The organism is Klebsiella sp. CN_Kp091 (assembly GCF_040065095.1).
Taxonomy (GTDB): Bacteria; Pseudomonadota; Gammaproteobacteria; order Enterobacterales; family Enterobacteriaceae; genus Klebsiella; species Klebsiella aerogenes.
Map to the genome: position 1 here is coordinate 57,672 of NZ_JBEAIO010000044.1, position 41,185 is coordinate 98,856.

40 protein-coding genes and 3 tRNA genes (1 of these 43 running past the window's edge) are annotated in these 41,185 nt (G+C 53.9%); 8 read left to right on the forward strand and 35 right to left on the reverse strand.

The annotated features are described in order from the left end of the window. Positions 1-662, reverse strand: the 5' portion of a protein-coding gene (dsbG, locus tag ABLV17_RS18650; RefSeq protein ID WP_087860248.1) for a thiol:disulfide interchange protein DsbG. Its footprint begins 91 nt before the window's first position; 662 of the gene's 753 nt are visible here — the first part of the coding sequence; the start codon lies at positions 660-662; its stop codon lies beyond the left edge, outside the window. A gap of 402 nt (positions 663-1,064) precedes the next feature. Here dsbG and ahpC point away from each other — a divergent pair, with 402 nt between their 5' ends. Together ahpC and ahpF are read left to right on the forward strand one after the other, a co-directional pair. Further along, the gene (gene ahpC, locus ABLV17_RS18655; protein ID WP_004859485.1) at positions 1,065-1,628 is read left to right on the forward strand and encodes an alkyl hydroperoxide reductase subunit C; all 564 of its coding nucleotides are present in this window, start codon (positions 1,065-1,067) and stop codon (positions 1,626-1,628) included. Positions 1,629-1,756: 128 nt separating this feature from the next. Further along, a complete protein-coding gene (gene ahpF / locus ABLV17_RS18660; RefSeq protein ID WP_015367747.1) occupies positions 1,757-3,322 on the forward strand; it encodes an alkyl hydroperoxide reductase subunit F in 1,566 nt (521 codons plus the stop codon). An 86-nt stretch (positions 3,323-3,408) separates the two neighbouring features. On the opposite strand, the gene uspG is transcribed toward ahpF, so the two are convergent. The 4 genes from uspG to dcuC form a co-directional block, all read right to left on the reverse strand. Continuing rightward, a complete protein-coding gene (gene uspG, locus ABLV17_RS18665) occupies positions 3,409-3,837 on the reverse strand; it encodes a universal stress protein UspG (RefSeq protein WP_015367746.1) in 429 nt (142 codons plus the stop codon). Between the two features lie 189 nt (positions 3,838-4,026). Continuing rightward, positions 4,027-4,437 carry a nucleoside diphosphate kinase regulator gene (gene rnk, locus ABLV17_RS18670; protein WP_015367745.1) on the reverse strand — a complete coding sequence of 137 codons (411 nt, stop codon included), beginning with the start codon at positions 4,435-4,437 and terminating at the stop codon, positions 4,027-4,029. A 172-nt stretch (positions 4,438-4,609) separates the two neighbouring features. Beyond that, positions 4,610-5,407, reverse strand: a complete 798-nt coding sequence (gene rna / locus ABLV17_RS18675; RefSeq protein ID WP_087860247.1) for a ribonuclease I — start codon at positions 5,405-5,407, stop codon at positions 4,610-4,612. 93 nt (positions 5,408-5,500) lie between these two features. Continuing rightward, on the reverse strand, positions 5,501-6,874 hold the full coding sequence (gene dcuC / locus ABLV17_RS18680; protein ID WP_087860246.1) for an anaerobic C4-dicarboxylate transporter DcuC: 1,374 nt from the start codon (positions 6,872-6,874) through the stop codon (positions 5,501-5,503). Between the two features lie 291 nt (positions 6,875-7,165). Between dcuC and pagP the strand changes: the two genes are divergently transcribed. Next, entirely contained in the window at positions 7,166-7,741 is a 576-nt protein-coding gene (gene pagP, locus ABLV17_RS18685) for a lipid IV(A) palmitoyltransferase PagP (RefSeq protein WP_271032758.1), read from the forward strand. A gap of 193 nt (positions 7,742-7,934) precedes the next feature. After that, entirely contained in the window at positions 7,935-8,144 is a 210-nt protein-coding gene (gene cspE, locus ABLV17_RS18690) for a transcription antiterminator/RNA stability regulator CspE (protein ID WP_012542460.1), read from the forward strand. A 57-nt stretch (positions 8,145-8,201) separates the two neighbouring features. On the opposite strand, the gene crcB is transcribed toward cspE, so the two are convergent. After that, on the reverse strand, positions 8,202-8,585 hold the full coding sequence (gene crcB / locus ABLV17_RS18695) for a fluoride efflux transporter CrcB (protein ID WP_087860424.1): 384 nt from the start codon (positions 8,583-8,585) through the stop codon (positions 8,202-8,204). A gap of 89 nt (positions 8,586-8,674) precedes the next feature. Between crcB and ABLV17_RS18700 the strand changes: the two genes are divergently transcribed. Together ABLV17_RS18700 and tatE are read left to right on the forward strand one after the other, a co-directional pair. After that, a complete protein-coding gene (locus ABLV17_RS18700) occupies positions 8,675-9,463 on the forward strand; it encodes a deaminated glutathione amidase (protein ID WP_348854537.1) in 789 nt (262 codons plus the stop codon). A gap of 138 nt (positions 9,464-9,601) precedes the next feature. Continuing rightward, positions 9,602-9,808, forward strand: a complete 207-nt coding sequence (tatE, locus tag ABLV17_RS18705; RefSeq protein ID WP_045381457.1) for a twin-arginine translocase subunit TatE — start codon at positions 9,602-9,604, stop codon at positions 9,806-9,808. Between the two features lie 203 nt (positions 9,809-10,011). On the opposite strand, the gene lipA is transcribed toward tatE, so the two are convergent. The 15 genes from lipA to leuS all read right to left on the reverse strand — a co-directional run bounded on the left by lipA (position 10,012) and on the right by leuS (position 25,455). Next, a complete protein-coding gene (gene lipA, locus ABLV17_RS18710; protein ID WP_308957904.1) occupies positions 10,012-10,977 on the reverse strand; it encodes a lipoyl synthase in 966 nt (321 codons plus the stop codon). A 181-nt stretch (positions 10,978-11,158) separates the two neighbouring features. Next, positions 11,159-12,109: a YbeF family transcriptional regulator gene (locus tag ABLV17_RS18715; RefSeq protein ID WP_087860244.1), complete on the reverse strand. Its 951-nt coding sequence runs from the start codon at positions 12,107-12,109 to the stop codon at positions 11,159-11,161. 143 nt (positions 12,110-12,252) lie between these two features. Then, the gene (lipB, locus tag ABLV17_RS18720; protein ID WP_087860243.1) at positions 12,253-12,894 is read right to left on the reverse strand and encodes a lipoyl(octanoyl) transferase LipB; all 642 of its coding nucleotides are present in this window, start codon (positions 12,892-12,894) and stop codon (positions 12,253-12,255) included. Positions 12,895-12,994: 100 nt separating this feature from the next. Continuing rightward, complete coding sequence (gene ybeD / locus ABLV17_RS18725; RefSeq protein ID WP_015367736.1) at positions 12,995-13,258, reverse strand: DUF493 family protein YbeD; 264 nt, start codon at positions 13,256-13,258, stop codon at positions 12,995-12,997. A 113-nt stretch (positions 13,259-13,371) separates the two neighbouring features. Beyond that, positions 13,372-14,571: a D-alanyl-D-alanine carboxypeptidase DacA gene (gene dacA, locus ABLV17_RS18730; protein WP_015367735.1), complete on the reverse strand. Its 1,200-nt coding sequence runs from the start codon at positions 14,569-14,571 to the stop codon at positions 13,372-13,374. 142 nt (positions 14,572-14,713) lie between these two features. Continuing rightward, positions 14,714-15,850 (reverse strand): endolytic peptidoglycan transglycosylase RlpA, encoded by a 1,137-nt coding sequence (gene rlpA / locus ABLV17_RS18735; protein WP_308957906.1) that lies wholly within the window; start codon positions 15,848-15,850, stop codon positions 14,714-14,716. A gap of 10 nt (positions 15,851-15,860) precedes the next feature. Then, the gene (gene mrdB / locus ABLV17_RS18740; RefSeq protein ID WP_008805635.1) at positions 15,861-16,973 is read right to left on the reverse strand and encodes a peptidoglycan glycosyltransferase MrdB; all 1,113 of its coding nucleotides are present in this window, start codon (positions 16,971-16,973) and stop codon (positions 15,861-15,863) included. Beyond that, positions 16,973-18,874, reverse strand: a complete 1,902-nt coding sequence (gene mrdA / locus ABLV17_RS18745) for a peptidoglycan DD-transpeptidase MrdA (protein ID WP_015367733.1) — start codon at positions 18,872-18,874, stop codon at positions 16,973-16,975. Before mrdA ends, mrdB begins: the two co-directional genes overlap by 1 nt. Positions 18,875-18,901: 27 nt before the next feature. Beyond that, positions 18,902-19,369 (reverse strand): 23S rRNA (pseudouridine(1915)-N(3))-methyltransferase RlmH, encoded by a 468-nt coding sequence (rlmH, locus tag ABLV17_RS18750; RefSeq protein ID WP_015367732.1) that lies wholly within the window; start codon positions 19,367-19,369, stop codon positions 18,902-18,904. A 3-nt stretch (positions 19,370-19,372) separates the two neighbouring features. Then, positions 19,373-19,690, reverse strand: coding sequence for a ribosome silencing factor (gene rsfS / locus ABLV17_RS18755; protein ID WP_002894623.1), 318 nt, complete (start codon positions 19,688-19,690; stop codon positions 19,373-19,375). Between the two features lie 243 nt (positions 19,691-19,933). Next, a complete protein-coding gene (locus tag ABLV17_RS18760) occupies positions 19,934-20,542 on the reverse strand; it encodes an adenosylcobalamin/alpha-ribazole phosphatase (protein ID WP_213317388.1) in 609 nt (202 codons plus the stop codon). A gap of 51 nt (positions 20,543-20,593) precedes the next feature. Next, complete coding sequence (gene nadD, locus ABLV17_RS18765) at positions 20,594-21,244, reverse strand: nicotinate-nucleotide adenylyltransferase (protein WP_162750181.1); 651 nt, start codon at positions 21,242-21,244, stop codon at positions 20,594-20,596. Beyond that, the gene (gene holA / locus ABLV17_RS18770) at positions 21,237-22,268 is read right to left on the reverse strand and encodes a DNA polymerase III subunit delta (protein ID WP_113373848.1); all 1,032 of its coding nucleotides are present in this window, start codon (positions 22,266-22,268) and stop codon (positions 21,237-21,239) included. Before holA ends, nadD begins: the two co-directional genes overlap by 8 nt. Next, positions 22,268-22,858: an LPS assembly lipoprotein LptE gene (gene lptE, locus ABLV17_RS18775; protein WP_087860239.1), complete on the reverse strand. Its 591-nt coding sequence runs from the start codon at positions 22,856-22,858 to the stop codon at positions 22,268-22,270. Before lptE ends, holA begins: the two co-directional genes overlap by 1 nt. Before the next feature lie 14 nt (positions 22,859-22,872). Continuing rightward, a complete protein-coding gene (gene leuS, locus ABLV17_RS18780) occupies positions 22,873-25,455 on the reverse strand; it encodes a leucine--tRNA ligase (RefSeq protein WP_015704739.1) in 2,583 nt (860 codons plus the stop codon). 226 nt (positions 25,456-25,681) lie between these two features. On the opposite strand from leuS, the gene ABLV17_RS18785 reads away from it, so the two are divergent. Continuing rightward, positions 25,682-26,164, forward strand: a complete 483-nt coding sequence (locus ABLV17_RS18785) for a zinc ribbon-containing protein (RefSeq protein WP_087860422.1) — start codon at positions 25,682-25,684, stop codon at positions 26,162-26,164. 44 nt (positions 26,165-26,208) lie between these two features. On the opposite strand, the gene ABLV17_RS18790 is transcribed toward ABLV17_RS18785, so the two are convergent. The 11 genes from ABLV17_RS18790 to miaB all read right to left on the reverse strand — a co-directional run bounded on the left by ABLV17_RS18790 (position 26,209) and on the right by miaB (position 39,417). Further along, entirely contained in the window at positions 26,209-28,002 is a 1,794-nt protein-coding gene (locus ABLV17_RS18790) for a filamentous hemagglutinin N-terminal domain-containing protein (protein WP_213317391.1), read from the reverse strand. A gap of 39 nt (positions 28,003-28,041) precedes the next feature. Further along, positions 28,042-29,715: a ShlB/FhaC/HecB family hemolysin secretion/activation protein gene (locus ABLV17_RS18795; RefSeq protein WP_213317392.1), complete on the reverse strand. Its 1,674-nt coding sequence runs from the start codon at positions 29,713-29,715 to the stop codon at positions 28,042-28,044. Positions 29,716-30,078: 363 nt separating this feature from the next. Beyond that, positions 30,079-30,804, reverse strand: coding sequence for an amino acid ABC transporter ATP-binding protein (locus ABLV17_RS18800; protein ID WP_015367722.1), 726 nt, complete (start codon positions 30,802-30,804; stop codon positions 30,079-30,081). After that, on the reverse strand, positions 30,804-31,478 hold the full coding sequence (gene gltK / locus ABLV17_RS18805) for a glutamate/aspartate ABC transporter permease GltK (protein ID WP_045381494.1): 675 nt from the start codon (positions 31,476-31,478) through the stop codon (positions 30,804-30,806). Before gltK ends, ABLV17_RS18800 begins: the two co-directional genes overlap by 1 nt. Beyond that, entirely contained in the window at positions 31,478-32,218 is a 741-nt protein-coding gene (locus ABLV17_RS18810; protein WP_087860236.1) for an amino acid ABC transporter permease, read from the reverse strand. The genes gltK and ABLV17_RS18810 overlap by 1 nt, the downstream gene beginning before the upstream one ends. A 163-nt stretch (positions 32,219-32,381) precedes the next feature. After that, positions 32,382-33,293 carry an amino acid ABC transporter substrate-binding protein gene (locus tag ABLV17_RS18815; protein ID WP_087860235.1) on the reverse strand — a complete coding sequence of 304 codons (912 nt, stop codon included), beginning with the start codon at positions 33,291-33,293 and terminating at the stop codon, positions 32,382-32,384. 428 nt (positions 33,294-33,721) lie between these two features. Next, the gene (lnt, locus tag ABLV17_RS18820; RefSeq protein WP_308957912.1) at positions 33,722-35,260 is read right to left on the reverse strand and encodes an apolipoprotein N-acyltransferase; all 1,539 of its coding nucleotides are present in this window, start codon (positions 35,258-35,260) and stop codon (positions 33,722-33,724) included. A 22-nt stretch (positions 35,261-35,282) separates the two neighbouring features. Further along, positions 35,283-36,161 carry a CNNM family magnesium/cobalt transport protein CorC gene (gene corC, locus ABLV17_RS18825; protein ID WP_015704743.1) on the reverse strand — a complete coding sequence of 293 codons (879 nt, stop codon included), beginning with the start codon at positions 36,159-36,161 and terminating at the stop codon, positions 35,283-35,285. Between the two features lie 158 nt (positions 36,162-36,319). Further along, on the reverse strand, positions 36,320-36,793 hold the full coding sequence (gene ybeY, locus ABLV17_RS18830; RefSeq protein WP_087860233.1) for an rRNA maturation RNase YbeY: 474 nt from the start codon (positions 36,791-36,793) through the stop codon (positions 36,320-36,322). Continuing rightward, positions 36,790-37,836, reverse strand: coding sequence for a PhoH family protein (locus tag ABLV17_RS18835; protein WP_087860232.1), 1,047 nt, complete (start codon positions 37,834-37,836; stop codon positions 36,790-36,792). The genes ybeY and ABLV17_RS18835 overlap by 4 nt, the downstream gene beginning before the upstream one ends. A 156-nt stretch (positions 37,837-37,992) precedes the next feature. Next, positions 37,993-39,417 carry a tRNA (N6-isopentenyl adenosine(37)-C2)-methylthiotransferase MiaB gene (miaB, locus tag ABLV17_RS18840; RefSeq protein ID WP_045381508.1) on the reverse strand — a complete coding sequence of 475 codons (1,425 nt, stop codon included), beginning with the start codon at positions 39,415-39,417 and terminating at the stop codon, positions 37,993-37,995. 170 nt (positions 39,418-39,587) lie between these two features. Between miaB and ubiF the strand changes: the two genes are divergently transcribed. Next, positions 39,588-40,763, forward strand: coding sequence for a 3-demethoxyubiquinol 3-hydroxylase (gene ubiF / locus ABLV17_RS18845; RefSeq protein ID WP_308957914.1), 1,176 nt, complete (start codon positions 39,588-39,590; stop codon positions 40,761-40,763). A 114-nt stretch (positions 40,764-40,877) separates the two neighbouring features. Here the strand turns inward: ubiF and ABLV17_RS18850 are convergent. The 3 genes from ABLV17_RS18850 to ABLV17_RS18860 all read right to left on the reverse strand — a co-directional run bounded on the left by ABLV17_RS18850 (position 40,878) and on the right by ABLV17_RS18860 (position 41,184). Continuing rightward, positions 40,878-40,952: transfer RNA gene (locus ABLV17_RS18850), tRNA-Gln, on the reverse strand. A 35-nt stretch (positions 40,953-40,987) separates the two neighbouring features. Next, positions 40,988-41,062, reverse strand: a tRNA-Gln gene (locus ABLV17_RS18855). A 45-nt stretch (positions 41,063-41,107) separates the two neighbouring features. After that, positions 41,108-41,184 (reverse strand) — tRNA-Met (locus ABLV17_RS18860). Position 41,185 lies beyond the last annotated feature (1 nt).

Genomic DNA, 41,185 nt, shown 5'->3' on the forward strand with positions numbered 1-41,185 from the left:
TAAATAGCCGGGGTGGCATTAGCGCCGAGATCATCCATCAGCTGCTGGTTGACATTCAGTGTCCTCATCAACGCTGCAGGGATATCTGCCGGTACGTTTAGCTTCATTTTGCCGTTGGACTGTTCGTAATCATGCCAGGTTTGCGCCGGATCTTTGCTGGCCAGAATGGCTGCCGCGGTGGCCGGGCTCTCTGGTTTAATCACGCCGACCAATAAGGTGCGCAGCTGCACCTTACCGGATTCAACCCACGGTCGCGCCTGTTGCCAGAACTGTTTACAGTAAGGGCAGAAAGGGTCGGCAAACACATAAAGGACGATGGGCGCCTCTTTTTTGCCTTCCAGTAGCCAATCAGCGGATTCGAGTTTTTTCCACATCGCCTGTCCCGCCGGGGTATAGAGCTCTTTCTGGAAAAGCTGTTCGCTCAGATTGTTGCCTTTTTCGTCGTACATATAGCCGGAAATGGCGTGTTTACCGTCGGGGGTGAGATAGATAGCAACACCCATATCCTGATATTTTCCGAGCCAGCCTTTGACGCCACCGGGAGCTTCAAAGGGCTTAATGATAGTAATACCCTGTTTTTCTATCGCTTTTACGGGGGCAGGGAGGTCTTCGGCATAGCTGCACAACGGCAACAGGCTCAGGAAAAGCAGTCGTTTTAACATGAGTATTCCTTTTAAATCAGAATCTAATGCGAAGTGGTGGTGAAACCTATCGCAGTCATAGATAAGACCTGCCGGGCGTTTGGTTGCCCTTTAGTTCGGCGAATGATGTAATCCTTCATGCTGTTACATTAAGGTGTAGAGCGCAACATATTGCCAGCCATTCTGGCGCTGAAGCTACCTGCGGGTATTTCAGGTAACGGGGCCGCCTGAGAGGGCGGCCTTTTTACTTTTAGCGAAATGAGGCGAAACACGGGTAAAAACCGCGATCGCGACGGCAGGTTCACAAAGTTGTCTTGTGGCGGTTGTTAGATAACGCTTATTGATTTGATAATGCAAACGCATTGGTCGAGTCAGGAAAAATTCGTTAACTTAGACCTCAACAAAAACACGGAGGAAGTATCGATGTCTTTAATTAATACCAAAATCAAACCTTTCAAAAACCAGGCATTCAAAAACGGTGAATTCATCGAAGTTACCGAAAAAGATACTGAAGGCCGCTGGAGCGTCTTCTTCTTCTACCCGGCTGACTTCACTTTCGTTTGCCCGACTGAACTGGGCGACGTGGCTGACCATTACGAAGAACTGCAGAAACTGGGCGTAGACGTGTACTCTGTATCTACCGACACCCACTTCACCCACAAAGCGTGGCACAGCAGCTCTGACACCATCGCTAAAATCAAATACGCGATGATCGGCGACCCGACTGGCGCCCTGACCCGTAACTTCGACAACATGCGTGAAGATGAAGGTCTGGCTGACCGCGCGACCTTCGTCGTTGACCCGCAGGGTATCATCCAGGCAATCGAAGTTACCGCTGAAGGTATCGGCCGTGATGCGTCTGACCTGCTGCGTAAAATCAAAGCCGCTCAGTACGTTGCTTCCCACCCAGGCGAAGTGTGCCCGGCTAAGTGGAAAGAAGGTGAAGCGACGCTGGCTCCTTCTTTAGATCTGGTTGGTAAGATCTAATTCGTTTTATTCCCGCTAATCAACGGGCGTACCCGCGCCCGTTTTATTCCAACACCATGATGCAAGCGCATTCAGGCTGCCTGATAAAGGCCGCTTGCATGATGATGTTTTAAGCCCAGGAGATAAAAATGCTCGACACCAACATGAAAACCCAGCTCAAGGCCTATCTTGAGAAGCTGACCAAACCTGTTGAGCTGATTGCCACGCTGGATGACAGCGCTAAATCGGCAGAGATCAAGGAACTGTTGGCTGAAATCGCTGAACTGTCAGACAAAGTTACCTTTAAAGAAGACAATACGTTGGCGGTACGTAAGCCATCGTTCCTGATTACTAATCCAGGTTCCAACCAGGGCCCGCGTTTTGCTGGTTCTCCACTGGGACATGAATTCACCTCATTAGTGCTGGCGCTGCTGTGGACCGGCGGCCATCCGTCGAAAGAAGCGCAGTCGCTGCTGGAACAGATCCGCAATCTTGACGGTGATTTTGAGTTTGAGACCTACTACTCGCTCTCTTGCCACAACTGCCCTGACGTGGTGCAGGCGCTGAACCTGATGGCGGTGCTTAACCCGCGTATCAAACACACGGCGATTGATGGCGGGACCTTCCAGAATGAAATCACCGATCGCAACGTGATGGGCGTACCGGCGGTGTTTGTGAATGGTCAGGAATTTGGTCAAGGTCGTATGACGCTGACTGAAATCGTTGCCAAAGTGGATACCGGCGCGGAAAAACGTGCGGCGGAAGAGCTTAACAAACGCGATGCTTATGACGTTCTGATTGTGGGTTCCGGCCCGTCTGGCGCCGCGGCGGCGGTATACTCCGCGCGTAAAGGCATTCGTACCGGCCTGATGGGCGAACGCTTCGGCGGCCAGGTACTGGATACCGTAGATATCGAAAACTATATTTCCGTACCGAAAACCGAAGGTCAGAAGTTGGCGGGGGCGCTGAAAGCGCACGTCAGTGAGTATGATGTTGATGTGATTGATTCACAAAGCGCGGCAAAACTGATCCCGGCAGCCGTCGAAGGCGGCCTGCATCAGATTGAAACCGCCTCCGGCGCGGTGCTGAAAGCGCGCAGCGTGATCATCGCGACCGGCGCCAAATGGCGTAACATGAACGTACCGGGTGAAGACCAATACCGGACTAAAGGCGTAACCTACTGCCCGCACTGCGACGGCCCGCTGTTTAAAGGTAAACGCGTGGCGGTGATTGGCGGCGGTAACTCCGGCGTTGAAGCGGCGATTGATCTGGCGGGCGTCGTTGAGCACGTGACGCTACTGGAATTCGCACCAGAAATGAAAGCCGACCAGGTGCTGCAGGACAAAGTACGCAGCCTGAAAAATGTCGATATTATTCTCAACGCCCAGACTACCGAAGTGGTTGGCGACGGTAGCAAGGTGACGGGGCTGCAGTACCGTGACCGTGTCAGCGGCGATGAGCATCATGTCGCGTTAGCCGGTATTTTTGTCCAGATCGGCCTGTTGCCGAATACCAACTGGCTGGAAGGTACGGTTGAGCGTAACCGCATGGGTGAAATCATCATCGATGCCAAATGTGAAACCAACGTGAAGGGCGTGTTTGCGGCCGGTGACTGCACCACCGTACCGTACAAGCAAATTATTATCGCCACTGGCGAAGGCGCGAAAGCTTCTCTGAGCTCATTCGATTATCTGATTCGCACCAAAAGCGCATAAACATAAAAAGTCGTAAGACAATACCTGCATACAGCAAAGAGGCGACCATAGGGTCGCCTCTTTTTTTTGCTTATTTCACCGTTTCGTTATCTCACGACCATCACCGGAATATGCGCATGACGGATGACGCTTGAGGCGTTTGAACCCAGCAAATGGGTGCTGATCGACGGATTGCGGGAACCAATTACTACTACGTCAGCTTTTATTTCATTGGCCAGTTCATTAACCATATCGCGTACATTGCCGAAACGTACATGGCTCTTGATGCGTGAAGGGTCGATGCTGAAGTGGCCGACCATGGTCTGCAAGCGGGTTTCCGCTTCATGCTGCAAATGCTCTTCAAAGCGGCGTAGATCGGCGGTAAAACGGCTCATGGTGAAGCTGGATGAGCCGGGTAAGACGTGAAGTAAATGAATAATGCCGTCCTGTTGGGCAAGAAACTCTGCATGGCGGACAGCCTTGTCGCTCAGCTCCATTTCAAAGACATCAACCGGCATAATGATAGTTTTATACATATGCATTTCTCCTTGTTTGTCTGTTTCTATATCAACATATTATACAAGGATAGTGTGGCATTCAGGTCGCAAAACTGTATACGCCGTCACGAGATGAGGTAAAACTTTGTCAGACAGGAAAGGAAAACAGAAAGAGGATGGCGAAGCATCCTCTGAATAAAGCGTCAAACGCCTCAGGCAGCGGGGAACTTAGCGGTGGAATTCGCCTGCGGCTTCCGGCTGGTACAGCAGCTCCAGCACTTCCAGATGCGCCGATGCGCCGCCAGGCAACTCCCAGTGAATGGAGGTGCCGACTTTCAGCCCAAGCAGCGCTGCGCCAACCGGCGCCAGAACCGAAAGCTGAGTGGCGCTATCGGTGGCCTGAGCCGGGAAGACCAGAGTCCGCACGCGTTCTTCGCCGCTGGTTAAATCGCGAAAGCGGACTTTGCTGTTCATGCTCACGACGTCGTGCGGCATTGCTTCCGGCGCGAGCATTTGCGCACGATCCAGTTCGTCGTTCAGGGCATCGGCGACCGGCGAATTAGCGTAAGCCGGTTGCTCAAGCAGTCTGTCGATACGTTCAGCATCGAATTCGTTAATAATGATTGCGGGTCTGGTCATTGCATACTCCATGTTATCCAGGAACCTTTTCCGTAAAAGAAAACCCTCGCCGAAAGGGGCAAGGGTTAATGTCCCTTCATCATACTGAGACTTGCCTGATGTTTGAAGTGATTAAGCGCACATTCAGCGCATCATGAGCAAAAGCAGATGAAGTGGGCGCATCGCCCTGTTATCAAGAACCGACTTTGTCCAGAACAAACTGCTTAGCGCAGTTGCCCGGATGCGGCTGCGGCAGGAACGAATCTGCGCCCAACGGAGAATTGATAGCGCCAGCTTTGATGGAAATTTGCATTTCCGTTAAATAAGCCGGGTTGCCGTCGCAGGTTAATTTAAAGGCTTTGACGTTTTGCGCGCCATACGCTTTGGCGACGGCGGCATCAAAATCGCTACGGCTAACGGTTTGTCCGTAGTGTTTTGCCAGAAAATCACCGATTGCGCTTTGCTTCACTTCGCCATTCAGGCGCACCATCGTACCGAAGTAGCTATCCGGATCGAAGCCGAAACAGACGCCATGCTTGGCATACTCATAACGTTCCAGACAAGAGTTCCCGCCAGAACCCGGCATCACGCTATTCAGCTTATTAGCCATTTCCAGCGACAGCCCGGTTTCCGCGGCCTGGCATTTACGTCCGGCTTTGACTTCCGGCATATTGGGGATCGGGCGCGTCGCGCAGCCGTAGCGCATCCAGCGGCGCTCGTCGACGCCGCGTGAGGCGATCGACTTCGGCAGGCCCGGCCATAGGCCGTGTACCGTCAGAAAATCGGCTTTGTTGCGTTCGTCCTGCTGTAGCCGGCACTCCTCGGGCTCATTACGGTTACTATCCAGCATGCTCTGACAAAAACCGGTTTGCCAGGACAGTGCCAGCACGTAACGATCGAAATCACCGTATTTCGTCGCGGTAAGCGGCTCTGCGCCAACCTGCGTTGCGCCGAGTAAAAGGGCAATGGCGACGACATCCTTCCTGAACATTTTTATTCCTGATAGTGGGAGATGATTAATTGCTGGGATTTATTAAAGCATAAAAAAGACGCCTGCTGGCGCCTTTTCACTGTGGTTTGTAGTTTATTGAACCGCGGCGCCGGGGACCAGAATCTCGGTGGCGACGATCACCACTAACAGGCCGACGATAACGGGGACCGAGGTGCGCTTAACGACTTCAAATGGCGAAATCTTCGCCATTCCCGCCACCGCCACCACCACGCCGGAAACCGGTGAAATAGTGCGTCCCAAATTCGACGCCTGCAACATAGGGATCGACAGGTAAGCCGGATTGATGCCGGAAGAGTGGGCAAGCTTCGGGATCATCTCTACGAAGGCATAAAATGGCGCGTTGCCGGAGCCGGTGGTCATCGCCGCCAGCATGGTCAGAATCACCAGCACCAGCATCAGAATGATACTGGCGGAACCGAACGAGGTGGCTATGGAGATAAGTCCGTCGATAAAACCGATAGTGCTCAGACCCTGGGCAAATACGCCGGCCGCGACCAATAGCATGACGACGCTGGCGAAGGCGTCAGCCATACCGCGATAGGCGGCTTCCAGCCCGGCGAAGACCTTTTTAGTGTCAAAACTGCGCAGGAATTCCAGTACCGAAGCCAGCACCATACAGAGCACCAGAATAGTGATGATGTGTAATTCAGGACCCCATTTGCCGTCGAAAATCAGCACCCCGATAATCGGCGTGAAAGGTAGAATAGCGTACAGCGCCGGCGCGGTGGTGGTTATCTCGTTGACGTCGAGCATTTCGTGCGAGGCGTTCTCTTTTTTATCGAGGTAGCGCTGCCAGAAGAAGTGAGCGATGGCCATACAGACGATAGCGGCAATCGAGATAGGCAAGGTGGTTTTGAACGCGAAATCGATTAGCGGCATTTCGGCAGCTTTGGCCGCCAGTACTACGTCACCGGAGGTCGGAGACAGGATCAACGCGGCAGGGGAGGCGCAAATCGCCGCCGCGGCGCCGCGGCTGATGCCGACGTTGACCATTACCGGGAACAGCGTCGCCATCAGCAGCACACCCAGGCCGGTCGCTGAGGAGACCGCCAGCGACATCAGACAGGCGAGGAAGTAGGCGGCAATCATCAACAGATAAGGTGAGTTAATATATCGCAGCGGTTTAGAGGCCAGTTTAACCACCATATCGTTGGCGCCGATATGCGTCATATAGGTGGCGAAGCCGCAGAGCATCATAATCATCATACCGAGGTCGCCGCCGCGGCTCATGAGCAGTATTTTAATATACTCGAAGATGTCGGTCGCGGTGTAACCCGTACTGGCGGCGCTGGCCGGGAGAACCTTATGCCCCATGATGGCGCTGGCGATAAGTAAGACTAAACCGCCGACAAACAGCACTCCTGTCGCGGAATAGCCTTTTATAATGTAGCGGGCGACGCCCACAATAACCACGACCCCGATTAGGATCTCAACAAGCGTAAGCATACTTTACCCCTAAGCCATTAACCCAAAGAATCTGCTGATATCTAAAGCACTACAAAAATTAAGTGAGGGAATGTGCCCAAAAAACGGACAGAACTTGCTGACCCAAATCAATAAACTACTGAGAATTGACTAATCGGAACCTGCGGCGCGGCTAACATCACAAAAGTCGTCTCCCAGGATGCGGTTTTTGCCATGGCGCAATTCAGGATTTTGCCTTATTCCGTTAACAGTCTATTAAGATTACATTTGTTACTTTACTTCGTTTTTAAAATTGAAATCGGTAATAGAGAAGTGTTGAAACTACGTCAATTTACATTATTTATGCTTGCGCTGTCCGGCCTGCTGCTGTCGTCCGGTTATGCTAACGCCTCGTTCTCGTCAACGCTCCGCGATGGCTACAATACGCTGACGGACAATGTCTCGCAAACCTGGAACGAGCCTGAGCACTACGATTTGTACGTTCCGGCGATCACCTGGCACGCGCGTTTTGCCTATGACAAAGAGAAAACCGATAAGTACAACGAACGCCCGTGGGGCGCGGGATTTGGCGTGTCGCGTTGGGACGATAAAGGAAACTGGCACGGCCTGTATCTGATGGCGTTTAAGGATTCCTTTAATAAGTGGGAGCCGATTGGCGGCTATGGCTGGGAAAAAACCTGGCGTCCGCTGGCCGATGACAACTTCCACCTTGGCCTTGGTTACACCCTTGGTGTAACGGCGCGCGATAACTGGAACTATATCCCGATCCCGGTAGTGCTGCCGCTGGCCTCGATTGGCTACGGCCCGGCGACGTTCCAGATGACCTACATCCCCGGCACTTATAACAACGGCAACGTTTATTTTGCCTGGGCGCGCATTCAGTTTTAATCGTTATAACGTAGTGACAAAAGTGATAAGTTCTTTGTCTTGTTGAAAAACAACGACTAACGTAACTGCCGGCTATAAAGATAGAGACTTTTATCACTTTTTAAGAAAGTTACGCTGGACAAAAGGCATCACAATTGATGTACTGGTATCCGACACAGCATTAGTGTCGTTTTTTAATTTAAAGGTAATTTTGATGTCTAAGATTAAAGGTAACGTTAAGTGGTTTAATGAGTCCAAAGGATTCGGTTTCATTACTCCGGAAGATGGCAGCAAAGATGTATTCGTACACTTCTCTGCAATCCAGTCCAACGGTTTCAAAACTCTGGCTGAAGGTCAGCGCGTAGAGTTCGAAATCACTAACGGTGCCAAAGGCCCTTCTGCTGCAAACGTAATGGCTATCTAACCAACACGTCAGTAGAATATAAAAACCCGCTTATAGCGGGTTTTTTTTTGCCTGTCGTTAACGGGCGGCTGACTGTGAAAATAGCCAGAATGCCGTCGCGGTCATGGTGAAAGAACCAAGCAGGTTGACGAGAACGTTTAGCAACGCCCAGCTGAAACGCCCCTGCTGGAGCAGGAAGACGACTTCTGCGGAAAAGGTGGAGAAGGTCGTCAGGCCGCCACAGAAACCGGTGGTGATGAGCAACTTCCACATAGGATCGACATGCGTCAGACGATTAAACCACGCCAGCCCGGCACCGATAATAAAGGCGCCCAGCAGGTTAGCGACTAGCGTGCCAATAGGAATCGCATGATGCATGGGGTTAAATTTCATGCCCAGCCACCAGCGCAACACGCTGCCGGTTCCGCCGCCAACAAAAACGGCTAAAAGGAGTTGTAACACGGTCATTTCCTGCTAATACGTTAGATAGAGGGTTGAGTGTAGCGCGATAAACGCGTTTTTGGCTATGGATTCGCAAGTGGGAGAAAGAGATGCGGGTAGCTGCGGGACAATTCGCCGTCACGGCGCAGTGGCAAAAAAATGCGCAGACCTGCGTTGAGCTGATGCATCAGGCGGCAGAATGCGGCGCTTCGTTACTGGTCTTGCCCGAGGCGTTACTGGCGCGAGCCGATAACGACCCGGATATGTCGGTAAAATCCGCGCAGGCGCTGGATGGCGGCTTTATACAGCAGTTGCTGGCGGAAAGCCGGCGGAATGACTTAACCACGATATTAACGCTACACGTGCCCTCTGCTGAAGGGCGCTCGAGCAATACGCTGGTGGCGATATGCCGAGGGGCGATTTGCGCACAATACCAGAAACTCCATTTGTACGATGCGTTTAATATGCAGGAGTCACGGCTGGTGGATGCCGGCGAGCAAATCCCGCCGTTAATAGAGGTAAATGGGATGCGAATCGGCTTAATGACCTGCTACGATTTACGCTTTCCCGAATTAGCGCTATCGTTAGCGTTAAAGGGGGCTGATGTGTTGGTGCTTCCGACAGCCTGGGTGCGTGGGCCATTGAAAGAACATCACTGGGCGACGCTGCTGGCGGCAAGGGCGCTGGATACTACCTGCTACATTATTGCGGCAGGCGAGTGTGGAACGCGTAATATCGGCCAGAGCCGGATTATCGACCCGCTCGGTACCACCATTGCTGGCGCCGCAGCCCAGCCGCAGCTGATTTTTGCTGAGATATCCGCAGATTATATTCATCAGGTGCGTGAGAGTTTGCCGGTGCTGCGTAATCGCAGATTTGCGCCACCGCAATTATTGTGACGTTTTTTTAAACAAGGCTTGATTCACCTTGTTACAGATTGCTATTGTGTCGGCGCGTCAAATAGCCGTTAATTGTATGCGTATATGTGTATGATGGCGTATTCGCAGCTTGAGCTTGTATAGAGAAGAAGGTTAGCTATGGGTGAGATTAGTATTACCAAACTGCTGGTAGTCGCAGCGCTGATTATTTTAGTGTTTGGTACCAAAAAATTACGCACGCTGGGTGGAGACCTGGGTTCGGCTATCAAAGGCTTCAAGAAAGCCATGAATGATGACGATGACAGTGCCAAAAAGACCAGCGCTGAGGAAGAAGCGCCGGCACAGAAACTCTCTCATAAAGAGTAATTAATCACGGGCTCCCGATAAGCGGGGGCGCGTCGCGGCCGGGTGTGAAGCTCTGGCGGCAAAGAGGCGGCAGCGTATTCGTTGTCGCCTTTTTTATGGTCGTTATTTGGGATGCGAAAAAGTTGCAACCAGGTGTGACGATAGAAAGGGGCGTTAGCAGGTAAATCTGGCCGCCGCGAACGGCGGCCAAAGAAAGGCAGAGGTTATTTTACTTCCATACCTTTTGCCTGCAGATCGGCATGATAGGAAGAGCGGACGAACGGGCCGCAGGCGGCATGGGTAAAGCCCATCGCCATGGCTTCAGCTTTCATCTCTTCAAACTCTTCCGGGCTGACGTAGCGCTGTACCGGAAGGTGGTGACGGCTCGGCTGCAGGTACTGACCCAGCGTCAGCATAGTGACGCCATGACGGCGCAGATCGCGCATTACTTCGATGATCTCTTCATTGGTCTCGCCAAGACCCACCATCAGACCCGATTTGGTCGGGATTTCCGGATGCGCTTCTTTAAAGCGCTCCAGCAGCTTCAGCGACCAGTTGTAATCTGCGCCCGGACGTACCTGGCGATACAGGCGCGGTACGTTTTCCAGGTTGTGGTTAAACACATCCGGCGGCGTCACTTTCAGGATATCCAGCGCGCGATCCATACGACCACGGAAATCCGGCACCAGCGTTTCAATCTTGATGTTCGGGCTCTTTTCGCGGATAGCGCTGATACAGTCGGCGAAATGCTGCGCGCCGCCGTCACGAAGATCGTCGCGGTCAACGGAAGTCACCACCACGTAGCGCAGACCCATGTCGGCGATGGTTTGCGCCAGTTTTTGCGGCTCATTGGCATCAGGCGCCACCGGACGACCGTGGGCAACATCGCAGAACGGACAACGGCGAGTACAGATAGCGCCGAGGATCATAAAGGTCGCGGTGCCGTGGTTGAAGCACTCGGCAAGGTTCGGGCAAGAGGCTTCTTCGCACACGGAGTGCAGGCCATTCTTACGCATCGCTGCCTTGATCCCCTGAATACGGGACGAGTCAGCCGGAAGTTTGATTTTCATCCATTCCGGTTTTCTGAGCAGAGCTTCACGCTCAGTTGCCACGTTTTTCACCGGGATAAGGGCCATTTTATCGGCGTCGCGGTACTTAACACCGCGTTCCATCACAATGGGTTTACTCATAGCGTGCGTGTTCCAGTTGCGAGTCACGAAGGAAAGCGAATTAATTCAATCAAATGTTGTATTTATCAACTATTTTTGAACTAAGGACAGGCAGTATATCATTGATACGGGGTTGAAAGCAGCCTGGTTACCCGGCAAATTGTAAAATAGTTGTTGTTTTATCCTTTTCCCTCGCGTGCGGTTAGCAGGAATAAGTTTGCACAATAGTGTCGATAATCTCTTTCAGTAACGGCTCCTGGGCGCTTTGTCGGTTGTAATGGAGCGAAATATCAATACGCTGGTCCTGCAGCGGTGGAAAAGGAATCGCTTGTAAATCCCAGATCTTCGCCACCAGCGCGAACATGCTCTCAGGCGTCAGCCCCAGCAAATCGCTATTATTCATCATCGCCGCCTGGGTCAACAGGTTATAGCTGCTAAAACCGCAGCGGCGTTCGCCGATAAATTCATCAAGTTGCCGATGCAGGGTAGGGTAGCGCTGTCCTTCCGGCAGCAGCAGCGCAAACTCAAACTGCTGTAGATTTTCCCGCGTCAGCGGAAGAGGCAAAATGGGATGATCTTTCCGGCAGAACATGACGACCGGTTCGGAAAACAGTACCTGGTGTGCAATGGCCAGCCCGCTATGGTTATAGCTGTCGATCAGCAAATCAACCTGCCGCTGGTTGAGCTGGCTGGCGGCATCGGTAATCGCAATGTTGTGCAGTAATACCTGAGGAAACCTCGGTTTCAACGCATTGGCGATCGTTGGCATCACCAGGGCGCCGATGGTTGGAGTGGTAGCGATGGTGAGCACGCGCTGTTGCTGCGAGCTGCTGCCCAAATCCAGCGCATTGAGAAAGGCTTCCATCCCCTGACTAATATACTGATGCAAGTGAGTGGCAAAAGCCGTCGGCGTCACCCCCTGTCCTTTACGAATAAAGAGCGGGTCAGGGAACAGAGCCCGTAATTTATTGATGGACTGGCTGATGGCCGAAGGGGTGATATTTAGCACCCTCGCCGCGTTGACGATGCCTTTATGCACGTACACCGCTTCGAAGATGGTCAGCAGATTAAGATCGATATTACGCAGAATACGAAAAATCTGCCGATCTTCAGGTTGTTCATTGAGTTCCGATGGGGGATGGTTTTCTGCCACTCAGCGTATCCGGTTGTCGGGTGTATAGCGCTATTATAGCGGGCCGTGGCATTGCGGAACGTGATAATTGATTGCAAATATAAAGTATTAATAATGACTTGCGCAATTTACAGGCGCTCTGAGATTTCAGAGCGCGAAGCTTCTTAAGCGGCTACATACTCATGCGGTGGGTTATTCAGCAGCGCCAGCAGGTTGGCGACCAGCCGCGGCGCGACGTTTTCCGTGGTGGCCTGCGGCTGCCACTGGCGCATTTGCGTCATCTCCATACCGGCATAGCCGCACGGGTTAATGCGCAGGAATGGCGTCAAATCCATTGCCACATTCAGCGCCAGGCCGTGGAAAGAACAGCCTTTACGAATACGCAGCCCCAGCGAACAAATTTTCTGTTCACCAACGTAAACCCCAGGCGCATCGGCGCGTGGGTGGGATTCAATCTGATACTCCGCGAGAGTATTGACCACGGTCTGCTCCAGCAGCGTCACTAATTCACGCACGCCGAGCTTACGCCGTTTAAGATTCAGCAATACATACATCACCTGTTGGCCTGGCCCGTGATAGGTCACCTGGCCGCCGCGATCGCTCTGAATGACCGGGATATCGCCTGGTACCAGCACGTGTTCGGCTTTACCGGCCTGACCCTGAGTGAAGACCGGGTGATGTTCTACCAGCCAGATTTCATCCAGCGTCGTGTCGTCACGGCTGTCGGTAAATTCATGCATTGCCTGCGAGATGGGTTCGTAAGGTTGCAGGCCAAGTTGTCGGATAAGAATGGTATTGTGCTGCAAAACAACGTCTCCGCCGAGAGGGATGACTTAAGTGGGGGAGAGTATATCACAGCGAAAGAGGGAGGATTACCCGGCCCTTGAGGCCGGGTAAGGAGATGGATTACAGCACCATCCGCACGATTTCGATATTGCCCAACTCTTCGTACAGGGCTTCGACCTGCTCAATGTGGGTAGCGTTAATGGTGATGGAGACCGAGTGGTAGTTACCTTTGCTGCTCGGTTTTACTGACGGAGAGTAATCACCAGGCGCATGGCGCTGTACCACTTCCACCACCTGATCAACCAGCTCAGGCAACGCCTGCCCCATTACTTTGTAAGTAAATGGAGTAGGGAATTCAAGCAGTTCGTTAAGTTTGGTTTTCATGTCAGCTCCGGTGTGACGACTAAAATAATAACTCCCACGTAATGTGGGAGTTATCAGGTTTCTTTGATGAATAGTATATGGGGATAGAAATCACACTTTCAAGTGTTCAATTTTTAACCAAACCAGTGATGGAACATTAACTTAATGTAATCAATGATTTTGCCGAAGAAATTACCTTCCGGAATTTCCTGCAGCACCACTAACGGACGCTGATCGATAGTTTTGCCATCTAACTGGAAGTTGATGGTACCGACCACCTGGTTTTTCTGCAGCGGCGCGTGTAGCTCGGTGTTATTCAACACATAGCTGGCTTTCAGATCTTTCATACGGCCGCGTGGGATAGTCAGATAGACGTCTTTATCTACGCCCAGAGAGGCGCGATCGCTATCGCCGAACCAGGCCGGTTCAGAGGCGAACTCTTTACCTGCTTTAATAGGGTTGACGGTTTCAAAGAAGCGGAAGCCCCAGGTCAGCAGTTTCTTGCTCTCAGACTCACGCCCTTTGTAGGTACGCCCGCCCATGACCGCGGAGATCAGGCGCATCTGGCCTTCGGTAGCAGAGGCAACCAGGTTGTAGCCTGCTTTATCGGTATGGCCGGTTTTAATGCCATCGACGTTGAGGCTGTTATCCCACAGCAGGCCGTTACGGTTCAGCTGGCGAATCCCGTTAAAGGTGAACTCTTTCTCACGGTAGATGGAATACTCATTCGGTACATCGCGGATCAGCGCCTGGCCGATCAGCGCCATGTCACGCGCGGAGCTGTACTGACCGTCGGCATCCAGGCCGTGAACGGTCTGGAAGTGGGTGTTTTTCAGGCCCAACGCGTTAACGTAATTGTTCATCAGGCTGACAAACGCGTCCTGGCTACCGGCAACGTAGTCGGCCATCGCCACGCAGGCATCGTTACCGGATTGCAGGTTGATGCCGCGGATCAGCTGAGAAACCGGCACCTGCATGCCCGGTTTCAGGAACATCAGGGAAGAACCTTTAAACACCGGGTTACCGGTTGCCCACGCGTCGTTACCTACGGTGACCAGATCGGATTCTTTGAATTTGCCCGCCTTCATGGCCTGGCCAATGACATAGCTGGTCATCATTTTGGTCAGGCTCGCCGGATCGCGACGGGCGTCGGCGTTGTTTTCCGCCAGCACTTTACCTGAGTTGTAATCGATAAGAACCCAGGATTCAGCATCGATCTGCGGAGCGCCTGGGATCATGGTTTTCATATTCAGGTCATCGGCGCGGGCAGCGGTAGACAGTGCCGCAACGGAGAGGGCCGTAACGAGTAAACGAGCGGTGAAAGAGGTCTTCATGGTTAGAACAACGGCATCCGTGATGAAATTAAAAAAAGTGCCTTACTATAACAAATGCGTTTCGCAGCGGCATCCGACATTGCATATGACTTTGTTAACGACTTTTACATATGCGGTGGCGGGAGATACCGCGGCGTTACGTTTAGTTGGCGCGAGTAATAAATGATTGCAGCTGCGCTTCGTTTTGCAGGCGCTGCTGTACCGTCGACGCTTGCGACTTACTGGTAAATGGACCCAATTGGATTCGCCACACGGCGCCATTTTGCATCACTCGGCCCGGAACGGCGAACTGCTGGCTCAAGCGCTGCTGATATTGCTGGGCGCGAGCCTGGTCGCTAACGGCGCCGACCTGCACGACGAACTCGCCGCTGGTGCTGGCGCTTGGCGCGGCAACAGTCGCGGTTGCTGCTGCGGCCGCGGCAGGCGCAACGCTCCCCTGAATCGATCCCGGCGCGGTGACTGGAGCGCTGGGTGTTGTCGGCGTCGTGGCAACGGCGGCAGGCGCAGCAGCAGGTTCGCTGCTTTCCAGCACGCCATTATTCAGCGGCGTCGGCGCGCCAAGGAATCCACTATTGCTGACCGGCGCGCCCACGTTATCCTCAGGCTTAAGCGTTGAGTTGCTAATGGCGTGAATGTTTGATTGGTCGGCCGGGGCGATGGCCGCGGAACCATCGCCATCAAGGTTTGGCCGTGAAGGCAGGGCATAGGTTTGTTTGGCGACGGTGGTACATGCCATACCCGGGCCCGACAAAGCGCCGTCCTGAGAGACGATAATAGGATCGATACGAACTTTAGTATTGTTCGAGGTATTCAGGCGGTCGGCGGACGCGCGGGACAGGGAAATGACCCGATCATTGCCGTACGGGCCGCGATCGTTAATGCGCACCACGATCATCCGGCCGTTGGCCAGGTTCGTGATACGCGCGTAGCTCGGGATGGGCAAGGTTGGATGCGCGGCGGTGAGCTGAGTTGGATCGAACGCTTCGCCAGAGGCGGTCAGATTGCTGTTCGGTTCGGCATCATAAATTGCCGCCAGACCGGTCTGGGTGAAGTTAGCCGGATCCTGAACGATTTTATAGCTTTTGCCGTCGCGCTCATAATCCTGATTGGCCGTGGCGTTCAGCGTTTCGAAACGCGGATCGGCGCCGCTAATTTCTACCGTCGGACCATTACAGACGGCCGGCTGCGGGACGCTAACCGTCTTCTGCTGAACGTCTTCACCCGAACATGCCGCCAGCAGCCCTGCTGCTATGCAGATCCCCAGCCATTGCTTACGCATTGCGAACCCCTTAAACGCTTTTCGACAACATTTTTCTGTGGGTATGGATCGACATCACGATACCAAACCCGGCCATCAATACGATCAGGGCTGAGCCCCCGTAGCTGACCAGCGGCAAAGGTACCCCCACCACCGGCAAAATACCACTTACCATACCAATATTTACGAAGACATAAACGAATAAAATCAACATTAAACCGCCCGCCATGACGCGGCCAAAGGTGGTTTGCGCCTGGGCGGCGATCCACAGTCCGCGCATGATAAGCAAAATGTACAATGCCAGCAGGATCAACACCCCGATAAGACCCAGCTCTTCCGCCAACACGGCGAAGATAAAGTCAGTATGGCGCTCCGGCAGGAATTCGAGCTGCGACTGAGTACCATGCAACCATCCTTTACCGCGTAATCCGCCGGAACCAATAGCGATTTTCGACTGAATAATATGATAGCCCGCGCCCAGCGGATCGGTCTCCGGGTCGAGCAGCATCATCACGCGCTGACGCTGGTAGTCGTGCATCAGGAAGAACCATAAAATCGGAATAAAGGCGGCGACCAGCACGACCGCGATACCGATCAAGCGCCAGCTGAGGCCGGAGAGGAACAGAACAAACAGGCCGGAGAGGGCGATCAGAATCGAGGTGCCGAGGTCTGGCTGCGCTGCAACCAGCAGGGTCGGCAGGAAGATCAGGACCAGTGCGATGGCGGTATTCTTCAATGACGGCGGACAGACATCGCGGTTAATAAACCGCGCCACCATCAGCGGCACCGCTATTTTGGCAATCTCCGAGGGCTGAAAGCGTACAATACCGAGATCCAACCAGCGCTGTGCGCCTTTGGATATTGCGCCGAAGGCGTCTACGGCAACCAGCAAAATAATACAGAAAATATAGAGGTAGGGCGCCCAGCCCTCATATACCCGCGGCGGGATCTGCGCCATCACGATCATAATCACCACGCCCATGGCGATTTGGCCGATTTTGCGCTCCATCATTCCCACATCCTGGCCGCTGGCGCTCCAGATAACCAGCGCGCTGTAGGTGAGCAGCGCCAGCAGGATGAGCAGCATCGTGGGGTCCAGATGGATTTTATCCCATAGTGATTTTTTGTTCGGATTATCGGTCATTATTGATCCTCCCCCGCCGTCACCGCCGGGCTTTCACTCGGCAGATTGGTGTTGTTATCACCCAGCATGATGTGATCGAGGATCTGGCGCATAATGGTACCGACCGCCGGGCCGGCGCCGCCATTCTCCAGGATCATCGCCACCGCGACCTGGGGGTTGTTGTAAGGCGCAAACGCCGTCATGAGTTTGTGGTCACGCAGACGTTCGGAAATTCGGTGCGCGTTATAGGTTTCGTTGGCTTTCAGGCCGAATACCTGCGCGGTACCGGACTTCGCCGCAATCTTATACGGCGCGCTGGCAAAGTATTTGTGCGCGGTACCGTTGCCGCGGTTAGCAACGCCGTACATCCCGTCTTTGGCGATTTCCCAATAGCCGGAATGAATATCGCCGACCGGCGGTTCATGCGGCTGTACCCACGGTACCTGTTTACCGTCTTCGAGAGTGCTTTGCAGAAGATGGGGCACTTTGACCACGCCGTCGTTTATCAGGATCATCAGCGCTTTGTTCATCTGAATCGGCGTAGCGGTCCAGTAGCCCTGGCCGATACCGACCGGGATGGTATCACCCTGATACCAGGGTTTCTTAAAGCGCTTGAGCTTCCATTCGCGAGTGGGCATGTTGCCGGAGCGTTCTTCCGCCAGGTCAACGCCAGTGTAGTCGCCGTAGCCAAACTTACTCATCCATTCGGAAAGACGATCGATGCCCATATCATAGGCGACTTGATAGAAATAGGTATCCGCGGACTCTTCCAGCGCTTTGGTGACGTTCAGGTGTCCGTGGCCCCATTTTTTCCAGTCGCGATAGCGTTTTTCCGAACCAGGCAACTGCCACCAGCCGGGGTCGAACAGACTGGTGTTGCGCGTAATCACACCGGCGCTCAAGGCTGAGACGGCGACGTAGGGTTTCACCGTCGATGCAGGTGGATAAACCCCCTGCGTCGCGCGGTTAACCAGCGGGGTATTCGGATCGTTGAGTAGTCCGGAATAATCTTTGCTGGAGATACCATCAACAAACAGGTTGGGATCGTAGCTCGGGGTTGAAACCAGCGCCAGAATCGCGCCGCTGCGCGGGTCGGTGACCACTACCGCCGCGCGGCTGCCCGCCAGCAGCGTTTCGATATACTGCTGCAGCTTCAAATCAAGGGTTAGGTAGATATCGCGTCCGGCCTGCGGCGGCACTTCTTTAAGCTGGCGAATAACGCGGCCGCGGTTGTTGACTTCAACCTCTTCATAACCGGTTTGCCCGTGCAGCACGTCTTCATAATAGCGCTCGATTCCAAGCTTACCGATGTCATGGGTCGATGCGTAGTTGGCCAGCTTGCCCTCTTTATCCAGGCGATCGACGTCTTTATCGTTGATTTTAGAAACGTAGCCGATAACGTGGGTCAGGGCGGAGTTATAGGGATAGTAGCGGCGCTTGTAGCCTTTGACTTCGACGCCGGGAAAGCGGTACTGGTTTACGGCGAAGCGCGCCACCTGGACTTCATTAAGATTGACCTTCACCGGAATCGAGGTGAAGCGGTGAGAGCGCGCGCGCTCTTTTTTAAAGCCGGCGATATCGTCGTCGGTCAGGTCGACGACGTCGCGCAGCGCATCCAGCGTCTGCTGCACGTTATCGACTTTTTCCGGCATCATCTCTAGCTGATAGATGGTGCGGTTCAGCGCCAGCGGCGTGCCGTTGCGATCGTAGATAATGCCGCGGCTGGGCGGAATAGGGACCAGCTTAATGCGGTTTTCATTGGAACGCGTTTGATAGTCGTTGAAGCGGACAATCTGTACGTTGTAGAGGTTGGCAATCAGCACGCCGGTAAGCAACAAAATGCCCGTAAAAGCGACCAGCGCCCGGCGTACAAACAGCGAGGATTCAGCCGTATAGTCGCGGAAAGAATTCTGTAATTTCATTCGCTGCTTAGTCTACCCAGGTCATCATTACTCACGGTGGTAAGGGTGGTTAGTCGTAATGCTCCACGCACGATACAGGCTCTCAGCGACCAGCACGCGAACTAACGGGTGAGGCAACGTGAGCGTGGAAAGCGACCAACTCTGTTCCGCTGCCGCTTTGCAGGCCGGAGAGAGACCTTCCGGGCCGCCAATGAGTAAACTGACGTCCCGGCCATCCTGCTTCCAGCGTTCCAGTTCTCGCGCCAGCTGCGGCGTATCCCACGGCTTACCGGGAATATCCAGGGTCACGATACGGTTCTTGCCTGCGGCCGCCAGCATCATTTCGCCCTCTTTTTCGAGGATGCGTTTGATATCGGCATTTTTTCCGCGCTTACCGGCAGGGATCTCTACCAGTTCGAACGGCATATCTTTTGGAAAACGGCGCAGATATTCGCTAAAGCCGGTCTGAACCCAGTCCGGCATTTTGGTGCCAACGGCCACCAATTGTAGCTTCACGCATTAACTCCAGAGTTTTTCCAGCTCGTACAGACGACGGCTCTCTTCCTGCATGACGTGAACCATCACGTCGCCCAGATCGACCACGATCCAGTCGGCGGCGGCTTCACCTTCAACGCCCAGCGGCAGCATCCCGGCGGCGCGGGATTCCTGCACCACATGGTCGGCGATGGACATCACGTGGCGCGTAGACGTGCCGGTGCAAATAATCATGCAATCGGTGATGCTGGATTTGCCATGTACATCAATGGCGACGATGTCCTGACCTTTCAGGTCATCAATTTTGTCGATAACAAAATCCTGGAGTGCTTTACCCTGCAAGTGTTCCCCCTGGGTGCGTGAAGAGTGATAACAATAACGAGCCTGACAGTATACCCGAAGTCATGGCAATGTCGGGAGAAAAGTCAGCTTTCAGCCCTTGAAAGCGGGCTATCATCCCATCCCTTGCCGACGAATGCATCGCCATTTTTGTAAAACAATTTCTGCAAGATGCGTATAGCGGGTGTAGCCTGGCTGCGGAGAATAACAGCCTGCATTTGGCTGTCAATGGGCGACGATTAATTCTTATTCCGCGCGCCACCGCGCCTGGCTATTTAATACCCGCAGGGTAGTAAAATCGTGGCGCCGTTCGATAAGGCTCCAGCTACCGTGGGCGAGGGGAAAATGCCACATTGCTGCCGCAGGCATCTGCAATAAAAGTGCGATTAACAGGCTTAAAGCGCCCTGGTGGCCGACGATCAATAGATTATCCCGCTGCTGATATTGCCCGAGGGTGGCGGCAAAAGCCGCGATACGCTGCGCGAAGGCCTGGAAACTTTCGCCGTTGGTCGGCGCAGCATGTTGCCAGTCTTTGCACCAGGCGGCGTAGTTCTGCGGGTCATCTTGTTGCAGATCGCGATGGTGGCGCATTTCCCAATCACCAAAAAACATCTCATTCAACGAAGGAATCACTTGCCGTGGGATTGGCCGTCCAGCGAGCAATAATTCGGCGGTATGCTGGGTTCTCTCCAGCTCGCTGCACAATACCAGCTCGAAAGGCACCGCCCGCAGATAGTCACCCAGCGAGCGGGCCTGCTGGATCCCGCGTTCGGTAAGGGGGGTTGGGGCATGACCGCTATACAGTCCGTCGACATTAGCCTGCGTTTCGCCGTGGCGAACCAGCCATAATTTCATGATGCACTCCGTGGAACTCGCGTAGCGTAACGATATCCCCGTAGCGGGTTCTCAGCAATAGAGCTTCTGCTGGTGAATGTAGTCCAGCACGGCTGCAGGCAGCATATCGGCGCAGGAGACGCCCTGCTGCAGACGCTGGCGAATCAGCGTAGCGGAAATATCGAACCACGGGGTTTCCGCCAGATAGATAGCTCCGGCGGGGCGGTTATGTAACTGCTCGACGTCGTGGGTGAGATGTTTATCGAGCCATTGCTGATCTTCTTCACGCTTCATCGCCAGTGGATATCCCGGGCGGCGGCAGACGATCAGATGGGCGTTATCGAGGATCGTGGCGTAGTTATGCCAGGTGGGGAAGGTCAGCAGCGAATCCTGGCCGATGATAAACGCCAGCGGCCGCTCGGGACCCTGTTCCTGCCGCCACTCCTGCAACGTTTGCGCCGTCCATGAGAGGGTATCGCGTCGCAGCTCGCGCTCGTCGAGGACAAACAGCGGTTTATCCGCAATCGCCAGCTCGAGCATATGTACGCGCTGGGCGCTGGTGGCCTCCGGCTGCGGACGATGCGGCGGGACATTATTGGGGACGATAATCACCCGGTTAAGACCGATCTGGTTAGCCAGAATTTCTACCGGCTTCAGGTGGCCATAATGCACCGGATCGAAGGTGCCGCCGTACATCGCCTGCAACTGAGTCATATCAACCATCAATGAAAACGTCTGCCAGCGCTTTATGGCAGAGCAGTAACGAAAGACTTTCCAGCTCGGGCCATATTGACTGGCCATAATCTTGTTTGAAGGTGAGCTCGGCGCGGGTTAATAACGTGACGGCCTGGCGCAGTTGCTCGGCGCTGAGGCGCGTGAGCGCGTCGCCAACCAGTTGACGGCGGTTCTGCCAGACCCGGTGTTTATCAAACAACGTGCGTAGCGGCGTATGTGCCGACTGGCGCTTCAGGTTCACCAGCAGCAGCAGTTCGCGCTGCAATGTACGCAACAAAATGGCGGGTTCGCAGCCCTCAAGCCTCAACTGCTGCAGGACGTGAAGTACGCGCTTGCTTTTGCCGGCCAGCAGGGCATCGACCCAGTGATACGGCGTGAAGTGGGCGGCATCATTCACCGCCTGCTCAACGCGAGGCAACGTCAGCTTGCCGTCAGGCCACAGCAGCGAGAGCCGCTCCAGCGCCTGCGCTAACGCCAGCAGGTTACCTTCATAGCAGTAGCACAGCAGCTGGCTGGCGGCGTCATCTAATTGCAGCTTGTTCTGTTTAGCGCGGGCGGCCAGCCAGCGCGGTAGCTGCGCATATTCCGGCGTCTGGCAGCTGACCTGTACGGCGCGACTGGCAAGCGCGGTCACCCATGCTGCATTTTCCTGGGCTTTGGTAAGCTTGTTGCCGCGGACAATCAGCAGCAAATCTTCATGCAGCATACCGACCAGCGTGGCAAGCTGTTCGTTAATCGCCGCATTCGGGCCGTTTTCCGGCAGAATAAGCAGAAGCGTCTGGCGACTGGAAAAGAGGCTCAGCGCCTGACTTAAAGAGAAAAGGGCGGGCCAGTCGGTGCTGGCATCGATGGTCGCGGTGTGATGTTCGGTAAAGCCCTGAGCGGCCGCGGCTTCGCGGATCGCATCCTGGCTTTCCTGTAACAGCAATGGATCGCTACCAAGCAATAAATACGCCGCGCGCAGCCCTTCAGTGAGCTGCGCGCGGAGTTGTTCCGGGTACAACCGAATCATCAGTTACCCAGCGTAGTGGAGACGCGGTTGCCAGAGGTCGAGGTGGCCGGGGTTCCAGACACCGGCTGCTCAGCCTCTTTGGTGGCTTCGACATCCGCAACATGCACGCTCGGCAATTTGCGGATCAGTTGTTCCGCGGCCTTGTCGTACATCTCTCGGACAATCATGTCCTGCTCGGCATCTTTCGCCAGCGCCGCCTGCGGGTTATCGAAGAACGAACGATAAACCTTGGTATTGATTGGGTAAATGTCATGACCCGGTATCAATACGGTGGCGTTAACGGTCAGCACCATCTGGTATTCAGCAGTACGACCATCCTGGAAAATGGATGCCGTATCTTTCTGAATGGATGAGTTACCCAGACGCAGGGACGGAACGTCCTTACGCAGCGTATCGGCATCGATCAGCTCGACGCCATTCAGACGCAGCTGATTGCGTACCGCACGGCTTAACGGACCATTCGGATCGCTTGACTGGAAAATCATAGTTTTCATTGTGGTTGGAACCTGCGTATTGCTACGCAGATGCCAGCCGCAACCGGCGGTGATTAACACCGCCAGAGATAACAGCATTGTTGCCAGATATCGCACGCTTCCTCCCGCGCTTAGCCAACGACCAGATTGAGCAGTTTGCCCGGAACGTAAATCACTTTACGTACGGTCACGCCTTCAAGGTATTTTGCGACCAGATGTTCCTGGCCTGCACGTTCACGAACCTGCTCTTCGGTTGCATCTACCGCAACGGTAATTTTACCACGAACTTTACCGTTTACCTGGACGACGACCAGAGTCGTGTTTTCAACCATTGCACTTTCGTCCGCTACCGGCCACGGCGCATTATCGATATCGCCTTCGCCGCCCAGTTCTTGCCACAAGGTGAAGCAGGCATGCGGGGTGAACGGGTTGAGCATACGTACCACGGCCAGCAGAGCCTCACGCATCAGCGCGCGATCCTGTTCGCCTTCCTGCGGCGCTTTCGCCAGTTTGTTCATCAACTCCATCACCGCGGCAATGGCGGTATTGAAGGTCTGACGACGGCCGATGTCATCGGTCACTTTGGCAATCGTTTTGTGCACGTCGCGACGCAGCGCTTGCTGATCTTCGCTGAGGCTTGCCACGTCCAGGGCGACAGCCGGACCCTGAGAGGTATGCTCGTAAACCAGTTTCCAGACGCGTTTCAGGAAGCGGTTTGCACCCTCTACGCCGGATTCCTGCCACTCCAGGGTCATTTCAGCCGGAGACGCGAACATCATGAACAGACGTACGGTATCCGCGCCATAACGTTCAACCATAACCTGCGGGTCGATACCGTTGTTCTTCGACTTGGACATTTTGCTCATGCCGGTGTAAACCAGCTCACGACCCTGCGGATCGAAGGCTTTGACGATGCGGCCTTTTTCATCACGCTCAACGGTGGCGTCAATCGGTGATACCCAGTTACGCTCGCCGTTTTCGCCGACGTAGTAGAACGCATCGGCCAGTACCATGCCCTGGCACAGCAGCTGTTTGGCTGGCTCATCGGAGTTCACCATACCGGCATCGCGCATCAGCTTGTGGAAGAAGCGGAAATAGAGCAGGTGCATAATGGCGTGTTCGATACCGCCGATATAGATATCCACCGGCAGCCAGTAGTTCGCGGCATTCGGATCCAGCATGCCTTTATCGTACTGCGGGCAGGTATAGCGAGCGTAGTACCAGGAAGACTCCATAAAGGTGTCAAAGGTGTCGGTTTCACGCAGCGCCGGCATGCCGTTAACGGTGGTTTTCGCCCACTCAGGATCGGCTTTGATCGGGCTGGTGATGCCGTCCATAACCACGTCTTCCGGCAGGATAACCGGCAGCTGATCTTCCGGCGTCGGCATCACGGTACCGTCTTCCAGGGTCACCATCGGAATTGGCGCGCCCCAGTAACGCTGGCGGGAAACCCCCCAGTCGCGCAGGCGGTAATTCACTTTGCGCTCGCCAACGCCCATCGCGGCCAGTTTGTCGGCGATGGCGTTGAAGCCCGCTTCGTAATCCAGGCCGCTAAATTCGCCGGAGTTGAACAGCACGCCTTTCTCGGTCAGGGCCTGCTCTGAGAGATCCGGTTCAGAACCGTCGGCGGCGAGGATTACCGGCTTGATGTTCAGGCCGTATTTGCTGGCAAACTCGTAGTCACGCTGGTCGTGACCCGGAACGGCCATCACCGCGCCGGTGCCGTACTCCATCAGCACGAAGTTTGCCGCCCATACCGGGATGGCTTCGCCGGTCAGCGGGTGAATAGCTTTAAAGCCGGTGTCGACGCCTTTTTTCTCCATTGTCGCCATGTCAGCTTCGGCAACTTTGGTGTTACGGCATTCGTCGATAAAGGCGGCCAGCGCCGGATTATTAGCCGCAGCCTGCTGCGCCAGCGGGTGACCGGCAGCGACCGCCAGGTAGGTGCAGCCCATGAAGGTATCCGGGCGGGTGGTGTAGACGGTCAGCTTATCGGCGTAGTCGTTGACGTCAAAGGAGATTTCTACCCCTTCAGAGCGGCCGATCCAGTTGCGCTGCATGGTCTTAACGGTGTCAGGCCAGTGATCCAGATTATCCAGATCGTTGAGAAGTTCGTCGGCGTAGGCGGTGATTTTAATAAACCACTGCGGGATCTCTTTGCGCTCAACTTTGGTGTCGCAGCGCCAGCAGCAGCCGTCGATAACCTGTTCGTTAGCCAGCACGGTCTGATCGTTCGGGCACCAGTTGACCGCGGAGGTTTTCTTGTATACCAGGCCTTTTTTATACAGCTCGGTGAAGAATTTTTGCTCCCAGCGGTAGTATTCCGGGGTGCAGGTCGCAATTTCACGGCTCCAGTCATAGCCGAAGCCCAGCTTTTTCAGCTGGTTTTTCATGTAAGCGATGTTGTCGTAAGTCCACGGGGCCGGCGCGGTGTTGTTTTTCACCGCTGCGCCTTCCGCAGGCAGACCAAACGCATCCCATCCGATCGGCTGCAGGACGTTTTTGCCCAGCATGCGCTGATAGCGCGCGATGACGTCGCCGATGGTGTAGTTACGCACGTGACCCATGTGTAGTCGACCAGAAGGATAAGGAAGCATCGACAGGCAGTAATACTTCTCTTTGCTCTCGTCTTCAGTTACTTCAAATGTACGATTTTCGTCCCAGTGAAGCTGGACTTTCGATTCTATCTCTTCCGGGCGGTATTGCTCTTGCATGGCAGCCAGTGGTCCTGTTTTCAATACAGCTACAAAATGTAGCCAATGGATGTGTTGTTTCAGATCGGCATAGCATAGCCCAAACGTCCACGTCAAAACAGCCTTTCGCACATTAACATCGGCAAAAGCGGCGTAGAATTTTTCGCGACTCTGTGGCGCGGCTGGCAATGCAAACCGCTGATAACGTCTATTATTAGAAGCAGTTAATCACACCGGAGGCGAAATGATGAACAAGGTTGCTCAATATTACCGGGAACTGGTCTCCTCGCTCAGTGAACGGCTGCGCAATGGAGAGCGTGACATTGACGCGCTGGTGAAGCAGGCGAGGGAGAAGATAGTCCAGGCCGGCGATCTGACGCAGAGCGAGGTTGAATCACTGATCGCGGCGGTAAAGCGCGATTTAGAAGAGTTCGCCCGCAGCTACGAAGAGAGCCATGAAGATGATAGCGACAGCGTCTTTATGCGGGTGATCAAAGAGAGCCTGTGGCAGGAGCTTGCTGATATTACGGATAAAACGCAGCTTGAATGGCGCGAGGTATTCCAGGATTTGAACCACCATGGCGTCTATCACAGCGGGGAAGTGGTGGGCCTTGGCAACCTGGTGTGCGAAAAGTGCCACTACCATCTGGCGGTATACACCCCGGATGTGCTACCGCGCTGCCCGAAATGCGGGCATGACCAGTTCCAGCGGCGGCCATTTGAACCGTAAACGCTAAAGCAGCGATGCGCATTGCGCTGCGCATCGCTGAGTCATTACAGAACGGTATTGATTTCCGCAATCTTAAAGTATTGATATCCGCCCATCTCGCTGGCGTATTTGTATGAGGAGTTGAGGATCATCTTGTCGGCATAGATAGTGCCGACGTCGCAGGTACTCAATTTTAACCAGCCGCAGCCGCGACCGCCGTTAACTACCTTTTTAGCCGTCATGGTTAAGGTGCCGTTCGCCTGCAGTAAAGAATAGTTGTAAATATTCGCTTTATTCTGCGTATCCAGCAGCAGATCGCCGGTGCTGAAGATGGTGCCTTCATTTACGATATCAAATCTGGATGTGATTGAAATGGAGTCACCTTTTATGGAGCCCGTATTGTTGACCGGACCATGATCGGTAGTGATAGTCGCCGCCTTTATCGCGCCATTATTATTCAACCAATAGCTATGGGCGGTAAAAGCGTCTGTCGCTGTCATTTTGCCGTCAGTGCTCTGCGCCAACGTACCGTCGGTTTGCATATCGATATTTGCGCCGCTAATACTGCCTAAGTTGTAAATCTCACCGGTGTTGAGGGTGCTGTCCTGATTTAACGATTTCACGGCGACATTACTGGTCGCGGCGATGGTTCCGGTATTTTTAAAATTAGTACCAATAAAATTCAGCGCGACGTTGTTACCGTTAATCGTACCGGCATTGGTGAAATTACCTAGCGAGGTAGCGGTAATCTGCGCATCCGAGGTGATTTTCGCGCCGGCATTGTTGGTTATCGCCCCGTTGCTGGCGGCCACCAGACTGGACGTCGCGCTAATCGTTCCGCTGTTCTGGATATTGCCGCTGGCATTGAGCACCAGCTGCTTTGTCGAACTAATCGTGCCCTTGCTGCCGTTGTTGAGAGCGCCATAGGTTGTAATCATGGTCATATTCTTGGTCGCCAGCGTACCGTTATTCGTGAAATTCCCGGAAGCGGCGATGCTGGTAAGGTAACCATTGCTGGCGATGGAGCCATCGTTGGTCAGTAATCCATTGTTGGTGATAGAAAGCGTCGAGTTGGCGGTGATTGACCCTTTGTTACGTACGCCAAAGCCCAAATTGTTGCCGACCATACTGATACTGTTGGCTTTAATGCCGCCCAGGCTACTGATATCAATGCTGTATACCGGACTTATCATTTGCAGGACGGTAGCGCTTTTACCTGCGCTAGTCATGGCGCCCGTGCTGTTGTCGAAGGTGAAGTTACCGCCGCCGACCGTGGCGTTACCTGCGTTGACCATGCCATTGATGGCGACGGCATCAGCCAGCAATGCGGCATAGCTGGTGGTGGCATCCATGCCCTTCTCGCCAATAGTAATTTTGCCATCGGTGATGGTATAGCTGCCGATAGCGCCTTCATCGGTCATATTGACCTGGCCTGTGGTTAATACCGCCTTGTTGGTATTAACGAAACTACAACCAGAGCAGGTAATGCCATTGGGGTTGGCAATCACGACATCGGCTTTTAGTCCGGCGACCTCAATAAAACCATTCAGGGAACTGGCTTTATTTGAGGTGACTTCATTGAGGATCACCGATGCGCCGCCGTTGGTCAGATTATTGTTTTTAGCAATATTGCCAAAAGTCGCGTGATTGATATCGCTGTCGCTGTTGTTGAGTATTAATCCATTGCTACCTACGTTAAATTCGCGATACAGATTGTGCGAGACGCCGGCGGCGTTAGGGGCTTCAATATCTACAACCGTTGCTCCTGACAGATGGGTGTAAGTCGTTGGGTCGGCGTACGCTATCGTAGAACTTAACGCCGCTGCTAACGCAACATAGGTTAATTTAAACTTAAACATGAATTTATTCCTTTAAATATGATTGATAATACGTGGGTTTTAATACTTCCATTTCAATGCGAAGCCCAGATTAAGTGAGTCGCTCTGAAAGTTATCCGGTTTACTTAGCGGCGTGCCGATAAAAAGATCATATTGTGTGAACAATAGCTTGCCACGTAATCCGCTAACCGCACCTGAAATAACTTTTCCTTGCCGATATTGTTCACTGCCAATAATACGACCAATATCTAATCCTAAATAAAATTGCTGTTCCGGGCCGGCGATATCCCAGATGAAATCATTACTCCAGTACCAGCCCTGATTGCCGGAGAGAGTATATTCGCCATCAAATCCACGGACCGTCCAGCGGTTGCCAATATTAAATTGGTTGTCCGAAGAGAGGATGTCCGGGCTATATTGCGCATTAACATGCGGTGCGTAACTAAATTTATCGCCGGTTACATCGAATTTCATCAAAGCCTGTAAATCGGCATGTACGACACGTGAACGCTTACTGAACAGGCCCGCTTTTTCTTCGGGCGTGGCGACGGAGCTTAGCCATGGAAGGCGGCGTTGCAGCCCCAGGCTGGCGGCGACGACTTTTTTATCGAAGTAGCGTTGCTGGCGGAGCGTCAGCTCCCATGTCGGGTTCTGTTTGCGCATCACCCCGAGTTCCTCTCCGCCAAAGTAGTAATGTGATGAGCTTTTGGCGATGCGTAAATCCAGCGACGTTTGCTGTTGACGAGTATGTGACAGGAGCCGCGACAGCGTCGCGCTGTAGTAGCGGTTTTTACTTTTATAGTCCGTTTGCGACCAGGCGCCTTTGAACAATTGCCTATATTGACTCTGCGAACCGTAAAGACTTAATGCCCAGTAACCGAAGGGGATCGAGTAATACAGACTCCCATTCTGGTTGCCGTCATTATGCTGATTAAATTCAATATCGCCGCCGCCGGAGACATAGAATATATCGTTGAGCGTGGTGATATCATAAAGATAGAGCGCGCCGCCGGCCTGATAGCGGCCGCTGGCGCGGCTGCCGGCATCATCCATCCAGGCGCCGACCTGCCACTTTTTATCCAGACGCCGCGTAAGCTGCAGATTGCTTTCCGCCTCTCGCTGTCCCGGCAATATTTGCATATTCGCTGAGCTTCCCGGCAGGCGACGCAGGTTTTCCATCCCCTGTTCGAGATCGGAGAGGCGCAGAATATCTCCCTTGCTGGCGGGGATATTGTTCCAGATGCTGGTGGTTTGCTCACTTGCGGTTGACCAGAGTATTTCACCGATTTTGCCATAAGCCAGCTCGAGCCTTAATGTCCCTTCCGCCAATGATTGTTCCGGGATGGTCACCAATGAAGTGATATAACCCCGGGCGATTAACTCATTTTGTAATGCCATGGCGAGATGCTGAATGCCGTTAATCCCCAGACAACGATGCAGAGCCTGAGCTGTAAGGTTGTCCAGAAGCTGATGAGTAAGCTTCGGCTCGGCAGAATCGATATAAATATTATTGATGAGCCTGCAGTTTTCTTCCTCCGGAAAGGTGAGCGTTTGCCGGTCGGTATTAATTTGTGAAGCCTGGGCGGCCTGATGCTGTGGCGTCAGCGCCGCCTGACGCGCTTTATCCTGCTCGTTTTGATTCGTTGTGGCCGAGGCAATGGTGTTGGCAATAGCCTGATGCTGGCATAATAATAAAATTAGTAGAGCGTGAAGCAGATTGTGTTTATTAAACATGAAGCAAGATCCATTTGTTTCATTGAGTGTGTATGCCGTTGTTTAAGCGCGCTCAAGGCGTGGCGTAATTAAGCCCATAGGGTCATCTATAAAAATATTATTTTTATTGTTGATAATGTTATGTAGAGACGTATTTCCTGAGGTCGTTTTTAAAGGGGGGTATGTTAGCGGTGGCGGTAACGCTTAGCCATGCGAAGGAAACTGAATTTTATATGAATTAAACTAATTTAGAATGTGAATTATTAGGCGAGGAGGTTGAATTATTTATTTGCCTGATAGAAGGAAGCTTAAAATAAACCACTAATATATGTATGCAAATACCGCAGGGGAAGAAAGCGCGCACATGACGTGCGCGCTGGGAAATTAGTGCAGGATTTTGGCAAGGAAATCTTTAGCGCGTTCTGATTGTGGGTTGGCAAAGAAGGCTTCTTTATCGACATCTTCGACAATTTTACCTTCATCCATAAAGATGACCCGGTTGGCTACTTTACGGGCAAAGCCCATTTCGTGCGTCACCACCATCATAGTCATACCTTCGTTAGCCAACTCAACCATGACATCCAGCACTTCGTTGATCATCTCCGGGTCAAGCGCTGAAGTCGGCTCATCGAACAGCATCGCAATCGGATCCATGCACAGCGCGCGGGCGATCGCGACACGCTGCTGCTGGCCGCCGGAGAGCTGCGCCGGATATTTTTCCGCATGCGCCGCCAGACCCACGCGTTCCAGCAGCTTAAGTCCCTTTTTACGCGAAGATTCTTTATCGCGATTGAGAACCTTAATCTGCGCCAGCGTCAGGTTGTCGATGATCGACAGGTGCGGGAACAGTTCAAAGTGCTGGAATACCATACCGACGCGGGAACGAAGTTTAGCAAGATTGGTTTTCTTGTCGTTAACCTGAGTGCCATCAACGATAATTTCGCCTTGCTGCACCGGCTCAAGGCCGTTAACGGTTTTAATCAGCGTCGATTTACCGGAGCCAGACGGCCCGCAAACTACCACCACTTCGCCTTTTTTCACTTCGGTGGAGCAATCGGTCAGCACCTGAAAGTGACCATACCATTTCGAAATATTTTTCAGGGTAATCATTACACAGTCCTTTTCTTCAACCAGCTGACCAACAGCGATGCGCTGAGACTAAATACAAAATAAACGGCGCCTGCGAACAGGATCATTTCCACCTGGGTTCCGTCGCGTTCGCCGATAGTGGAAGCGGTACGGAAGAAATCGGCCAGGCTCAGGACATACACCAGCGAGGTATCCTGAAACAGGACGATACCCTGGGTTAACAGCAGCGGGACCATTGCGCGGAAGGCCTGTGGCAGAATCACCAGCTTCATCGATTGCCAGTGGGTCATCCCCAGCGCCAGCGCGGCGCTCGACTGACCGCGGGAAATACTCTGGATCCCGGCGCGAATAATTTCCGAATAGTAGGCCGCTTCAAACATTGAAAATGCCACCATCGCCGAAATCAGGCGAATATCGGTTTTCGGCGACAGACCCAGCACGTTTTGCAGGAAGCCGGGAACAATCAGATAGAACCACAGCAGCACCATCACCAGCGGAATCGAGCGGAAAACGTTAACGTAGGTCTTGGCGAACCACGCCAGCGGCAGGAAGCTCGACAGGCGCATCACCGCCAGAATCGTACCCCAGACGATACCGAATATAATCGCCGTGACGGTGATTTTCAGCGTAATGACCAATCCTGCCAGCAGGTAGGGCATGGAAGGGACAATTGAACTCCAGTCAAAATCGTACATTATTTGCCTCCCATATTGCCCGGCAGACGAACTTTACGTTCAACCACGTACATCACCAGCATAATGACGGCGTTGATGAAGACATAGGCGAGGGTGATCGCGGTAAAGGATTCCCAGGCGTGGGCAGAGTAATCCAGCAGCTTGCCGGCCTGCGCCGCCATATCCGCCAGGCCGATGGTAGAAGCGATGGCCGAGTTTTTTACCAGGTTCATCATTTCCGAGGTCATCGGCGGCACGATAACGCGATAGGCGTTCGGCAGCAGCACGTAGCGATAGGTTTGCGGCAGGGTCAGCCCCATCGCCAGGCCGGCATTTTTTTGCCCGCGCGGCAGAGACTGTATCGCGGCGCGAACCTGTTCGCAGACGCGGGCAGCGGTAAACAGCCCGAGGCACAGCATTGAGGAGACAAAGAACTGGATATTGGGATCCAGCTCTGACTTAAACCACATGCCGATGTTTTCCGGCAGAAATTCCGGAATAACAAGGTACCAGGTGAAAAACTGTACGATCAGTGGAACGTTGCGAAACAGCTCGACGTAGCAGGTGCCGATCCCAGCTAACCAGCGGTTAGGGACGGTACGCAGAATACCGAACAGCGAGCCGACAAGGAAAGCGATAATCCAGGCGCTAATCGACAGCGCGACGGTAACCTGAAAGCCGCTCCATAACCAGCCTAAGTAAGTCGTGTTGCCGAACGGGGCGGGTTGCAGGAATATTCCCCAGTTCCAGTCTATTGACATAAATAAACTCCAGAAAAAAAAGGGTAGCAGCGCTACCCTCGAAGATTGTTGCCCTGCTTGTTTCGGTATTCGCGGCGGCTGGGGAACGACCAGCCACCGTATAGTCTGTCCGTGCGAAGGCAACAATCGGGAGGGCTACTTAGTCGAGCCCCTGTTTTTTTAATTAGTTAAGAGCTTTGTCATTCGGTGATTTGAACAGCGCCTTCATGTCTTCTGACAGTTCGAAGTTCAGGTTCAGATTTTTCGGCGGAATCGGGTTCTTGAACCACGTGTCGAACCATTTTGCCGCTTCGCCGGAGGTCTGCGCCTGGGCGACGGTGTCATCGACCAGCGTTTTGAACGATGCGTCATCTTTACGCAGCATGCAGCCATAAGCCTCTTTTGACTGCGGCGTACCGACGATTTCCCAGTTATCCGGTTTCTTCGCTTTTGCGCGCTCGCCGGCCAGCAGGGCATCGTCCATCATAAAGGCTACCGCACGGCCGCTTTCCAGAGTGCGGAAGGAGTCGCCGTGATCTTTCGCGCTGATGATGCGCATGTTCATTTTCTTCTCGTCGTTCAGCTTATGCAGCAGCACTTCCGAGGTGGTACCGGAAGTAACGACCACCGCTTTGTCTTTCAGATCCGGGAAGTCTTTAATCGGGCCACCTTTTTTCACCAGTAGACGAGTGCCGACGACGAAAATGGTATCGGAGAAGGCGGCCTGCTTCTGACGCTCAAGGTTGTTGGTGGTGGAACCACACTCGAAATCATAAGTGCCGTTCTGCAGCAGCGGGATGCGGTTCTGCGAGGTGACTGGAATCAGTTTCACCTGCAGGTCGGGTTTGTTCAGCTTTTTCTTGATGGCTTCAACGATAGCGTTGGAGTAATCCTGAGAGTAACCCACCACTTTTTGTTGGTTATCGTAATAGGAGAATGGTACTGACGATTCGCGGTGGCCGACGACGATCACCCCGTTTTTAGCGATTTTATCCAGCGTGCTCTGACCTGCGGCCGGGGCGGCATCTTCAGCGTGCGCCAGACCGGCGGTCACTCCCATGACCAGCATTGCGGCGGCCAGTTTACGTAATTGCATATCCAACTCCTTATCCTTAACGCCAGGGACGCTAGTGATACCCATTGTGATTGTGTGTATGTGTTGTTATTCCTGCCGGCACTGCGGTAAGGCGGCGCTTTCGGGAATCGTCTGCAATCTTAAAGTGCAGTATTTGTATGAGCTTGTTAGCATTTAGTTTGGCTTAATGTAAAGATTTTGATGCTTTATTGTTTATTTTTGCGAAGTGCTCCGCACCATTTGTGGGCAAAAATGGGTTGTTGCACCAACCTGGCGCGAAGTGCGAACGCTTTCGGTGCAACCCCGGTACAACCGCGGTCAAAATCGCCTACAGGGATGAAATTAAGCAATGGACGTGCCAGATTGGCGCTGGAGAGCGTAAAGCGGGGAAGACCCGCCGGCGACGAATGCCGCCGGGAGCAGGCCGGGCGGCTGCCCGGCGGAAAAGATTAGCGTCGACGCTGGCGCAGGCTCATCACCAGCGCGGCAAAGCCAAAGAGGGCGGTTAACGCCCACAATGGCCAATTGCCGGTACGGGCATACGGCGTCAGGCCGGTGGTTGGCGTGACCTTAGTGGTCAACACCGCGCGGGTAAACTGCGGGATCATGTCCTGAATTTCACCTCGAGGGCCAATAACGGCGGTAATACCGTTGTTGGTGCTGCGCAGCAGCGGGCGCGCCAGCTCCAGCGCGCGCATCCGCGCCATCTGGAAGTGCTGCCATGGGCCAATTGACTTACCAAACCACGCATCGTTGGAGATGGTCAGCAGATAATCGGTATCCGGGCGGAAATTATCTCGGACCTGTTCGCCGAGAATAATTTCGTAGCAAATTGCCGCCGTAAGCTTCAGGTTATGCGCCACCAGCTGCGGCTGCACGTAAGGGCCGCGGCTGAACGAGGACATCGGCAAATCGAAGAATGGCGCCAGCGGGCGTAAAATCGACTCCAGCGGTACGAATTCGCCGAACGGCACCAGATGGTTTTTGTTATAGCGATTGCTCGAGTCGTAGCTGTACGGGTTATCTTTACCCAGCGTGATGATGGTGTTGTAGGTATCGTAGCGGTTTTGTTTATTGAGCCGCGCATCGACAATACCGGTAATCAACGAGCTATTTTTTGCCCGCATCAGGTCATCAACCATGCTAAGGAAATGCTGCTGATTGATTTCCAGATCCGGAATCGCCGACTCCGGCCAGATAATCAGCTGCGATTTACCCATATGCGGCTGGGTGAGATCGAGATAGGTTTTCAGGGTGTTTACCAGCTGGTTTTCATCCCATTTCATCGCCTGCGGAATATCGCCCTGCACCAAAGAGACTTCCGTCGCCCGTTCAGGCAGCAGTTGATACCACTGGATATAACGCAGCGGGAAGGGCAGGGCAAACAGCACCATCGCCACCAGCAGCGGTTTCCAGTGACGCTGTACGACTGCCAGCGCCAGCAGGCCGCTGACCATCATCAACAGAAAGTTTATCGCCTCAACGCCCATCACCGGCGCCAGCCCCTTCAGCGGGCCGTCAATCTGGCTATAGCCGAACTGCAGCCACGGGAAACCGGTCAGCACCCAGCCGCGGAGAAATTCGGTAATTTGCCAGATGACAGGCGCGGCGATGGCCAGACGGATCCAGTTGGTTTTCGGCCACAGCCGCGCGAGGATCCCGGCGAACAGACCGGTGTACAGCGATAAATAGGCCGCCAGCAAGGCAACGAGGAAAACGTTAACCGGGCCCGGCATGCCGCCGAACTGCGCGATGCTAACGTAAACCCAATTGATGCCGGTACCGAATAGCCCCAGCCCCCAGAAGTAGCCAATCCAGGCGCTCTGTAGCGGGCGACGGTTGAGAGTGAGCGCCTGCAGGCCAAACAGCGAGACAATTGCCGCCGGCCAGAAGTCGTAAGGTGAAAAAGCCAGCGTTCCGCTGGCTCCGAATAACAGCGCCAGCAGCAGACGTACGCGCTGGCGTTCAAGTAAAGAGGCAAATACCATTTAGGTTAATCGTCCCGTTAAATTAGTCTTCCAGCTTCGGCTGCGGCGCATCATCAGGAAGCTTTACATGGACCTGAATGATACGTCTGCTGTCAGCCATTGCGACCTTGAATTGGTAACCATCAATGTCAATCGACTCGCCGCGGGCCGGGAGATGACCAAAGGCCTGCATCACCAGTCCGCCGATGGTATCGACCTCTTCATCGCTGAAGTGGGTACCGTAGGCTTTATTGAAGTCTTCAATCGATGCCAGCGCGCGTACCGTCCAGGTATGACGGCTTAGCTGGCGAAAATCGATATCTTCCTCTTCGTCATATTCGTCTTCGATTTCGCCGACGATAAGTTCGAGAATATCTTCGATAGTCACCAGGCCAGAGACGCCGCCGAACTCGTCGATGACGATCGCCATATGATAACGTTGCGAGCGGAACTCTTTCAGCATGCGGTCAACCCGCTTGCTTTCAGGCACGACAACCGCCGGGCGTAACACTTTTTCCATGCTGAAAGCTTCGGCGTCGCTGCGCATAAACGGCAGCAGATCCTTAGCCATCAGAATCCCTTCAATGTGATCTTTATCTTCGCTAATGACCGGGAAACGCGAGTGGGCGGATTCGATGATCACATCGAGGCACTCGTCCAGCGTCTGGTTGCGTTTCAGGGTAATCATTTGCGAACGCGGGATCATAATATCGCGGACGCGCTGGTCGGCGATATCCATTACCCCTTCGAGCATGTCGCGCGTATCTTCATCGATAAGCTCGTTCTGCCCGGAGTCACGGATCAGCGCCAATAATTCATCACGGTTTTTCGGTTCACCGTGGAAAAGTTGGCTGAGTAAGAGGGAGAAAAATCCCTTTTTGCTGTTTACTGTGTCACTACTGTGTGAATTGTCGTCGCTCATGGCGTCGTATGGGTTCTCGTGTTGATTTAATTGTCGCTCGTCGCGCGTAAACTCAGCGTCGTACGGCATGTTTCGCCTGATGGCGCTACGCTTATCAGGCTTGGGATACGCATGAATGTAGGCCGGATAAGGCGCTCGCGCCGTCATCCGGCAAGTTACTATTCAGCAATCTTCTCGGCAATGTACGGATCCTCATAGCCCAGAGCAAGCATTATCTCTGTTTCGAGGCCTTCCATTTCTTCCGCTTCGTCGTCTTCGATATGATCGTAGCCCAGCAGGTGCAGGCTACCGTGCACGACCATGTGCGCCCAGTGGGCCTCCAGCGGTTTTTCCTGCTCTTTGGCTTCCTGTTCAACCACCTGGCGGCAGATGATCAGATCGCCGAGCAGCGGCATCTCGATGCCCGGCGGGGCTTCGAAGGGGAAGGAGAGGACGTTAGTCGGCTTATCCTTGCCGCGATAGGTCAGGTTCAGCTCGTGGCTTTCGGCGACATCGACCAGGCGAATCGTTAACTCTGACTCTTCCTGGAACTGCGGGATGACGGCATCCACCCAGCGTTGAAAGAGGGCTTCGTCCGGTAGTCCGCCGGTGTCTTCGCAGGCCAGCTGTAAATCGAGAATCACCTGACTCATTTTTGCTCCTGTTCCTGGGCTTCGCGTTTGCGCTCGGCGGCCAGTTCTGCTTTACGTTTTTGTTCGGCTTCTTCCCATGCCTCATAGGCATTGACGATGCGGGCGACCACCGGATGGCGCACCACGTCTTCGCTGTGGAAGAAGTTGAAGCTGATTTCATCGACTTCCGCCAGCACTTCGACGGCGTGGCGCAGACCTGATTTGGTATTGCGCGGTAGGTCAATCTGGGTAACGTCGCCGGTGATAACCGCTTTCGAGTTAAAGCCGATACGGGTCAGGAACATCTTCATCTGCTCGATGGTGGTGTTCTGGCTTTCATCGAGAATGATAAAGGCGTCATTCAGCGTACGCCCGCGCATGTAGGCCAGCGGCGCGACTTCAATGACGTTACGCTCAATCAGCTTCTCGACTTTCTCAAAGCCGAGCATCTCGAACAGCGCGTCGTACAGCGGGCGCAAATACGGGTCAACCTTCTGGCTTAAGTCGCCCGGCAGGAAGCCGAGCTTCTCGCCTGCTTCGACCGCCGGACGGGTCAGCAGAATACGGCGAATTTCCTGGCGCTCCAGGGCATCTACCGCCGCGGCAACCGCGAGGTAGGTTTTACCGGTACCCGCAGGCCCGACGCCAAAGGTAATGTCGTGGTCGAGGATATTGGCGATGTACTGCGCCTGGTTTGGCGTACGCGGTTTGATGACCCCGCGTTTGGTTTTGATATTGATGGCCTTGCCGTATTCCGGCACGCTCTCGGCGCTTTGCTCGAGCACCCGGGCTTCTTTAATAGCCAGGTGGATTTGTTCCGGTTCAATATCCTGAATCTGGCCGCGCATTGGCGCGGTATCAACATACAGGCTTGTCAGAATATCTGCCGCGGCGTGCACGCAGATGGCGCGGCCGGTCAGTTTAAAATGATTGTCGCGGCGGTTGATCTCAATACCCAACCGGCGCTCCAGCTGTTTGATGTTGTCGTCAAACGGGCCGCACAGCCCTAACAGGCGGGCGTTGTCCGCTGGCTCCAGGGTAATTTCACGGGTTTCTATGTTCAAACTGTTCCTCTTATTACGCGTGTTGCCGGAGGGCGTTCGTCATCCGGCCAATAAGGAAATTATTCACGTCACGGGAATATGGCGCAAGCATTGCTGTAGATATAGGGGCGAGGAGGGGAAATACAAGGCCTGTCGGAACCGACAGGCCTGCGGGGATTACGGCTGGTAGATGCCGACGCCCAGATCGTTTTCTTTACGCGTACGCGCAATGACCGATTCCGGCGATTCCACGACGCGCAGCCCCATCTCGTCTTCGGTGCGGACAATTTTGCCGCGCAGTGAGTTAGTGTAGACATCGACGATTTCCACGTCGACGAATTTACCGACCATATCCGGCGTACCTTCGAAGTTCACCACGCGGTTGTTCTCGGTGCGCCCGGAGAGCTCCATCAGGCTCTTACGCGACGTGCCTTCTACCAGAATACGCTGGGTGGTGCCGAGCATGCGGCGGCTCCACGCCATCGCCTGTTGATTAATACGCTCCTGCAGAATGTACAGGCGCTGTTTTTTATCGGCTTCAGAGACATCGTCGACCATATCCGCCGCCGGGGTGCCCGGGCGGGCAGAGAAGATAAAGCTGTAGCTGACGTCAAAGTTAACCTCGGCAATCAGCTTCATGGTTTTTTCGAAGTCTTCCGTCGTTTCGCCCGGGAAGCCGACGATAAAGTCGGAGCTAATCTGAATATCCGGGCGCGCTTCGCGCAGCTTGCGGATAATCGCTTTATATTCCAGCACGGTGTGGGTACGGCCCATCAGGTTCAGCACGCGATCGGAACCGGCCTGCACCGGCAAATGCAGGAAGCTCACCAGCTCAGGGGTATCGCGATAGACCTCGATGATATCGTCAGTAAACTCAATCGGGTGGCTGGTGGTGAAGCGAATACGGTCGATACCGTCGATGGCGGCGACCAGACGCAGCAGATCGGCAAAGTTGCCGGTCGTGCCGTCGTAGTTTTCGCCGCGCCAGGCGTTCACGTTCTGCCCGAGCAGGTTGACTTCACGCACCCCTTGCGCCGCCAGTTGGGCGATTTCAAACAGAATATCGTCGCACGGGCGGCTTACTTCTTCACCGCGGGTATAGGGCACCACGCAGTAAGTGCAGTATTTGTTGCAGCCTTCCATGATGGAAACGAAGGCGGTCGGCCCCTCGGCGCGCGGTTCCGGCAGGCGATCGAATTTTTCGATTTCCGGGAAGCTCACGTCGATAACCGGTTTATGGTTGTTGCGCACCGCGTCGATCATCTCCGGCAGGCGGTGCAGCGTCTGCGGGCCAAAAATAATGTCAACGTAATGGGCGCGCTGGCGAATCAGCTTGCCTTCCTGGGAGGCGACACAGCCGCCGACGCCGATAATCACGCCGGGTTTTTTCTCTTTCAGCAGTTTCCAGCGGCCAAGCTGATGGAACACTTTTTCCTGCGCCTTCTCGCGAATTGAGCAGGTGTTGAGCAGCAGCACGTCCGCTTCTTCGGCCACTTCTGTGAGTTGATACCCATGGGTGGCATCCAGCAGATCGGCCATCTTGGATGAATCGTATTCGTTCATCTGACAGCCCCAGGTTTTAATATGGAGTTTTTTTGTCATCGACTTGCTCATGCTCAATTATAAAGACGGGTATAAGTTAAGAATTAGAATTCGTTTGCAGGGTACGCATTGTAATGCTTTGGTTGCCACCTGACCAGTGCGACCACGATCCCCCGCAAGGCGCAAAAAATCCGGTAAACTTAAGGAAATCAGCTTTAAGGATAAATGCCATGACAATTCATGCAACAGATATCGCCATTGTCGGCGGCGGAATGGTCGGCGGCGCGCTGGCGCTGGGGCTGGCGCAACACGGGTTTTCGGTGACGGTGATAGAAAAACACGCGCCTCCGGCCTTTGATGCCGCTGCGGCGCCGGATGTGCGTATTTCGGCGATCAGCGCGTCGTCGGTCGGCTTGCTCAAAAGCCTCGGCGTCTGGGAAGCGGTACGCGCTATGCGCGCGCATGCTTATCGTCGTCTTGAAACCTGGGAGTGGGAAAGCGCGCACGTTGACTTTAATGCCGCCGAACTGAAGCTGCCTGAGCTTGGCTATATGGTGGAAAATAACGTGCTACAGCTGGCGCTATGGCAGGCGCTCGAAGCCCATCCGCAGGTGACCTTGCGGGTTGGCGTGACGTTAAGCGAGCTTAATCGTGAGCCGCAGGGCGTTTCGCTGCGCCTGAGCGATGAGAGCGTTTGCACGACGCAACTGGCGATCGGCGCAGACGGCGCGAATTCTCAGGTGCGCGAACTGGCCGGCATCGGCGTTCAGGCGTGGCAATATCAACAATCCTGTATGTTAATTAGCGTGCAGTGCGCCGACGATCCCGGTGATAGCACCTGGCAACAGTTTACCCCCAGCGGGCCACGCGCCTTCCTGCCGCTATTCGATAACTGGGCGTCGCTGGTGTGGTACGACACCCCGGCGCGCATCCGCCAGCTGCAGGGGATGTCGATGTCCCAACTGCAGCAGGAAATCAGCGCGCATTTTCCGAAACGTCTGGGCGGCGTGACGCCGATGAGCGCCGGCGCCTTCCCGTTAACCCGCCGTCATGCATTGCAGTACGTGCAACCGGGACTGGCGCTGGTGGGGGACGCGGCGCATACCATTCATCCGCTGGCGGGGCAGGGGGTTAACCTTGGCTATCGCGACGTTGACGCGCTGCTGGATATTTTGGCGGAAGCCCGCGAGCGCGGGGAAGCCTGGTCCAGCTTGCCGGTGCTGAAGCGCTATCAGGCGCGGCGTCGGGCGGATAACTTTATTATGCAATCCGGCATGGATCTGTTCTATGCGGGCTTCAGCAACGATTTAGCGCCGGTACGCGTGTTGCGTAATATTGGCTTGATGGCAGCCGAACGTGCTGGAGTATTAAAGCGCCAGGCATTGAAGTATGCATTAGGGTTGTAAAGGGGCTTTTGCCGATGGGGGCTGCAGACTGAGGTTTTGCAGTACCTACATCGGCAATGTGACTATCCGCAGAAAGCAAAAAAGCTCACCGAAGTGAGCTTTTTTGTGAATAAGTGGCTGGGGTACGAGGATTCGAACCTCGGAATGCCGGAATCAGAATCCGGTGCCTTACCGCTTGGCGATACCCCAACAGGCTGCGTTCACAGAGGAACGTCTTTTGAATTTGGCTGGGGTACGAGGATTCGAACCTCGGAATGCCGGAATCAGAATCCGGTGCCTTACCGCTTGGCGATACCCCAACAAATTTTTACGGATTTACCGATGTTAACCGATAGTCCTGAATATGGTGGCTACGACGGGATTCGAACCTGTGACCCCATCATTATGAGTGATGTGCTCTAACCAGCTGAGCTACGTAGCCA

What these genes read in the sequence shown, in the direction of transcription:
- gltK (WP_045381494.1), bottom strand. Translation starts at nt 31,478, where the DNA reads ATGTACGATTTTGACTGGAGTTCAATTGTCCCTTCCATGCCCTACCTG.
- lnt (WP_308957912.1), bottom strand. Translation starts at nt 35,260, where the DNA reads ATGGTATTTGCCTCTTTACTTGAACGCCAGCGCGTACGTCTGCTGCTG.
- ABLV17_RS18760 (WP_213317388.1), bottom strand. Translation starts at nt 20,542, where the DNA reads ATGAAATTATGGCTGGTTCGCCACGGCGAAACGCAGGCTAATGTCGAC.
- leuS (WP_015704739.1), bottom strand. Translation starts at nt 25,455, where the DNA reads ATGCAAGAGCAATACCGCCCGGAAGAGATAGAATCGAAAGTCCAGCTT.
- ybeD (WP_015367736.1), bottom strand. Translation starts at nt 13,258, where the DNA reads ATGAAAACCAAACTTAACGAACTGCTTGAATTCCCTACTCCATTTACT.
- lipA (WP_308957904.1), bottom strand. Translation starts at nt 10,977, where the DNA reads ATGAGTAAACCCATTGTGATGGAACGCGGTGTTAAGTACCGCGACGCC.
- ABLV17_RS18815 (WP_087860235.1), bottom strand. Translation starts at nt 33,293, where the DNA reads ATGCAATTACGTAAACTGGCCGCCGCAATGCTGGTCATGGGAGTGACC.
- tatE (WP_045381457.1), top strand. Translation starts at nt 9,602, where the DNA reads ATGGGTGAGATTAGTATTACCAAACTGCTGGTAGTCGCAGCGCTGATT.
- miaB (WP_045381508.1), bottom strand. Translation starts at nt 39,417, where the DNA reads ATGACAAAAAAACTCCATATTAAAACCTGGGGCTGTCAGATGAACGAA.
- ABLV17_RS18810 (WP_087860236.1), bottom strand. Translation starts at nt 32,218, where the DNA reads ATGTCAATAGACTGGAACTGGGGAATATTCCTGCAACCCGCCCCGTTC.
- ahpF (WP_015367747.1), top strand. Translation starts at nt 1,757, where the DNA reads ATGCTCGACACCAACATGAAAACCCAGCTCAAGGCCTATCTTGAGAAG.
- uspG (WP_015367746.1), bottom strand. Translation starts at nt 3,837, where the DNA reads ATGTATAAAACTATCATTATGCCGGTTGATGTCTTTGAAATGGAGCTG.
- ahpC (WP_004859485.1), top strand. Translation starts at nt 1,065, where the DNA reads ATGTCTTTAATTAATACCAAAATCAAACCTTTCAAAAACCAGGCATTC.
- corC (WP_015704743.1), bottom strand. Translation starts at nt 36,161, where the DNA reads ATGAGCGACGACAATTCACACAGTAGTGACACAGTAAACAGCAAAAAG.
- mrdB (WP_008805635.1), bottom strand. Translation starts at nt 16,973, where the DNA reads ATGACCGATAATCCGAACAAAAAATCACTATGGGATAAAATCCATCTG.
- ybeY (WP_087860233.1), bottom strand. Translation starts at nt 36,793, where the DNA reads ATGAGTCAGGTGATTCTCGATTTACAGCTGGCCTGCGAAGACACCGGC.
- holA (WP_113373848.1), bottom strand. Translation starts at nt 22,268, where the DNA reads ATGATTCGGTTGTACCCGGAACAACTCCGCGCGCAGCTCACTGAAGGG.
- rna (WP_087860247.1), bottom strand. Translation starts at nt 5,407, where the DNA reads ATGTTCAGGAAGGATGTCGTCGCCATTGCCCTTTTACTCGGCGCAACG.
- ubiF (WP_308957914.1), top strand. Translation starts at nt 39,588, where the DNA reads ATGACAATTCATGCAACAGATATCGCCATTGTCGGCGGCGGAATGGTC.
- ABLV17_RS18785 (WP_087860422.1), top strand. Translation starts at nt 25,682, where the DNA reads ATGAACAAGGTTGCTCAATATTACCGGGAACTGGTCTCCTCGCTCAGT.
- ABLV17_RS18700 (WP_348854537.1), top strand. Translation starts at nt 8,675, where the DNA reads ATGCGGGTAGCTGCGGGACAATTCGCCGTCACGGCGCAGTGGCAAAAA.
- mrdA (WP_015367733.1), bottom strand. Translation starts at nt 18,874, where the DNA reads ATGAAATTACAGAATTCTTTCCGCGACTATACGGCTGAATCCTCGCTG.
- cspE (WP_012542460.1), top strand. Translation starts at nt 7,935, where the DNA reads ATGTCTAAGATTAAAGGTAACGTTAAGTGGTTTAATGAGTCCAAAGGA.
- ABLV17_RS18795 (WP_213317392.1), bottom strand. Translation starts at nt 29,715, where the DNA reads ATGTTTAATAAACACAATCTGCTTCACGCTCTACTAATTTTATTATTA.
- rlpA (WP_308957906.1), bottom strand. Translation starts at nt 15,850, where the DNA reads ATGCGTAAGCAATGGCTGGGGATCTGCATAGCAGCAGGGCTGCTGGCG.
- dacA (WP_015367735.1), bottom strand. Translation starts at nt 14,571, where the DNA reads ATGAAGACCTCTTTCACCGCTCGTTTACTCGTTACGGCCCTCTCCGTT.
- ABLV17_RS18800 (WP_015367722.1), bottom strand. Translation starts at nt 30,804, where the DNA reads ATGATTACCCTGAAAAATATTTCGAAATGGTATGGTCACTTTCAGGTG.
- nadD (WP_162750181.1), bottom strand. Translation starts at nt 21,244, where the DNA reads ATGGTTGATATGACTCAGTTGCAGGCGATGTACGGCGGCACCTTCGAT.
- rnk (WP_015367745.1), bottom strand. Translation starts at nt 4,437, where the DNA reads ATGACCAGACCCGCAATCATTATTAACGAATTCGATGCTGAACGTATC.
- dcuC (WP_087860246.1), bottom strand. Translation starts at nt 6,874, where the DNA reads ATGCTTACGCTTGTTGAGATCCTAATCGGGGTCGTGGTTATTGTGGGC.
- ABLV17_RS18790 (WP_213317391.1), bottom strand. Translation starts at nt 28,002, where the DNA reads ATGTTTAAGTTTAAATTAACCTATGTTGCGTTAGCAGCGGCGTTAAGT.